Source organism: Pseudomonas sp. RGM 3321, from assembly GCF_022836805.1.
In the GTDB taxonomy this organism is placed as follows: Bacteria; Pseudomonadota; Gammaproteobacteria; order Pseudomonadales; family Pseudomonadaceae; genus Aquipseudomonas.
The window spans coordinates 1-56,940 of record NZ_JALHBH010000090.1 but is presented as its reverse complement, the minus strand read 5'-3'; the positions used below and the strand labels follow the sequence as shown (position 1 = coordinate 56,940).

General features: G+C 58.2%; 53 protein-coding genes, 1 tRNA gene and 1 pseudogene (1 of these 55 only partly in view). 21 read left to right on the top strand and 34 right to left on the bottom strand.

Features of this window, described 5'->3' with window-relative positions; genetic code table 11:
• From RGM3321_RS04375 to RGM3321_RS04365, 3 genes are all read right to left on the bottom strand, one after another.
• Positions 1 to 767: the 5' portion of an SdiA-regulated domain-containing protein gene (locus tag RGM3321_RS04375; protein WP_244391751.1), read on the bottom strand. The gene continues 166 nt to the left of window position 1, outside the view; the window shows 767 of its 933 coding nt (coding positions 1-767); its start codon is at positions 765 to 767; its stop codon lies beyond the left edge, outside the window.
• A gap of 182 nt (positions 768 to 949) precedes the next feature.
• Positions 950 to 1,615: a fumarylacetoacetate hydrolase family protein gene (locus tag RGM3321_RS04370; RefSeq protein WP_244391750.1), complete on the bottom strand. Its 666-nt coding sequence runs from the start codon at positions 1,613 to 1,615 to the stop codon at positions 950 to 952.
• 80 nt (positions 1,616 to 1,695) lie between these two features.
• Positions 1,696 to 3,090, bottom strand: a complete 1,395-nt coding sequence (locus tag RGM3321_RS04365) for an FAD-binding oxidoreductase (protein WP_244391749.1) — start codon at positions 3,088 to 3,090, stop codon at positions 1,696 to 1,698.
• Between the two features lie 161 nt (positions 3,091 to 3,251).
• On the opposite strand from RGM3321_RS04365, the gene serA reads away from it, so the two are divergent.
• Positions 3,252 to 4,481, top strand: coding sequence for a phosphoglycerate dehydrogenase (serA, locus tag RGM3321_RS04360; RefSeq protein ID WP_002555754.1), 1,230 nt, complete (start codon positions 3,252 to 3,254; stop codon positions 4,479 to 4,481).
• Between the two features lie 228 nt (positions 4,482 to 4,709).
• On the opposite strand, the gene RGM3321_RS04355 is transcribed toward serA, so the two are convergent.
• Positions 4,710 to 5,147 (bottom strand): DUF4399 domain-containing protein, encoded by a 438-nt coding sequence (locus RGM3321_RS04355; RefSeq protein WP_244391748.1) that lies wholly within the window; start codon positions 5,145 to 5,147, stop codon positions 4,710 to 4,712.
• Between the two features lie 136 nt (positions 5,148 to 5,283).
• Positions 5,284 to 5,919, bottom strand: a complete 636-nt coding sequence (locus tag RGM3321_RS04350) for a 2OG-Fe(II) oxygenase (RefSeq protein ID WP_244391747.1) — start codon at positions 5,917 to 5,919, stop codon at positions 5,284 to 5,286.
• 141 nt (positions 5,920 to 6,060) lie between these two features.
• On the opposite strand from RGM3321_RS04350, the gene RGM3321_RS04345 reads away from it, so the two are divergent.
• Entirely contained in the window at positions 6,061 to 6,819 is a 759-nt protein-coding gene (locus RGM3321_RS04345; RefSeq protein ID WP_244391746.1) for a DUF2059 domain-containing protein, read from the top strand.
• Between the two features lie 50 nt (positions 6,820 to 6,869).
• The gene (locus RGM3321_RS04340; RefSeq protein WP_054096875.1) at positions 6,870 to 7,061 is read left to right on the top strand and encodes a hypothetical protein; all 192 of its coding nucleotides are present in this window, start codon (positions 6,870 to 6,872) and stop codon (positions 7,059 to 7,061) included.
• On the opposite strand, the gene RGM3321_RS04335 is transcribed toward RGM3321_RS04340, so the two are convergent.
• Complete coding sequence (locus RGM3321_RS04335; RefSeq protein ID WP_244391745.1) at positions 7,058 to 7,999, bottom strand: alpha/beta hydrolase; 942 nt, start codon at positions 7,997 to 7,999, stop codon at positions 7,058 to 7,060. The genes RGM3321_RS04340 and RGM3321_RS04335 overlap by 4 nt on opposite strands.
• Positions 8,000 to 8,269: 270 nt before the next feature.
• On the opposite strand from RGM3321_RS04335, the gene RGM3321_RS04330 reads away from it, so the two are divergent.
• Complete coding sequence (locus RGM3321_RS04330) at positions 8,270 to 10,657, top strand: penicillin acylase family protein (protein ID WP_244391744.1); 2,388 nt, start codon at positions 8,270 to 8,272, stop codon at positions 10,655 to 10,657.
• A gap of 205 nt (positions 10,658 to 10,862) precedes the next feature.
• Here RGM3321_RS04330 and RGM3321_RS04325 read toward each other — a convergent pair whose 3' ends face one another.
• The 7 genes from RGM3321_RS04325 to RGM3321_RS04295 all read right to left on the bottom strand — a co-directional run bounded on the left by RGM3321_RS04325 (position 10,863) and on the right by RGM3321_RS04295 (position 19,155).
• Complete coding sequence (locus RGM3321_RS04325; protein WP_244391743.1) at positions 10,863 to 11,744, bottom strand: ABC transporter permease subunit; 882 nt, start codon at positions 11,742 to 11,744, stop codon at positions 10,863 to 10,865.
• Entirely contained in the window at positions 11,741 to 12,661 is a 921-nt protein-coding gene (locus tag RGM3321_RS04320; protein WP_003372160.1) for an ABC transporter permease subunit, read from the bottom strand. Before RGM3321_RS04320 ends, RGM3321_RS04325 begins: the two co-directional genes overlap by 4 nt.
• Positions 12,658 to 13,800, bottom strand: a complete 1,143-nt coding sequence (gene potA / locus RGM3321_RS04315) for a polyamine ABC transporter ATP-binding protein (protein ID WP_244391742.1) — start codon at positions 13,798 to 13,800, stop codon at positions 12,658 to 12,660. Before potA ends, RGM3321_RS04320 begins: the two co-directional genes overlap by 4 nt.
• A 55-nt stretch (positions 13,801 to 13,855) precedes the next feature.
• On the bottom strand, positions 13,856 to 14,950 hold the full coding sequence (locus tag RGM3321_RS04310; RefSeq protein ID WP_244391741.1) for a polyamine ABC transporter substrate-binding protein: 1,095 nt from the start codon (positions 14,948 to 14,950) through the stop codon (positions 13,856 to 13,858).
• A 171-nt stretch (positions 14,951 to 15,121) separates the two neighbouring features.
• A complete protein-coding gene (locus RGM3321_RS04305) occupies positions 15,122 to 16,219 on the bottom strand; it encodes a polyamine ABC transporter substrate-binding protein (RefSeq protein WP_244391740.1) in 1,098 nt (365 codons plus the stop codon).
• A gap of 143 nt (positions 16,220 to 16,362) precedes the next feature.
• Complete coding sequence (locus RGM3321_RS04300; RefSeq protein ID WP_244391739.1) at positions 16,363 to 17,727, bottom strand: aspartate aminotransferase family protein; 1,365 nt, start codon at positions 17,725 to 17,727, stop codon at positions 16,363 to 16,365.
• A 69-nt stretch (positions 17,728 to 17,796) separates the two neighbouring features.
• Entirely contained in the window at positions 17,797 to 19,155 is a 1,359-nt protein-coding gene (locus RGM3321_RS04295) for a glutamine synthetase family protein (RefSeq protein ID WP_002555767.1), read from the bottom strand.
• Between the two features lie 594 nt (positions 19,156 to 19,749).
• On the opposite strand from RGM3321_RS04295, the gene RGM3321_RS04290 reads away from it, so the two are divergent.
• Entirely contained in the window at positions 19,750 to 21,126 is a 1,377-nt protein-coding gene (locus tag RGM3321_RS04290) for a glutamine synthetase family protein (protein ID WP_003413528.1), read from the top strand.
• 458 nt (positions 21,127 to 21,584) lie between these two features.
• Complete coding sequence (locus RGM3321_RS04285; RefSeq protein WP_244391738.1) at positions 21,585 to 22,217, top strand: TetR/AcrR family transcriptional regulator; 633 nt, start codon at positions 21,585 to 21,587, stop codon at positions 22,215 to 22,217.
• A 3-nt stretch (positions 22,218 to 22,220) separates the two neighbouring features.
• On the opposite strand, the gene RGM3321_RS04280 is transcribed toward RGM3321_RS04285, so the two are convergent.
• The 7 genes from RGM3321_RS04280 to RGM3321_RS04250 all read right to left on the bottom strand — a co-directional run bounded on the left by RGM3321_RS04280 (position 22,221) and on the right by RGM3321_RS04250 (position 28,830).
• Positions 22,221 to 23,339 (bottom strand): RHS repeat-associated core domain-containing protein, encoded by a 1,119-nt coding sequence (locus RGM3321_RS04280; RefSeq protein ID WP_244391737.1) that lies wholly within the window; start codon positions 23,337 to 23,339, stop codon positions 22,221 to 22,223.
• Between the two features lie 132 nt (positions 23,340 to 23,471).
• The gene (locus RGM3321_RS04275; protein ID WP_002555770.1) at positions 23,472 to 23,687 is read right to left on the bottom strand and encodes a TOBE domain-containing protein; all 216 of its coding nucleotides are present in this window, start codon (positions 23,685 to 23,687) and stop codon (positions 23,472 to 23,474) included.
• A 26-nt stretch (positions 23,688 to 23,713) separates the two neighbouring features.
• Positions 23,714 to 24,526 (bottom strand): aliphatic sulfonates ABC transporter ATP-binding protein, encoded by an 813-nt coding sequence (gene ssuB / locus RGM3321_RS04270; RefSeq protein ID WP_244391736.1) that lies wholly within the window; start codon positions 24,524 to 24,526, stop codon positions 23,714 to 23,716.
• Positions 24,523 to 25,320, bottom strand: a complete 798-nt coding sequence (gene ssuC / locus RGM3321_RS04265) for an aliphatic sulfonate ABC transporter permease SsuC (protein ID WP_244391735.1) — start codon at positions 25,318 to 25,320, stop codon at positions 24,523 to 24,525. Before ssuC ends, ssuB begins: the two co-directional genes overlap by 4 nt.
• A gap of 28 nt (positions 25,321 to 25,348) precedes the next feature.
• On the bottom strand, positions 25,349 to 26,314 hold the full coding sequence (locus RGM3321_RS04260) for a sulfonate ABC transporter substrate-binding protein (RefSeq protein WP_244391734.1): 966 nt from the start codon (positions 26,312 to 26,314) through the stop codon (positions 25,349 to 25,351).
• Between the two features lie 349 nt (positions 26,315 to 26,663).
• Positions 26,664 to 27,302, bottom strand: coding sequence for a peroxiredoxin (locus RGM3321_RS04255; protein WP_244391733.1), 639 nt, complete (start codon positions 27,300 to 27,302; stop codon positions 26,664 to 26,666).
• A 169-nt stretch (positions 27,303 to 27,471) separates the two neighbouring features.
• Entirely contained in the window at positions 27,472 to 28,830 is a 1,359-nt protein-coding gene (locus RGM3321_RS04250) for an OprD family porin (protein WP_244391732.1), read from the bottom strand.
• Positions 28,831 to 29,601: 771 nt separating this feature from the next.
• Here RGM3321_RS04250 and tauA point away from each other — a divergent pair.
• From tauA to tauC, 3 genes and pseudogenes are all read left to right on the top strand, one after another.
• On the top strand, positions 29,602 to 30,579 hold the full coding sequence (tauA, locus tag RGM3321_RS04245) for a taurine ABC transporter substrate-binding protein (protein WP_244391731.1): 978 nt from the start codon (positions 29,602 to 29,604) through the stop codon (positions 30,577 to 30,579).
• A 25-nt stretch (positions 30,580 to 30,604) separates the two neighbouring features.
• On the top strand, positions 30,605 to 31,390 hold the full coding sequence (tauB, locus tag RGM3321_RS04240; protein WP_244391730.1) for a taurine ABC transporter ATP-binding subunit: 786 nt from the start codon (positions 30,605 to 30,607) through the stop codon (positions 31,388 to 31,390).
• 107 nt (positions 31,391 to 31,497) lie between these two features.
• Positions 31,498 to 32,262: pseudogene (gene tauC / locus RGM3321_RS04235) on the top strand (taurine ABC transporter permease TauC); the annotation flags it as partial.
• A 346-nt stretch (positions 32,263 to 32,608) separates the two neighbouring features.
• On the opposite strand, the gene RGM3321_RS04230 reads toward tauC, so the two are convergent.
• Complete coding sequence (locus tag RGM3321_RS04230; protein WP_244391728.1) at positions 32,609 to 33,049, bottom strand: hypothetical protein; 441 nt, start codon at positions 33,047 to 33,049, stop codon at positions 32,609 to 32,611.
• Between RGM3321_RS04230 and RGM3321_RS04225 the strand changes: the two genes are divergently transcribed.
• Positions 33,048 to 33,503 (top strand): tRNA (cytidine(34)-2'-O)-methyltransferase, encoded by a 456-nt coding sequence (locus tag RGM3321_RS04225; RefSeq protein WP_244391727.1) that lies wholly within the window; start codon positions 33,048 to 33,050, stop codon positions 33,501 to 33,503. The two genes, RGM3321_RS04230 and RGM3321_RS04225, sit on opposite strands and share 2 nt — an antisense overlap.
• Positions 33,504 to 33,788: 285 nt before the next feature.
• On the opposite strand, the gene secB is transcribed toward RGM3321_RS04225, so the two are convergent.
• From secB to RGM3321_RS04210, 3 genes are read right to left on the bottom strand one after another with little or no spacing between them, the layout of a single operon-like run.
• Positions 33,789 to 34,277 carry a protein-export chaperone SecB gene (gene secB / locus RGM3321_RS04220; RefSeq protein ID WP_002551468.1) on the bottom strand — a complete coding sequence of 163 codons (489 nt, stop codon included), beginning with the start codon at positions 34,275 to 34,277 and terminating at the stop codon, positions 33,789 to 33,791.
• A 40-nt stretch (positions 34,278 to 34,317) separates the two neighbouring features.
• On the bottom strand, positions 34,318 to 34,569 hold the full coding sequence (gene grxC, locus RGM3321_RS04215; RefSeq protein WP_058400067.1) for a glutaredoxin 3: 252 nt from the start codon (positions 34,567 to 34,569) through the stop codon (positions 34,318 to 34,320).
• 2 nt (positions 34,570 to 34,571) lie between these two features.
• On the bottom strand, positions 34,572 to 34,985 hold the full coding sequence (locus RGM3321_RS04210) for a rhodanese-like domain-containing protein (protein ID WP_244391726.1): 414 nt from the start codon (positions 34,983 to 34,985) through the stop codon (positions 34,572 to 34,574).
• Between the two features lie 156 nt (positions 34,986 to 35,141).
• On the opposite strand from RGM3321_RS04210, the gene gpmI reads away from it, so the two are divergent.
• The 4 genes from gpmI to RGM3321_RS04190 all read left to right on the top strand — a co-directional run bounded on the left by gpmI (position 35,142) and on the right by RGM3321_RS04190 (position 40,310).
• The gene (gpmI, locus tag RGM3321_RS04205) at positions 35,142 to 36,674 is read left to right on the top strand and encodes a 2,3-bisphosphoglycerate-independent phosphoglycerate mutase (RefSeq protein ID WP_244391725.1); all 1,533 of its coding nucleotides are present in this window, start codon (positions 35,142 to 35,144) and stop codon (positions 36,672 to 36,674) included.
• Positions 36,675 to 36,827: 153 nt separating this feature from the next.
• Complete coding sequence (locus RGM3321_RS04200; RefSeq protein WP_244391724.1) at positions 36,828 to 38,153, top strand: murein hydrolase activator EnvC; 1,326 nt, start codon at positions 36,828 to 36,830, stop codon at positions 38,151 to 38,153.
• A 33-nt stretch (positions 38,154 to 38,186) separates the two neighbouring features.
• Positions 38,187 to 39,524 carry a S41 family peptidase gene (locus RGM3321_RS04195; protein WP_002551463.1) on the top strand — a complete coding sequence of 446 codons (1,338 nt, stop codon included), beginning with the start codon at positions 38,187 to 38,189 and terminating at the stop codon, positions 39,522 to 39,524.
• 3 nt (positions 39,525 to 39,527) lie between these two features.
• Positions 39,528 to 40,310, top strand: coding sequence for a divergent polysaccharide deacetylase family protein (locus RGM3321_RS04190; protein WP_244391723.1), 783 nt, complete (start codon positions 39,528 to 39,530; stop codon positions 40,308 to 40,310).
• Positions 40,311 to 40,365: 55 nt separating this feature from the next.
• Here RGM3321_RS04190 and RGM3321_RS04185 read toward each other — a convergent pair whose 3' ends face one another.
• On the bottom strand, positions 40,366 to 40,791 hold the full coding sequence (locus tag RGM3321_RS04185) for a type II toxin-antitoxin system HicB family antitoxin (RefSeq protein WP_244391722.1): 426 nt from the start codon (positions 40,789 to 40,791) through the stop codon (positions 40,366 to 40,368).
• A gap of 31 nt (positions 40,792 to 40,822) precedes the next feature.
• Positions 40,823 to 40,978, bottom strand: a complete 156-nt coding sequence (locus RGM3321_RS04180) for a type II toxin-antitoxin system HicA family toxin (protein WP_244391721.1) — start codon at positions 40,976 to 40,978, stop codon at positions 40,823 to 40,825.
• Positions 40,979 to 41,332: 354 nt separating this feature from the next.
• On the opposite strand from RGM3321_RS04180, the gene RGM3321_RS04175 reads away from it, so the two are divergent.
• Positions 41,333 to 42,823, top strand: coding sequence for a serine protease (locus RGM3321_RS04175; protein WP_244391720.1), 1,491 nt, complete (start codon positions 41,333 to 41,335; stop codon positions 42,821 to 42,823).
• Between the two features lie 4 nt (positions 42,824 to 42,827).
• Here RGM3321_RS04175 and RGM3321_RS04170 read toward each other — a convergent pair whose 3' ends face one another.
• The 8 genes from RGM3321_RS04170 to RGM3321_RS04135 form a co-directional block, all read right to left on the bottom strand.
• Positions 42,828 to 43,583 (bottom strand): ABC transporter substrate-binding protein, encoded by a 756-nt coding sequence (locus RGM3321_RS04170; protein WP_244391719.1) that lies wholly within the window; start codon positions 43,581 to 43,583, stop codon positions 42,828 to 42,830.
• Between the two features lie 184 nt (positions 43,584 to 43,767).
• Positions 43,768 to 44,538: an imidazole glycerol phosphate synthase subunit HisF gene (gene hisF, locus RGM3321_RS04165; RefSeq protein ID WP_002551458.1), complete on the bottom strand. Its 771-nt coding sequence runs from the start codon at positions 44,536 to 44,538 to the stop codon at positions 43,768 to 43,770.
• Between the two features lie 19 nt (positions 44,539 to 44,557).
• Positions 44,558 to 45,295 carry a 1-(5-phosphoribosyl)-5-[(5-phosphoribosylamino)methylideneamino]imidazole-4-carboxamide isomerase gene (gene hisA, locus RGM3321_RS04160; protein WP_058400064.1) on the bottom strand — a complete coding sequence of 246 codons (738 nt, stop codon included), beginning with the start codon at positions 45,293 to 45,295 and terminating at the stop codon, positions 44,558 to 44,560.
• 107 nt (positions 45,296 to 45,402) lie between these two features.
• A complete protein-coding gene (locus RGM3321_RS04155) occupies positions 45,403 to 45,663 on the bottom strand; it encodes a DUF2164 domain-containing protein (protein ID WP_002551456.1) in 261 nt (86 codons plus the stop codon).
• A gap of 4 nt (positions 45,664 to 45,667) precedes the next feature.
• Positions 45,668 to 46,306, bottom strand: a complete 639-nt coding sequence (gene hisH / locus RGM3321_RS04150; RefSeq protein WP_005745046.1) for an imidazole glycerol phosphate synthase subunit HisH — start codon at positions 46,304 to 46,306, stop codon at positions 45,668 to 45,670.
• Positions 46,306 to 46,899: an imidazoleglycerol-phosphate dehydratase HisB gene (hisB, locus tag RGM3321_RS04145; protein WP_002551454.1), complete on the bottom strand. Its 594-nt coding sequence runs from the start codon at positions 46,897 to 46,899 to the stop codon at positions 46,306 to 46,308. The genes hisH and hisB overlap by 1 nt, the downstream gene beginning before the upstream one ends.
• Positions 46,900 to 46,991: 92 nt before the next feature.
• On the bottom strand, positions 46,992 to 48,191 hold the full coding sequence (locus RGM3321_RS04140) for an amino acid aminotransferase (RefSeq protein ID WP_244391718.1): 1,200 nt from the start codon (positions 48,189 to 48,191) through the stop codon (positions 46,992 to 46,994).
• A gap of 293 nt (positions 48,192 to 48,484) precedes the next feature.
• Positions 48,485 to 50,146, bottom strand: a complete 1,662-nt coding sequence (locus RGM3321_RS04135; RefSeq protein ID WP_244391717.1) for an OFA family MFS transporter — start codon at positions 50,144 to 50,146, stop codon at positions 48,485 to 48,487.
• 426 nt (positions 50,147 to 50,572) lie between these two features.
• Between RGM3321_RS04135 and RGM3321_RS04130 the strand changes: the two genes are divergently transcribed.
• The 6 genes from RGM3321_RS04130 to RGM3321_RS04105 form a co-directional block, all read left to right on the top strand.
• Positions 50,573 to 52,798, top strand: coding sequence for an AsmA family protein (locus RGM3321_RS04130; protein ID WP_244391716.1), 2,226 nt, complete (start codon positions 50,573 to 50,575; stop codon positions 52,796 to 52,798).
• A 96-nt stretch (positions 52,799 to 52,894) separates the two neighbouring features.
• Positions 52,895 to 53,962 carry an A/G-specific adenine glycosylase gene (gene mutY, locus RGM3321_RS04125; protein ID WP_244391715.1) on the top strand — a complete coding sequence of 356 codons (1,068 nt, stop codon included), beginning with the start codon at positions 52,895 to 52,897 and terminating at the stop codon, positions 53,960 to 53,962.
• Entirely contained in the window at positions 53,959 to 54,231 is a 273-nt protein-coding gene (locus tag RGM3321_RS04120) for an oxidative damage protection protein (RefSeq protein WP_002555777.1), read from the top strand. The genes mutY and RGM3321_RS04120 overlap by 4 nt, the downstream gene beginning before the upstream one ends.
• A 101-nt stretch (positions 54,232 to 54,332) precedes the next feature.
• Positions 54,333 to 54,408 (top strand) — tRNA-Phe (locus RGM3321_RS04115).
• Between the two features lie 104 nt (positions 54,409 to 54,512).
• Positions 54,513 to 56,243, top strand: a complete 1,731-nt coding sequence (locus RGM3321_RS04110) for a site-specific integrase (RefSeq protein WP_244391714.1) — start codon at positions 54,513 to 54,515, stop codon at positions 56,241 to 56,243.
• A 512-nt stretch (positions 56,244 to 56,755) separates the two neighbouring features.
• Positions 56,756 to 56,940, top strand: a 185-nt coding sequence (locus tag RGM3321_RS04105) for a hypothetical protein (RefSeq protein WP_244391713.1), incomplete at its 3' end; no start/stop codon positions are given.

Here is a 56,940-nt window from a genome sequence, read left to right as displayed (position 1 = left end):
AGCAACATGTGCGAATCGGCAGACAGCGCGAGCATGTGGCCCGTGCGCGGGTCGATGCTCAGCGAGGACAGATTGCGCATGTCCAGCGAGCGACTCGATAGCGGCTGCTTGTCGCCTGCCAGCACGTCGCTGCCATTACTTTTCCAGGTGTACAGCGCGGGAGGTCGCTCCTCGCCCAGTATCAGCTGCTGACGCTGCGGATCCCAGGCGATGCCTTCGAAGCCCTTGTTCTGGTTGGCGGACTTGCCGAGTTCGTACTGGGGGAAATCCGCGATGTTCAGGATGGTGGTGTCTGCATTCACTTTAACGATGGTCAACTTGTGCTGGCGCTCATCGGTGATCGCAATCAGGCCATCGTTCATGACGGCAACGCCTTCCGGATTGCTCCAGCCCACCAGCGGGATCTTGCGCAGTACATCGCCCGTGAGCGTCAACTCCACCAGAAATGCATTCTTGCCCATGACCGCAAACAGCGTTTTGGTGGCCGGGCTGTAGGACAGATCAGAAGCCTCGTCCTTTTCCATGCCCGGCAGCGCCTTGGCATCGATATCTACATGATAGCCAGGCAGCCAGATACTTGCGCTGCGCTCTTCGTTGCTCTCGAACCGTTCCTTGAGCCAAAGCAGCCCGCGATCATCCCAATGCATGATGTGAGACAGGCCATAGCCCAGCACGACAGCCAGCAGCAGCCACGAATACCAACGCGGGGTGCGTATGAAGGCGAAGCGTTTTTTTGCGCGAGGGGGCGTTGAGGCAGGAAGGGCCATTCAAGTATTCCTGAGCAGATGAGACTTCATGACGACATGGGTGCCCGCGAGGGTCGGCGGGATTATCCAGAGCAGGTGTGAAAAAAACGCAAAATCGACCGAACTATCAACCACCGGATAAACAAAAGCCACCCGAGAATGACCTCGCGTGGCTTTGGGTACTGCATCAAGCGGCTGCGCAGTTAGCGAACGACGCTGCTGAACGGCGCCTGCCCAACCAGCTCCAGGACGATTTCGTCACCGGCCTCAAATGGCCCCACGCCAGCAGGCGTGCCGGTCATGATCAGGTCACCGGCCTGCAACGAGAAGTTGGCTGCCATGTGCTGGATCATCGGCACGATCGGGTTGAGCATCATGTTGCTGTTGCCGTCCTGAACCACCTTGCCATTGAGGGTCAGGCGGATACCGATGTCCTCAAGATCAGGGAAGGTCTCGGCGGGCACGAACGGCGGGATCACCGCAGCGCCGTCGAAACACTTGGCCAGCTCCCACGGCAGGCCTTTCTCACGCAGACGCGACTGGACATCACGCAACGTCAGGTCCAGACCAGGCGCAAAGCCGCTGATCGCGTCGAGTACTTCTTCGCGCGAAGGGTTCTTGCTCAGGGGCTTGCCGATCAACACCACGATCTCGGCTTCGTAATGCACCGAACCGCGGTCTGCAGGGATGGTGAAGCCACCCTCCAGCGCAACCACCGCGCTGCCGGGCTTCATGAACAGCAGCGGCTCGGTAGGCACCGCGTTGCCCAGTTCCTTGGCGTGCTCGGCGTAGTTACGCCCGATGCAGACCACTTTACCCAGCGGGAAGTGAATGTTGGTGCCATCGACATATTTGTGCTGGTAGCTCATGACGTCTCCTGAGGCTGTAAGAGGTAGCCTGCTTATTGTTGCGACCTTGTTGTTGCGACGGATCAAATGGTTGTGGCAGCTCAAACGGCGAATATTTTCCCCGGATTCATGATGCCATTGGGGTCGAACACCGCTTTCAACGCCTTCATGTATTCGATTTCGACCGGCGAGCGACTGTACGTCAAATAGTCGCGCTTGGTCATCCCGACCCCGTGCTCGGCGGAAATCGAGCCGTTGTACTTTTCTACGGTCTCAAATACCCATTTGTTGACCTTCGCACATTTGACGAAGAACTCGTCCTTGTCGAGGCTTTCGGGCTTGAGGATGTTCAAGTGCAGGTTGCCGTCGCCGATGTGGCCGTACCACAGCACTTCGAAGTCCGGATAGTATTTGGCGACGATGGCATCGATTTCAGCCAGAAATTCCGGCACTTTCGAGACAGTGACCGAGATGTCGTTCTTGTACGGGGTGAAGTGCGAGATGGTTTCGGAGATGTATTCGCGCAGCTTCCACAGGTTGCGCAACTGCTGTTCGCTCTGGCTCATGACCCCGTCCAGCACCCAGCCCTGCTCCACGCAATGCTCGAAGGTCGTCAGCGCCTGATCGGCAAGGTCTTCGGTGGTCGCCTCAAACTCCAGCAGCACATAGAACGGGCATGGCGTGTCGAAGGGCGACGGTACGTCACCGCGCGCCATGACGCGGGCGAAGGATTTGTCGGAGAAGAACTCGAACGCCGTCAGGTCGAGCTTGCCGTGAAAGGCATGCAGCACCGGCATGATCGAGTTGAAGTCAGAGGTGCCCAGCACCATCGCGGTGAGGTTCTTCGGCGCACGATCAAGGCGCATGGTGGCTTCGACAACAAAACCCAGCGTGCCCTCGGCACCGATGAACAGTTGTCGCAGGTCGTAGCCGGTGGCGTTCTTGATCAGGTCCTTGTTCAGCTCCAGCAGATCGCCCTTGCCGGTGACCACTTTCAGGCCCGCGACCCAGTTGCGGGTCATGCCGTAGCGAATGACCTTTATCCCGCCAGCATTGGTGCCGATATTGCCGCCGATCTGGCTGGAGCCCGAAGAGGCAAAGTCGACCGGGTAATAAAGGCCGCTTTCTTCAGCCAGCGCCTGCAACTGGCGAGTGATCACACCAGGCTGACAGACTGCCGTACGGTCGGTCAGATTCAGCTCCAGCACCTGATTCATGTAGTCGAACGAAACGACCACTTCACCGTTGGCTGCCACTGCTGCCGCAGAAAGCCCGGTGCGCCCGCCAGACGGCACCAGCGCCACACGCCGCTGGTTGGCCCAGCGCACGATCGCCTGCACCTGTTCAGTGGTCTTGGGGAACACGATAGCCAGTGGCGCGGGGGTGAATTGTTTGGTCCAGTCCTTGCCGTAAGTCTGCAGAGAATCGGCATCGGTCAGCACCTTGCCGGTGTCAACCAGGGTCTGCAGCTCATCAATCAAAGCACGATCAGTCATGGACTCAACTCTCGAACAATTCATGGGCATCCTGAGAACGGTTCACGTTACGGGATGAGGTTTCGCGGGGCTCATATGCTAGCATACGCCCCCCGTGAGTCGTGCCCAGAGCCGAACCGGGCACCCCCTGCCAATTTTCTTCGGGACACAGGTTTACGCAGATGAGCAAGACTTCCCTCGACAAGAGCAAGATCAAGTTCCTTCTTCTCGAAGGCGTCCATCAGTCCGCTGTCGACGTCCTCAAGGCGGCCGGCTACACCAGCATCGAGTACCACACCAAGTCTCTGCCGGAAGCCGAACTGAAAGAAAAGATCGCCGACGCACACTTCATCGGTATCCGCTCCCGCACTCAGTTGACTGAAGAGCTGTTCGATTGCGCCAAGAAACTGGTTGCCGTCGGCTGCTTCTGCATCGGCACCAACCAGGTTGACCTCAATGCAGCGCGTGAGCGTGGTATTGCAGTGTTCAATGCGCCCTACTCCAACACCCGCTCGGTCGCGGAACTGGTGCTGGCCGAAGCGATCCTGCTGCTGCGCGGTATCCCCGAGAAGAACGCTTCCTGCCACCGTGGCGGCTGGATCAAAAGCGCGGCCAACTCTTTCGAAATCCGTGGCAAGAAGCTCGGCATCATTGGCTATGGCTCGATCGGTACGCAACTGTCGGTGCTGGCCGAAGGCCTGGGCATGCAGGTGTACTTCTACGACACGCTGACCAAGCTGCCACTGGGCAACGCGACTCAGGTGTCCAGCCTGAACGAGCTGCTGGGCATGTCCGATATCGTTACCCTGCACGTGCCGGAAACCTCGGAAACCCAGTGGATGATCGGCGAAAAAGAAATTCGCGCGATGAAAAAGGGCAGCATCCTGATCAACGCGGCTCGCGGCACAGTGGTTGAGCTGGACGCCCTGGCCGACGCGATCAAGGACAAACACCTGATCGGCGCTGCAATCGACGTGTTCCCGGTCGAGCCACGCTCGAACGACGACATCTTCGAAAGTCCGCTGCGTGGCCTGGACAACGTGATCCTGACCCCGCACATCGGCGGTTCCACTGCCGAAGCGCAGGCTAACATCGGTCTGGAAGTCGCGGAAAAGCTGGTCAAGTACAGCGACAACGGTACGTCGGTGTCCTCGGTCAACTTCCCGGAAGTGGCCTTGCCTGCTCACCCTGGCAAGCATCGCCTGCTGCACATCCACGAAAACATCCCGGGCGTGCTCAGCGAGATCAACAAGGTCTTCGCCGAAAACGGCATCAACATCTCCGGTCAGTTCCTGCAGACCAACGAGAAAGTCGGTTACGTGGTCATCGACGTCGACGCCGAATACTCGGACCTTGCCCAGGCCAAGCTGCAACAGATCAAAGGCACCATCCGCAGCCGCGTTCTGTTCTGATCGCCGTGATCAGCGTGCCCATGCTCTGCATGGGCGCGCATTCCGTTACAAGCCCCCTCAAGATAGGACGCAGAGCGTCCAGAACTGCATGCCCACGCGGAGCATGGGCACGATAAGTGTTCTTCCAGGCATGGGCACGATAAGTGTCTTCCGAAGACCTATCGCTCCTCAAGCTACAGCGTGGCAATGCCATTCGTGACGCTCTGCGTCACACAAGCACTGACAGCCCTACTTCACATTGATCGTGATCTTCTTCGACTCGACCGAAGGGTTCAGCGGCATGTGGCCTTTGTCGCCCATCAGCAATTGCAATGTGTGCTGACCAGGCGGCAGGTTGATTTCGGTTTCGGTCTGGCCCATGCCGAAGTGGCGGATGTTGTCACTGACCGGCAGCGGCGCATTCATCGCTGGCTGGTCGTTCACGTCGATCAGCAGGTGATGGTGACCGGTCTCGGGAACATCCACACCCGCAGGTGCGACGCCCATGCCTTTGAGACCGAATTGCACCTTGAACGGTGATGTCACGGTTTCACCGTCCTTGAGCGAGATGATGTACACCTCGGCGCCTTCAGGGGATGCAGCGCGTGGCATATCGGCGGCGCTGACCAGCATGGATGCGCTGAGCAACAGGCCCGCGACCATCGTTCCAGAAAATAAGGATTTCATGATTGCTCCGATTGCAGTTGACGTAAGTCGACCCTCACTCAACAAATCCGTCGGTTCAGGAGTGCTCACGATAGACCGCAGCCGGGCTCAATGGCTCACTGCATTGATGAAACAGTTTTCATGAACGGGCTACAGTTCACTGGAACAACTCATTGCCGCGGCGCCTGAACCAGCCTGTCAGTGACAGTCGATCACGGCTGGCAGGCATGACTTCGTGGGGAATATCACCGGACAGAAAAACCACCAGGCAGCCGCCTGTAGGCTGGACGTCGTAAGCTACATCGTCCTTGAGGTACATGCGCAACTGGCCGCCATGCTCAGGCAGCCAGGCATTGTTGAGGTAGAGCACCGCCGACACCATGCGCTTGTCATCATCACGAAAGCGATCCACATGCCTGAGGTAGCGGGCACCCGGTGGATACAGCGCAAAATGGCTTTCGTAATCCTCCAGCCCCAGAAAAAGGCCGCGATTGAGCGCCTGACGCAAGCTGTCCATCAATTCCAGATAGCTGTCGCAACACTGCACCTGCCCCGCTTCAAGCCACTGAATGCGGTCACCACGAATGCCTTCGCGTATTTCCTGCGCTGCACCCTTGCCAATAGCGGCAGGCTCGAGCTCACCTTCGGCAGCACGTTTTCGGCACTCTTGCTCAAGTTCAAGAGTCAGAGCTTCGGGCAGAAAAATATTCTGCTGCGACCAGCCGTTGGCGGCCAGGTCGTCGACGATTCGCAACAGCAGTGGGTGGTCAGAGGGTATGCGCATGGCGTGCATAGTATCGATAAGCCATGAAATCCGACAGAGGCGTATACATGCGGTATCACACGCGGGAGATTTCACTCGCTGGCGGCACTCATAACTCGACAAATCCACGCTAACACCCGGAGAATAGCGGCCTGCCGACAGGAGTCCCCAATGCGTCGTTTGTTTGTTTTGCTGTTGATGTTCTGCACCTCCCCTGCCTGGGCAGACAGCTACGATCAGTTGTACAAGGCCGCAGGCTGGCCGGAACAGCGCGCGCATTTCAACGATGCTCTCAAGGCTGCCCAACAGCGCTACAGCAACAACCTGCCGCCTGCGGTTTATCAAGCGCTGGTCAATAACAGCAATCAGCGTTTTTCCCCACAGGCCATGGACCAGCGCGCGTCCAGGCGCCTGCGTGAAAGCCTCAAGGACCCCACACCGTCGCTGCAATTCTTTCAGTCACCGCTGGGCCGCAAGATCGTCAACGCCGAGCTGACCGCCACCCGCGCCGACCAGTTGGCCAAGCACGCGCAAGGGCTGCCACATATAGAAGCGGATGCCACGCGTCAGCTGCTGATTGGCCACCTGGCCCAGGCGCTGCCAGCCAGACAGGCCGGTGCGGAAGTCAGCCTGGCCATCGCAGGCGTTGCCGCCGACAGCCTGAGCCAGATGATTCCCGGCCTGTTGGGCGGCGGTCAGGCGCAAGGCATGCTCGAAGGCCAGCGCGAACGCTTGATGGCGCAGATCAGCGCCGACCTGAACAACACGCTGCTGTACGTCTACCGTGACCTGTCCGACCCTGAACTTGAAGAGTTCTCGACCTTCGCCGAGTCACCGGAAGGCAAAGCCTATTATCAGGCCGCACTGGCTGCGATCCGCGCCGGACTGGCGGTTGGGCAAAGTGCGTCGAGCCTGAATCCCGGACAGTAAAAACCGTCAGGCCCTCAAGCGCCTGAGGTCAAAGGAATGGACACCATCGTATGAAAGACTCATTGGCTTTGCTCGCCACCGGTATCGTAATGGCCTTTTTCGCCTGGCTGTTCTGGAGTTCTCTGGGGCAGGACGCCTTTGCCGTGTTTGGGGCGCTGATGCTCGTCGTACTGGCCGTCGAAAACTCTCGCCTGCGCAGACAGGTAAAGGCGCTGCAGGCCGGCAAGGCTGAAAAAGTCTAACGAAATCGCCCTTTGAGGAAATCAAAGTACCGAGCTCGCAGCTCCGGCGATTCGTTGGCCAGATGATGCCGAGCGTGCCCCAGCATCAGGATTTGCGGCTGGCTGAACTTGCCTTTCAGAACCGTGAGGTTGTGAGACCAGTCGACCGTCATGTCTGCGTCACCTTGAATGATCAACGGGCTGCGCAGGCTGCGCGGCGCGCGCTCAATACGCACGATCCATTGCGACAACGCGCCGACCCAGGCAGTGGGCAGGCGACGCGGCTGTAAAGGGTCCGCCAGGAGAAAAGGCAGGAACGCAGGCGCATTGGAGTTTTCGGTGAAACGCCGGGCAATGCCGTTTACGAACGGTTTGAGCAGGTGATAACTCAACCGCGACCATCCCCAGGCCCTTGGCCTGACCAGCGGTGCCAGCAGGATCACCTCACCTTGCGCAGGCGTGTCATGCCCCTGATGAAGCAGGTGATCGGTCACGATGGCCCCACCCATGCTTTGTCCGCACAGGTGCCAGGGATGCGGAAGCCCAAGGCCTTCGGCTTCAAGCAGCAGGCGTTGCAGCACGAGTTGATACTCGGCGAAGTCATTGATACAGGCCCGACTGCCGCTAGACAGGCCATGGCCCGGCAAGTCGCAGGCGATCACGGCGAACCCCTGCTCCAGCGCCCACTCGATGACATGCCGGTATAGCCCCATGTGGTCGTAAAAACCGTGAAACAGAAACAGCGTGGCGACCGGGCTGTCAGGCATCCACACCTGCCCGACAACCTCGTAGCCCGCGACATCGAGGCGCCCCAGCCAGCTGCGTATGACGTTTTCGCCACACAGTCCGGCAAGACCGTAGAAGCGTTGATAGGCCAGTCCGTCCATGGAAAGCGGGTCGATGATATTCAGCGGCAGCAGGCTGGCGCGCAGTTTATCGGGGTCAAACGTGGCGGACATGTGGCTTCCAGATTCCGGCAAGCGGTAAGTAAAATTGTGTAACGATATTCTTCTGTATGCTCCGGCATGGCAAGCTAAGCGGCTGTAATCGCAGACATCTGTCATCGAACGTGCACATTGTTGTCTGCACACTGGGCGATGCTCGCGAATTCACCCGCCCGAATTCGCCCTGAAGCCGTTTCAAACCGGCTCGTGTGTCGGGTTTCATCGAGTCAACTGCGTCACAACGATAGTCTCCATTCCTGCCTACGCCATTTACAGAGAAACCGGATGAAACGCAGCCTCTTCATTCTAGCCATCATCATCGCCCTGCTTGCGGGTGGCGCGGGCTGGTACGTAAATAGCAAACTGCCGGTACGTGATGGCGAGATCGCCATGAGCCGTCTTCAGGCCCCCGTCACCCTGCGCTACGACGAGCGTGGCGTGCCGCACATCCGGGCAGAGAACGAAGCAGATCTGTATCGAGCGCTGGGTTATGCCCATGCTCAGGACCGGTTGTTCCAGATGGAAATGCTGCGGCGTCTGGCGCGTGGCGAACTGGCGGAAATACTCGGGCCGAACCTGGTCGAGACCGACAAACTGTTTCGCACGCTGCGCATTCGCGAGCATGCCGACGCGTATGTCGCACGCCAGGACAAGAACACCCCGACCTGGAAAGCGCTGGAAGCCTACATCGACGGCGTCAATCAGTATCAGGACACCCACGCACGACCGATGGAGTTCGACGCGCTGGGTATTCCCAAGCGGCGCTTCACTACCGAAGACACCGTCAGCATCGGCGGCTATCTGGCGTACAGCTTTGCGGCAGCGTTCAGAACCGAACCATTGCTGACGTATGTGCGCGATCAACTGGGCCCGCAATATTTGAAAGTGTTTGATCTGGACTGGCATCCGGACGGCATGCTCGGTTCTAAACCGGCATTGGCCAGCGCCGACTGGAAAGGCCTGGCGCAATTGGCCCAGTTGAGCCACAAGGCGCTGGAAGGCGCAGGTCTGCCGCAGTTCGAGGGCAGCAACGCTTGGGTGATTTCCGGCAGCCGCACGCAAAGCGGCAAACCGATACTGGCGGGCGACCCGCACATCCGCTTCTCGGTGCCTTCGGTGTGGTACGAAGCACAGCTTTCTGCGCCGGGCTTTGAGCTTTATGGGCACTTCCCGGGGCTCAATCCGTTCGCGTTTCTGGGCCACAACATGGATTTCGGCTGGAGCCTGACCATGTTCCAGAACGATGACGTGGACCTGATCGCCGAGAAGACCAATCCTGATAACCCCAATCAGGTCTGGTATCACGGGCAATGGGTGGACATGACCCGCACCGAGCAGCAGATAGCAGTCAAAGGCCAATCGCCAGTCCCGTTGACCCTGCTGGAGTCGCCGCACGGCCCTATCGTCAACACCGTGATGGGCAAGAATGCCGGGCAGACGCCGATTGCCATGTGGTGGTCATTTCTGGTGTCTGCCAACCCGGTACTGGATGGTTTCTACGAAGCCAACCGCGCAGACACGCTGGAGAAGATGCGCAGCGCCGCCGAGAAGATCCAGTCACCGGGCCTCAACATTGTCTGGGCCAATGCCAAAGGTGACATCGGCTGGTGGGCTGCGGCGCAACTGCCGATTCGTCCGCAAGGCGTCAACCCGAGCTTCATCCTCGACGGCAGCACCGCGCAGGCGGACAAATCGGGCTTTTACCCGTTCAGCGCCAACCCGCACGAAGAAAACCCGGCGCGTGGTTACATCGTGTCCGCCAACTTCCAGCCGCTGTCGCCGACCGGCATGCAGATTCCCGGCTATTACAACCCGGCCGAGCGTGGCCAGGAGCTTAACCGGCAACTGAGTGACGCCACCATCAAGTGGGACCTGGCCACCAGCAAGGCGCTGCAACTGGGCACGCAGACCGACTATGCACCGAGCATTCTCAGGCCATTGATTCCGGTACTGCGCAGCGTTGTCAGCGACCCGGACGAACTGGCACTCGTGGAGCGACTGGCCAGTTGGAAAGGCGATTACCCTGTCGATTCGGTAGGCGCCACGCTGTTCAATCAGTTCCTGTTCGACCTGACCGAAGAGACCTTCCACGACGAACTGGGCGACGCGATGTTTGAAACCCTGCTGTCGACCCGCGTACTGGACGCCGCACTGCCGCGTCTGGCCGCCGACGCCGATTCGCCGTGGTGGAACAATCGCAATTCACCCCATGAAGAAAGCCGCGCCAATACCGTCAAGGTAGCCTGGCGAGCCAGCGTGTCGCACTTGCGGTCGCTGTACGGCACCAACCCGGATGAATGGGTGTGGGGCAAGGCGCACACCCTTACTCAGGGCCACCCGATGGGGTCGCAAAAGCCGCTGGACATGATCTTCAACGTTGGCCCGTATGCAGCGCCGGGCACTCATGAAGTGCCGAACAACCTGTCATCCAGCATCCGCCCTGCCCCATGGCCCGTCGGCTACGGCCCCTCGACCCGCCGCCTGATCGACTTCGCCGACCCGGCGCACAGCCTGGGGATAAATCCGGTGGGACAAAGCGGCGTGCCGTTCGACAAGCATTATTCGGATCAGGCCAAGGCGTTTGTGAGTGGCGAGTACCTGCCACAGCGCTTCAGCGAGAAGGACGTGGCAGAGCATACGGAAGGGGTTTTGCGGCTGGTGCCGGGGGCGTAGCGACACTCTCTGTGCCGAACCAGGAAATGAGGCTTGCTCGCGAACTGTCGGGAACCGACAGTGAAACCTTCACGTACGGTACATCAGGCACAACCGGGGTCGCTGGTTTTGCTGCCGGTCCCCGGCAGTTCGCGAACAAGTTCGCTCCTACGCCCTGCGGGCAGCATCAGGAGCGGACTTGCGTATCGCTCACGCAATCAGGTCTTCACGCCGCCGGAGCACGCCTTGGGTCTGGTTGTTTCCAGGCGTCTGCCGCGCTTTCCTCGATGGCTTGCTGGATAGCACGCTTGCGGCTGTTTTCCGCGCGACGGGTGAAGAACCAGACCAGGAAGGTTGCCAGTGAGACCGCCAGCAGGATCAGGCTGGCAACCGCATTGATCTCAGGTTTAACGCCCAGTCGCACGGCGGAGAACACTTCCATCGGCAAGGTTGTCGAGCCCGGCCCGGAGACGAAGCTGGCGAGCACAAGGTCGTCCAGCGACAGCGCAAACGACATCATGCCACCGGCTGCCAGTGACGGTGCGATCATCGGGATGGTGATCAGCAAGAACACCTTCCACGGACGCGCCCCCAGGTCCATCGCCGCCTCTTCGATCGACAGGTCCAGCTCACGCAGCCGCGCCGAGACCACAACTGCCACGTAGGCCGCGCAGAACGTCGTGTGCGCGATCCAGATGGTCATGATCCCGCGCTCCTGCGGCCAGCCAATCATCTGCGCCATAGCCACGAACAGCAGCAACAGCGAGAGGCCGGTGATCACTTCGGGCATTACCAGCGGAGCCGTGACCAGCCCGCCAAAGAACGTCCGACCCTTGAAGCGGCTGATGCGGGTCAGCACAAACGCAGCCATGGTCCCCAGCGCCACCGCAGCAACGGCGGTGTAGCAGGCGATCTCCAGCGAGCGCATCACCGAGCCCATCAGTTGCGAGTTATCCAGCAGGCCGACGTACCATTTCACCGACCAGCCGCCCCAGACCGTCACCAGTTGCGAGGCGTTGAACGAGTAGATGACCAGAATCACCATCGGCGCATAGATGAACAGTAAACCCAGAACCAGCATCAGGTTCGAGAATCGAAAGCGGTTCATGCCTTGCCCTCCAGTTCTTTGGCCTGACTGCGGTTGAACAGGATAATGGGCACGATCAGCACCAGCAGCATGATGACCGCCAGCGCCGAAGCCACCGGCCAGTCACGGTTGTTGAAGAATTCCTGCCACAGCACGCGGCCGATCATCAGGGTTTCCGGGCCGCCGAGCAGCTCGGGAATCACGAACTCACCGACCACCGGAATGAATACCAGCATGCAGCCGGCGATCACGCCGTTCTTGGACAGCGGCACGGTGATTTTCCAGAAGCTGTTGAAGGTGCTCGAACCCAGGTCGGACGCGGCTTCCAGCAGGCTGGTGTCGTGCTTCACGAGGTTGGCGTACAGCGGCAAAATCATGAACGGCAGGTAGGAATAGACCACGCCGATGTACACCGCCAGGTTGGTGTTGAGGATCTGCAACGGCGCGTCGATCAGGCCCAGCCACATCAGGAAGGCATTGAGCAGCCCGTTGTTGCTGAGAATGCCCATCCAGGCGTAGACGCGGATCAGGATCGCGGTCCAGGTCGGCATCATGATCAGCAGCAACAGTACGGTTTGCAGATCTTTACGAGCGCTGGCAATGGCATAAGCCATCGGGTAGCCGATCAGCAGGCACAGCAAGGTGCTGATGAAGGCCATTTTCAGCGAGCCCAGATAGGCCGAAACATACAGGTCATCGCCACTGAGCAAGGTGTAGTTGGCGAAGTTGAGGACCATCTGCAGCTTTTCATCGGCGTAGCTGAAGATCTCGGTGTATGGCGGGATCGCGACGTCGGCTTCGGCGAAGCTGATCTTGAGTACGATCAGAAACGGCAAGGCAAAGAACAGGAACAGCCAGAGGAACGGCACGCCGATGACCATCTGCCGCCCGTTGGGCTTTATGCGCTCGAAGGCGCGCTTGATCTTGCGGATTTTCATGAGCGCAGTACCACGCCGCTGTCGTCTTCCCACCACACGTAGACTTCATCGCCCCAGGTAGGCCGCGCGCCCTGACGCTCGGCGTTGGCGACGAACGACTGCACCAGTTTGCCGCCCGGCAGCTCGACGTAGAACACCGAATGACCGCCCAGGTAGGCGATGTCGTGGACCTTGCCGCGCGACCAGTTGTATTCGAAGCTGGGTTGCTCAGTGGTAACCAGCAGTTTTTCCGGACGCAAGGCGTAGGTGATGTGCTTGTCTTCCACCGACGTACTGACGCCGTGGCCGACATAGATATTGCGCTCCAGCTCGGGGCTGCGGATCAGCGCATGGCCTTCCATGTCCTCGATCACTTCGCCTTCGAACAGGTTGACGCTGCCGATGAACTCGCAGACCAGACGGCTGGTCGGGGTTTCATAGATATCGATCGGGCTGCCGATCTGCGCGATCCAGCCAAGGTGCATGATTGCGATGCGCTCGGCCATGGTCATGGCCTCTTCCTGATCGTGAGTCACCATCACGCAGGTCACGCCGACGCGCTCGATGATCTCCACCAGTTCCAGCTGCATCTGCGAACGCAGTTTCTTGTCCAGCGCGCCCATCGGCTCGTCGAGCAGCAACAGCTTGGGCTTTTTGGCCAGCGAGCGTGCCAGGGCCACACGTTGACGCTGGCCGCCGGAGAGCTGGTGCGGCTTGCGCTTGGCGTACTGGGTCATCTGCACCAGCTTGAGCATTTCCGCCACACGAGCTTCGATTTCCGGCTTGGCCAGCTTGTCCTGTTTCAGGCCAAAGGCGATGTTGTCCGCGACGGTCATGTGCGGGAACAGCGCATAGGACTGGAACATCATGTTGATCGGCCGTTCGTACGGAGGCATGTCGGTAATGTCGACGCCGTCGAGGTAGATACGCCCCTCGGTCGGGCGCTCGAAACCGGCCAGCATGCGCAGCAGTGTGGACTTTCCGGAACCGGAGCCGCCAAGCAGGGCGAAGATCTCGCCCTTTTTGATCTGCAGGGACACATCGTCCACCGCAATCGTCTCGTCGAACTTCTTCGTAACCCGATCAATCTTGACCAGCACCTCTTTGGGTTGCTGACCGCCTTCGAGGGCTTTCTTGTAGGCGCCGGAGGCAACTGCCATTGGTGAAACTCCCAACAGGTAGGCAACCCGGCCAATACGGCCGGGTGCTGGATTTTTATTTGCCCGACTTGACCTTGGTCCAGCTGCGGGTCATCAGACGTTGCACCTTGGGGGGCAACTCGCTGTTCACGAACAGGCGGTCCAGCACTTCCTGAGGCGGGTAAACCGCTTCATCGGTACGGATGCTCTGGTCCATGAACTCGCCGGAGGCGGGATTGGGGTTGGCGTAGCCGACTTCATCGCTGACCTGGGCGATCACCTTGGGGTCAAGCATGTAATTGATGAAGGCGCTGGCTTCCTTGATGTTTTTCGAATCAGCCGGAATAGCCAGCATGTCGAACCACAGGTTGCCGCCCTCTTTCGGGATGCTGTAAGCGAGCTTCACGCCTTTGCCTGCCTCTTCTGCGCGAGCCTTGGCCTGGAACACATCGCCCGAAAATCCTGCGGCAACACAGATGTCGCCATTGGCCAGATCAGTGATGTATTTGGACGAGTGGAAATAGGTCACGTAAGGACGAATCGCCATGAGTTTGGCTTCGGCCTTCTTGTAATCGGCTTCCTTGGTGCTGTTGGGGTCCAGCCCGAGGTAGTTGAGCACCGCTGGCAACATTTCATCGGCAGAATCAAGAAACGCTACGCCACAGCTGGAGAGCTTCTTGATGTTCTCCGGCTCGAACAGCACGGCCCAGGAGTCGATCTTGTCGACGCCCAACACGGCCTTGACCTTTTCGACGTTGTAACCGATGCCGTTGGTACCCCACAGGTACGGCACGGCGTACTGGTTACCCGGATCGTTCTTCTCCAGACGCTTGAGCAGCGCCGGGTCGAGATTCTTGTAGTTGGGCAGCAGCGACTTGTCGAGCTTCTGGAACGCACCCGCCTTGATCTGCTTGCCGAGGAAGTGATTGGACGGCACCACCACGTCATAGCCGGTGCGTCCGGCCAACAGCTTGGCTTCAAGGGTTTCGTTGGAGTCGAACACGTCGTACATCGGCTTGATGCCGGTCGCGGCTTCGAAGTTCGCCAGGGTGGTCTTGCCGATGTAATCGGACCAGTTATAAATATGCACGGTGGATTCAGCCTGAGCACTGATCGACAGTGTCAGCCCGGCAGCCGCCAGCAAGGCTTTGGAAAAAATAGAAATAGACAAAGAATGAGTCCTTTTAACAGAGGGGCCTGAGCGCCGGAGGGCGTCCGGAAAACCAAACCGGCGCGCAACTTACCGTCTATGCGTCCAACCAGCAAAGGTTTAGGCAATATTCCTGTCTGCTGGAGGCTGCGCGGCCAAGGCTACGCAGCATCCACAGGTTTGATTACAGGCTTATTTACCTGACTTTATCTTGGTCCAGCTGCGGGTCATGATCCGCTGTGTGGCAGCAGGCAGGTCCGCGATTGCATACAGTTTGGCCTGTACGTCGGCAGGCGGATAAACGCCAGGGTCACTGGTGATTTCCTTGTCGACCAGCGCCGTTGCTGCCGCGTTACCGTTCGGGAAGCGCACTGCGTTGGTGATTTCAGCCATGATTTCGGGCTTCATCAGGAAGGTCATGAACTTGTAGGCACCTTCGACGTTTTCGGCATCCTTGGGAATGGCGACCATGTCGTAGAAGCTACCGGCACCTTCTTTGGGAATGTTGTAAGCGACTTTTACCTTGCCACCGGCTTCGGCAGCACGGGATTTGGCCTGGTAGATATCACCCGAGTAACCGACCGCTACGCAGATGTTGCCGTTGGCCAGGTCCGAGATGTACTTGGACGAGTGGAAATAGCCAATCGACGGACGAATCTTCATGAACAGCGCTTCAGCTTCGGCGAGCTGCTTCTTGTCCTGCGAGTCGGTCGGGTAGCCCAGGTAATGCAGGGCAATCGGCAGCATTTCGGTCGGCGAGTCGAGGAAGCTGATGCCGCACGACTTCAGCTTGGCAGCGTTCTCGGGCTTGAACAGCAGGTCCCAGGAATTGACTGGCGCGTCAGCACCCAGAGCGGCCTTGACCTTGTCCGGGTTGATGCCGATACCGATCGACCCCCACATGTACGGGAATGCGTGCTTGTTGTCCGGGTCGCTGACCGACACGGCCTTGAGCAGTGATTCGTTGAGGTTCTTCCAATTCGGCAGCCTGGACTTGTCCAGCTCCTGATAAACGCCAGCCTTGATCTGCTTGGCGAGGAAGTTGTTGGATGGCACGACCACGTCATAGCCGGATTTGCCAGCGAGCAATTTGGCCTCAAGCGTCTCGTTGCTGTCGAAAACGTCGTAGACCACCTTGATGCCCGATTCTTTCTCGAACTTGGCAACGGTGTCCGGAGCGATGTAATCGGACCAGTTATAGACGTGCAGCACTTTATCATCGGCCTGCGCAGCGGCGGCCACAACGCCCATCAGGGACAGCGCGAGAAGGGTCTTGCCAAATTTTTTCATGCGTAGCTCCAATGTATTTTTATCACTGACCGTCAGTTAGCGGCTTGTAGCCATTAGTCTGGCAACTTCCAGGGCAGGCTTTCAAGCCGAAGCCCCCTCAAACAATGCACATTGCGCTTGAATCGACGCTTTTTTTGGCATTTTCAGCCCTGCAACACCGCCAGCGTCAGATCCAGGCATTTGCGCGCCTTCTCTACCAGCTCATCGATTTCCGCAAAACTGATCACCAGTGGCGGCGCAATGATCATCGTGTCGCCCACGGCCCGCATGATCAGGCCATTAGCGAAGCAGAAGGTTCGACAGATCATCCCAGCGCCCTTGTCGGTATAGCGCTCGCGGGTGGTCTTGTCCTTCACCAGTTCAATGGCCCCGAGCAGCCCGACACCCCGGACTTCGCCCACCAGCGGATGATCGCTCAACTCACGCAAACGCTTTTGCAAATACGGTGCCGTTTCCGACCTGACCCGTTCGACGATCTTTTCTTCGCGCAGGATACGTATGTTCTCCAGCGCAACGGCTGCCGCCACCGGGTGCCCGGAGTAGGTAAAGCCATGATTGAAATCGCCGCCCTCATTGAGCACCGCAACGATTTCATCGCGCACGATCAGGCCACCCATCGGCACGTACCCGGAGGTGAGCCCTTTGGCGATGGTCATCATGTCGGGTTTGAGGCCGTAGAAATCGCTACCGAACCACTCACTGGTGCGGCCGAAGCCACAAATCACCTCATCGGCAGCGAACAGGATGTCGTAGCGGGAAAGAATTTCCTTGATCTTCGGCCAGTAGGACTCGGGCGGCACGATCACACCGCCTGCGCCCTGAATCGGCTCGGCAATGAACGCACCGACGTTCTCGACGCCCAGCTCGAGAATTTTCTTTTCCAGTTGCTCGGCTGCCCAGACACCGAACTCGTCAGGCGTCATGTCGCCGCCCTCGCCGAACCAGTAGGGCTGAGGAATGTGGACAATACCCGGAATCGGCAGGTCGCCCTGCTCGTGCATGTAGGTCATGCCACCCAGACTGGCACCGGCGACAGTGGAGCCGTGGTAGCCATTGACGCGACTGATGATGGTTTTCTTGTTCGGCTGGCCTTTCAGCGTCCAGTAATGACGAACCATGCGCAGCATCGTGTCATTACCTTCGGAGCCTGAACCGGTGAAGAACACGTGGTTCATGCCCTGCGGAGCGATTTCGGAAATGGCTTTGGCCAGCTCCAGCACTGGCGGGTGGGCGGTCTGGAAAAACAGATTGTAGTAAGGCAGCTCACGCATTTGTTTGCTGGCTGCGTCGGCCAGTTCTTCGCGGCCATAACCGATGGCCACACACCACAGGCCAGACATCCCATCGAGGATCTTGTTGCCCTCGCTGTCCCACAGATAAACGCCCTCGGCACGGGTGATGATGCGCGGGCCTTTCTCTTTCAATTGTTTGTAGTCGCTGAACGGTGCCAGGTGATGCTCGCTGCTCAGGGCCTGCCATTCGAGGGTTTGCGGGTTGTTGGCACTCATGCAGCACTTCCTTTCATTCAGGTCAGTTAGCAGAGCGCCGCGCATCAATCGCGGCGGCGCTCTGCGCGATCAGACGGCGAAAAGCAGGAATTCCCGCTCCCACGAACTGATCACGCGCTTGAAGTTTTCATGCTCGGCGCGCTTGACCGCGACGTAACCGATGATGAATTTCTTGCCCAGGTATTTTTCGATGGTCTTGCTGTTTTCCATGCGTTCCAGCGCGTCTTCGATGGTCAACGGCAGGCGTAGATTGCGTCGCTCGTAACCCCGTCCGACCACCGGTGCGCTCGGGTTGATGCCTTCGACCATGCCGATGAAGCCGCACAGCAGACTGGCGGCGATGGCCAGATAAGGGTTGGCATCGGCACCCGGCAGACGGTTTTCCACGCGACGGTTCTGCGGCACGGCATCCGGCACACGCAGGCCGACGGTGCGATTCTCTTCGCCCCACTCGACGTTCACCGGCGCCGAGGTGTCAGGCAGAAAGCGGCGGAACGAGTTGACGTTGGGGGCGAACAGCGGCAACAGCTCGGGAATGAACTTCTGCAGACCACCGACGTGGTTCAGAAACAGCTCGCTCATGGTCCCGTCTTCGTTGGAGAAGATATTCTTGCCGGTCTCGATGTCGATGATGCTCTGGTGCAAGTGCATGGCACTGCCCGGCTCGCCGGTCATCGGCTTGGCCATGAAGGTCGCCGCGACGTCGTGCTTGAGGGCGGCTTCGCGCATGGTGCGTTTGAACACCAGAATCTGGTCGGCCAGCGACAGGGCATCACCGTGACGGAAGTTGATTTCCATCTGCGCCGTGCCGTCTTCGTGGATCAGCGTGTCCAGGTCCAGGTTCTGCAGTTCGCACCAGTCATAGACGTCTTCGAACAGCGGATCGAATTCGTTGGCAGCTTCGATCGAGAACGACTGACGGCCGGTTTCCGGACGCCCGGAGCGGCCGATCGGTGGCTGTAGCGGGTAGTCCGGATCGTCGCTACGCTTGGTCAGGTAGAACTCCATCTCCGGCGCCACGATTGGCTGCCAGCCCTGATCGGCGTAGAGCTTGAGGACCTTCTTCAACACGTTGCGCGGCGACAGCTCGATGGGGTTGCCCTGCTTGTCGTAGGTGTCGTGAATCACCTGCGCAGTGGGCTCGACCGCCCAGGGCACCAGATACACCGCGTTCTGGTCGGGACGGCAGATCATGTCGATGTCTGCCGGGTCCAGCAGCTCGTAGTAAATATCGTCTTCTACGTAGTCGCCGGTCACCGTCTGCAACAGCACGCTTTCAGGCAGACGCATGCCTTTTTCAGCGATGAACTTGTTGGTCGGCGAGATCTTGCCGCGGGTGATGCCGGTAAGGTCGGACATCATGCATTCGACTTCGGTAATCTTGTGTTCTTTCAACCAATCGGTGAGCTGGTCGAGGTTGGTACTCATAAATACCTCAGGGTTTTATTGTCCTGATCGTGATCAGGCGTTCCAGACGCATCGGCGTCATGTTGTACAACTCGTTTCGGCAGACGCCGATTAGGGGTAAGGTGACAGCTGCGGGGCCGGATTTCCAGACGGCCGCAGTCACACTGACGAAGCCGTTATAGTGGTAATGTCGAGCATTGAGAGTAGAGCAGACTGGCTTAGATAGCCGTTCAGGGATGTCGCAAGGTGTGGCAACCCGCCACGAGCACCGATATCACAGGCATGATGAGCGCTGTACGGGCTTGATAATCGCGTGTCGACCAGGGAAAGGTGAAGCATTGGACCCCCGCTATTGTTGCTCTACTGGGTTGCGATCGAGCTTAGCCTCGTTCATTTTTTTATACAACAACCCGTTAAAAATAGAAGACAGGCCGCTCTAGCTCGTATTTAACAACGGTCAGAAACGGAATAAAACGCCCTAAATAGCGGCAAAAAAAGCCATATGGCGCAGTTTTAGGGCAAAAAAAGGCTCTATTGACTTCATCATGGCTTTCGGATTGACTGAGATCCGCAATCATTGATGATTGATATTTTTAACAACAAAGGTGTTGCATCATGTCGGTACCCCCGCGTGCCGTTCAGCTTAACGAAGCGAACGCGTTCCTTAAGGAACATCCTGAGGTTCTGTACGTTGACCTTCTGATTGCAGATATGAATGGTGTGGTGCGTGGCAAACGCATCGAACGCACCAGCCTCCATAAGGTTTACGAGAAGGGCATCAACCTGCCTGCCTCTTTATTTGCTCTGGATATCAATGGCTCCACGGTGGAAAGCACCGGCCTGGGCCTGGATATCGGTGATGCTGACCGAATCTGTTATCCCATCCCCGACACCCTGTGCAACGAGCCATGGCAAAAGCGCCCTACCGCGCAATTGCTGATGACCATGCACGAACTCGAAGGCGACCCGTTTTTCGCCGACCCGCGTGAAGTATTGCGTCAGGTCGTCGCCAAATTCGACGAAATGGGCCTGACCATCTGCGCCGCGTTCGAGCTGGAGTTCTACCTGATCGATCAGGAGAACGTGAACGGTCGCCCACAACCGCCCCGCTCGCCTATTTCCGGCAAACGCCCGCATTCGACACAGGTCTACCTGATCGACGACCTCGACGAATACGTCGACTGCCTTCAGGACATACTCGAAGGTGCGAAGGAGCAAGGCATTCCTGCCGACGCCATCGTCAAGGAAAGCGCCCCAGCCCAGTTCGAAGTCAACCTGCATCACGTCGCCGACGCGATCAAGGCGTGCGATTACGCCGTATTGCTCAAGCGCCTGATCAAGAACATTGCCTACGATCACGAGATGGATACGACCTTCATGGCCAAACCCTATCCGGGTCAGGCGGGTAATGGTCTGCATGTCCACATCTCGATTCTGGATCGCGATGGCAAGAATATCTTCACCAGCGAGGATCCCGAGCAGAACGCCGCATTACGTCACGCAATCGGCGGTGTGCTCGAGACCCTGCCGGCACAAATGGCCTTCCTGTGCCCGAACGTCAACTCGTATCGTCGGTTCGGTGCTCAGTTCTACGTGCCCAACTCGCCCACTTGGGGCCTCGACAACCGCACGGTAGCCGTTCGTGTACCGACCGGCACCGCAGATGCCGTGCGTATCGAACACCGCGTTGCCGGTGCCGATGCCAACCCTTATCTGGTCATGGCTTCCGTACTGGCAGGCGTGCACCACGGCCTGGTCAACAAGGTCGAGCCTGGCGCCCCGGTAGAAGGCAACTCGTACGAGCAACACGAACAAAGCCTGCCGAACAACCTGCGCGACGCATTGCGCGAGCTGGACGACAACCCGGTCATGGCCAAGTACATCGATCCGAAATACATCGACATTTTTGTCGCCTGTAAAGAGAGCGAGCTGGAAGAGTTCGAACACTCCATCTCCGACCTCGAGTACAACTGGTACCTGCATACGGTCTGATTGAGGCCGAGTAACACAAAACGCCGCAGGCCTTGAGCCTTGCGGCGTTTTGGTTTGGCGTGCATGCCCTCCCCCGGACACCTGTCGTTCCTCACGCTCCAGCGTGGGAGCGATAATCATATGGCCGCACGCTTATCGTTTCGCACGCTCCAGCGTGAGAATGCAGTTCGTGACGCTCCGCGTCACACAGTGGAGCGTTGACGCCTACTTCAGGCTGTACGAGTTGCGGCACTCTTAAAGCCCGAGTTTCATTTACGCACGCTGTCTCGCCAGACTGAAGATTTGTGACGCAGAGCGTCACGAACTGCATGCCAACGCGGAGCATTGGCACGATAAACAGTTAGATTTGTGTATACCGACGAGCGCGGGGCGTGGGAGCGATAATCGGTTGGCGACGGCAGCGATTCATCCCGTCAGAATCCCTTACAATGCCCGCAGCCCAGCCAAGAGCACCGCCCATGACACGCACCGCCACTCCTCGCAAACCTCAAGCACGCAGCCAGGCCAGAATCGATTCGATTCTCGACGCCGCGCGCACGCTGCTTGCCGAACAAGGGGTGGCCAGCCTGTCGATCTACAGCGTTGCCGAGCGCGCCGGCATTCCGCCGTCGTCGGTGTATCACTTCTTCGCCAGCGTTCCGGCCCTGCTTGAAGCACTGACCGCCGATATCCACGCCGCCTTCCGCTCATCGCTGCAAGCACCCATCGATCACGACCAGCTCACCACCTGGCGCGATCTGTCACGCATCGTCGAACTGCGCATGCTCGCCATCTACAACGCCGACGCCGCCGCCCGCCAATTGATCCTCGCCCAGCACGGCCTGACCGAAATCAACCAGGCCGATCGACAGCACGACATTGAACTGGGGCACTTGATGCTTGAAGTGTTTGACCGCCACTTCCAGTTGCCCGCACTGCCGGACGATGTAGACGTGTTTGCGCTGGCGATGGAACTGGGGGATCGCGTGTATGCGCGGTCGGTGCAGTTGCATGACGAGATCACACCGCGCATGGCCGAGGAAGGGATGCGGGTGTTTGATGCTTATCTGGGGTTGTATTTGCCGGTGTTTTTGGTGAAGAGAGCCGACTGAGAGTTACGACCGAATGGATATTTGTTCTTCTCTCGGGTTTTTTAGATACTCAGCATAGTTTCCTCTTTCCCGCCTCAATTCCAATAATTTATTCTTCCAGGTAAATCTATTGTAATCAGCAGAGCCTTTGATACTAGACATATAGTTAATCTGCGCCTTAAGATACTCAATTCTCGTAGTGAAAGTTTCAGTTTCTAGCCTGCCATCAATATAAACAGGATTATCAAGCTTAGGCTTTTTAATACTAGCGCGTGTAAGTGCGTCACGATATTTTTGGCGTGCACTCCCCACGGCAGGATCTCTGCTGGCAAAGCCTACCCGACTACCTCCGTTCTTACGAGGCCTCGATGAACCTGCTTTATTACCATGCGACGGGGCCAACAAATTTAATTTTTTAGTTGAGTTAGCTGAAATGACATTGCCAGCACCCCTCGATGAGACTCCCGCGCTTGACGAAGCAATTGGCGAAGGGCTAGATGAAGTAGCGGGAAGCCCATCAACCATGCCCTGTAACTGTGATAACGGGGGGTTTTTACTGTATGAGAGCTTAAGCTTTCCTAATCCTAATAACTTTTTTAACAGCCCGGCACCTACATGCCCCGTTTCATCCACAAACCCCACCGGATCACCCCCGCAATACCCATACGCATTCAACCCACCCTCATCAAACGGACTCAAACTGTCCGGACTGTTGAACCGCATCAGCACCGGGTTATAAGCCCGATACCCATTCCCCAGCAGATAATGCCCGGTCACCGGATCACGTCGTTCGCCATTGAAACCCAGCAAACTGGTCAAGCCGCTTTCCGCCGGGTGATGACCGTAGGCGCTGTACACCACAGGCTCAATTCCAGACTTATCCATAAGCCGCAGGATAGAGCGCTGCTGATCCGTCGCAAGCAGCGTCGTGTTTACCACACCATCAACATGCCGCTGCTGAGCCAATAACAGGTCTTCATGCTGAAAGACCGTACGCCGCAGCGCGCCCTCTATCTCGGTCGCCAAGCGGTTCGTTTGATAGAAGCGCTGGACGTCAGCCAGCCCCGCCAGCGAGCTGGAAGCCAGACGGTCCAACGGGTCGTAGCGATAACGGCATAAAACTGCTTGGGCTGAAGAGGTCATGGCTATGCTTCAAATAGAACCAGCCATCAGCATCCAGCAATACCGATACTTCGCCTACCTCACATAATTGCTAGGTAAAAAGCAAAAAACCCCGGAGGGCCAGGACCGTCCGGAGCGTTTTTTACCCATTGTTTACAGCTTGGCGATGGAGACTTCAGTCGACTTCACGAAGGCGATGACTTCGCTGCCGACGACCAGCTCCAGCTCCTTGACCGAGCGGGTAGTGATGACCGAGGTCACGACGCCCGATGCGGTCTGTACGTCGATTTCCGACAGTACGTCGCCGTGGACGATTTCCTTGATGGTGCCTTTGAACTGGTTGCGAACGTTGATGGCTTTGATAGTCATGGCATGTCTTCCTTTGGGGATCAGGGTTAATTTGCCCAGCGCAATTGCGTGGGCAGTGGCGAAAACGGTTCCGGATCGGGTGGCGAGCCGGGGATGGCCAATACGCGGTTGAGCACTTCGGCTTCCAGCGCAGCAAGGCGGTGCGAGCCGCGAGCACGTGGCCGCGGCAGGTCGACCAACAGGTCGAGGCCGATCTGGCCTTCTTCGATCAGAATCACGCGGTCAGCGATGGCAACCGCCTCGCTGACATCGTGAGTAACCAGCAGCACGGTGAAGCCGTATTGGCCCCACAGTTTTTCGATCAGTTGCTGCATTTCGATACGGGTCAAAGCGTCCAGCGCACCCAGCGGCTCGTCGAGTAACAGCAGGCGCGGCTTGTGAATCAGCGCACGAGCCAGAGCAACACGCTGCTTTTGGCCACCGGACAATGCCGCTGGCCACTCGTTGGCACGCTCGGCCAGGCCGACGGCCTCAAGTGCCTCAAGCGCCTGCGCACGCCAGTCGCCGCTCAGGCCAAGGCCGACGTTGTCGATGATCTTCTTCCAAGGCAGCAAACGCGCCTCCTGGAACATCAAACGCGTGTCTTCGCGAGCGTCGTCCAGCGGCGCAGAGCCTGCGAGCAATTGACCCTCGGTTGGCTTGTCGAGACCGGCAAGCAGGCGCAGCAAGGTACTTTTACCGCAGCCACTACGGCCGACGATGGCGACGAACTGACCGGCCGGAATATGCAGGTCGATGTCCTTGAGCACTTCACGGGAACCGAACGCTTTTTTCAGCTTGCGTACCGCCAGCGGGATGCCACGCAGCAAATGTGGAGGTTGCTGTTTCAGACTGGTCATGCGGCACCGCCTTTGCTCACTTGATAGGCCGGGTGCCAGCGCAGGCATACACGTTCAAGGCCTCGCGCCGCCAGATCGGCCAGTTTGCCGAGGACGGCGTACAACACAATGGCCAGTACCACGATGTCGGTTTGCAGGAATTCCCGTGCATTCATCGCCAGGTAACCGATGCCGGAGCTGGCAGAAATGGTTTCCGCCACGATCAGCGTCAGCCACATGAAGCCCAGCGCAAAGCGCACGCCGACCAGAATCGAAGGCATGGCACCTGGCAGGATCACATGCCGGAACAGGCTGAAACCGGACAAACCGTAGCTGCGGGACATTTCTACCAGCGCCGGGTCGATGTTGCGGATGCCGTGGTAGGTGTTCAGGTAAATCGGAAACAGCGTGCCCAGCGCGACCAGAAATATCTTCGCTGTCTCGTCGATGCCGAACCACAGGATGACCAGCGGAATCAGCGCCAGGTGCGGCACGTTACGGATCATCTGCACCGAGCTGTCCAGAAGGCGCTCGCCCCATTTGCTCAGGCCGGTGATAAAGCCCAGAGCCAGACCGATGCCGCCGCCGATGGCGAAACCGATCCCGGCACGCCAGCCGCTGATAGCCAGGTGGGTCCAGATTTCGCCACTCGCGACCAGATTGACACCCGCCTCGATGACTGCGCTGGGTGCGGGCAGAATGCGTGTGGATAACCATCCGGCGCTGACCGACAGCTGCCAGACGGCCAACAACAGGACTGGAAGTGCCCAGGGCGCCAGTCGGTGAATGATGCGTTGCGAAGCACTGAGGCTCATGGAGTTGTCTCCTCGAAGGGCCTGACGATCACTGTGCTTGAGCAACAGCAGCAGGAGGTGTCCAGACCACGTCAGCAATGCTGAGCGGCTTCGGAATCAGTTTGAGCTGGTAGAAGGTGTCAGCAATTTTCTGCTGAGCCGCTACAACCGGCGGAGTAATGAACAGCGCACCGTAGCCCTGACGTTTTACCGAGGTCAGGGTGATGTCGGCGGGCAGCCCCAGCAACGGCGCAACCTGTTTGGTCACTTCATCGGGGTGGGCCTTGGACCATTCGCCCACTGCACGGACTTCTTCGATCAGGGCTTGAATCACCTTCGGATTCTTTTGCGCGTAAGGCTTGGTCGCCAGATAGAACTGGTGGTTGTCGACAATGCCGGTGCCGTCTTTCAAGGTTCGCGCCTGCAATTGTTTTTCCGCGGCAGCCTGGTACGGGTCCCAGATGACCCAGGCGTCTACGCTACCGCGCTCGAAAGCGGCACGCGCATCGGCCGGAGGCAGGAAGACAGTCTGGATATCGGTGTACTTCAGGCCTGCATCTTCCAGTGCCTTGACCAGCAGGTAATGGACGTTCGAGCCTTTATTGAGGACGACTTTCTTGCCTTTCAGGTCTTTGACCGAGTTGATCGGGGAGTCTTTGGGCACCAGGATGGCTTCACTGGTCGGCGCTGGCGGCTCGTAAGCCACGTACAACAGGTCTGCGCCTGCGGCCTGAGCGAAGACCGGTGGTGTTTCACCGGTCACGCCGAAATCAATCGAGCCCACGTTCAGACCTTCAAGCAACTGCGGACCGCCCGGAAATTCTGTCCACTGAACCTTTACGCCCTGCTCGGCCAGGCGCTTCTCCAGCGAACCCTTGGCCTTGAGCAGCACCAGCGTGCCGTATTTCTGATAACCGATGCGCAGATCTTCCGCCTGGGCCTGGGTGACCGCGCCAAGCGCGACCGCAGCAGCAAACAGAGCGACAAGGCCTCGACGCAAAATGACAGTGCGCATATGCGCTCCTTTAGCGGGTGTTGGGTAGTGCCTGCTCAGCCAGTCACAGACGAACAAGACGGGAATAGGAACGACATTAACAGCACTTTTTTATATCTATAAATCTTATTTATTCATTTAGTTATTCCATAAATGAATATAAGGGAAGTGCCGTTGCCTGCACGTTGCGGACCTGTGACGCAGAGCGTCACGACATGCATTCCCAGGCTGGAGCGTGAGGAACGATAATCTCACTATCGTGCCCATGCTCTGCGCCCGCGCTTGATCCAGCGACGCAGCAAGCAGCAGGTAACAATAAAAAAGGGCCGATAAATCGGCCCGAATAACCCCACGCTTGGTGTATCGAAAATCAGCGGTTTGGCTGTGGTGTCAGCCGCAGATAAGGCGTGACAGCCTTATAGCCCTTGGGAAAGCGTTGCTTGATCTCGGCTTCATCCTTGATCGACGGCACGATCACTACGTCATCACCGTCCACCCAGTTGGCGGGCGTGGCTACCTTGTAGTTGTCGGTCAATTGCAGAGAGTCGATAACGCGCAGAATCTCGTGGAAGTTACGCCCGGTGCTGGCCGGATAGGTGATCGTCAGACGCACCTTCTTGTTCGGATCGATCACGAACAGCGAGCGCACAGTCAGTGTGTCGTTGGCATTGGGATGAATCAGGTCGTACAGGTCGGAGACCTTGCGGTCGGCATCGGCCAGAATCGGGAAGTTGACCAGGGTGTTTTGCGTGGTGTTGATGTCGTCGATCCACTTGATGTGCGAACCGACCGGGTCCACCGACAGCGCAATGGCTTTCACGCTGCGCTTGGCGAACTCGTCTTTCAATTTGGCGGTGAAACCCAGTTCTGTGGTGCACACAGGCGTGAAGTCTGCCGGATGAGAAAACAACACACCCCAGCTGTCGCCGAGCCATTCATGAAAACGTATACGCCCCTCACTGGATTCCTGTTCGAAATCAGGGGCGATGTCGCCAAGTCGCAGTGTCATGGTGTTGCTCCTTGTCTTTATCGGGTAGGCCTTGGTATGACGTTACTGTGCGCCCTGCTGAGAAAAGTTAAAAAGAATAAATAATATGATTGATAGACCTGACAGGAATATCAAAAACCGGGCAAAAGAAACCCCGCACGGGGCGGGGTTTCCTTGAACTTCAATACACTTACATGAAGTTGTAGGTGTAGTTGAAGATCAGACGGGTTTGATCAGTGTTGGTCGAGTTGTTCAGATCACCATCGGCACGGTAGGTGCCGTGACGCAAGGTGGTGCCGAAGCCTTTCAACGGGCCGCTCTGAATCACGTAGTCAACACGCATGTCGGTTTCCCACTCCGAGTACTCTTCCTTACCGGTAGTACGGTCGCGGATGTCGTCAGCGTGCAGGTAGGCAATCGCTGCTTTCAGACCTGGAATACCAGCCTTGGCGAAGTCATACGAGTACTGACCGAACGTGGTGTTCTCGCCAGCGCGGTTGAAACCGTTGATCATCGAGTCAGTGAACAGGTAGAAGCTCGAACCGCCGTTGCCTTCGAGACTCGAAGTGCTGGTGCCGTTCTTGGTGACGTTGCCCTGGTTCAGGAAAACCATACCGCCGTCATCGCCAACCTGCTGATGACCAACCATCAGTGCATGGCCACCCAAGGAGTAGGTGAACATGGCGGACCAGGTGGAGTTATCCACTTCGCCAGCGTTCTTGGCATAACCGTTGTTGTTGTTGAAACGGTAGCCGGTCGCTGCGTCGCTGTTTTTGCCGTCAGAGCTGCTGTTGAAATAACGCAGGTCAGTCTTGAAGGACTGGTTGTCGCTGATCGGGTAAACATGAACCAGACCCAGGAAGTGTTGCTTGTAGAAGTCTTCCAGGTTGGCGTAGTAGTACTGCAGGGTCAGGTCTTTGGTGACTTTCCAGTCAGCACCGGCGAAACGGAACTGGTCGGCAGTCTCGGAAGCGCCGGCAATGGACAAGTCAGTCCAGTTGCTCGATGCGCGGCCGATGGATTTGTTCAACTGGCCCGCAGTGAAGGTTACGGTGTCCAGATCCTTGGAGGTCAGGATGCCGCCCTGGAAAGCCTGAGGCAGAAGACGACCGTCGTTGCTGACCAGGATTGGCAGGTTAGGAGCCAGTGCATTACCGACTTTCAGCTCGGTTTTCGAGAAGCGTACCTTGCCGTTGGCGCCTAGACGGCTCCACTCGCTGACAGCAGAACCGTCAGTGTCGGTAGGCAGAATGCCGCCGTTGGCAGCAGCTGCGTGGTTACCACGGCCACCATCAAGGTGAACACCGACCAATCCCTGGACGTCCAGACCGAAACCAACAGTGCCTTGAGTGAAGCCCGACAGGTAGTCGAATTTCAGGCCGGTGGCCGTCTCACGGTTGTTGTGGGTAGTGCCTTCGCGGAAATCGTTGTCGAAATACAGAGTACGAGAACTAACGGACGCTTTGCTGTCTTCAAGGAAACCAGCTGCACCGGCCTGCTGGGCCAATACACCGACGGTTACGGCCAAGGCCAGGGTGGACTTCTTCATTAACTACGCTCCTCGTGAATCTAATTTTTTATGTCTCCGGTGCCGGGCGTTGGCCCTGACCCAGAGATATTGCGATAGGTGACAGTCCCGACCTGGAGGTCAATGGATTCTGTACACCCCGACTTTTGACTAGACCGCGCATGTCGGTGGCCGCACGTTAGTGAAAGTTCTTCATGCCCAAAAGGAACTGTTTAGCAGATCCTAAGAACAATCAGGCATATGTCACAACTCGTGTCAGCCAGGACGTCACGGAGTGTATCGACCTAATCGGGTAATTCCCAAAATTTATTTCGGTACCGTTCGTCAGATCTTTTGGTTTTGTATCAGTGACCGGCCAAATCGCGACCAACCGGTCATAGTCCCCAACGACAGAACGCAATTTGCCTGTCAGTAAAAGCCTTGTAAAACGGGCACTTCAGAGAAATTAGTGAAGAAATATGACAGTTGTCACCACTTTGATGGCCAGCGCCCTACGGTCATGAAATATTTTCTGAAAACTGCTCCAAATACGCTTTTTCAGCGTTTTTTACCGTCTCAAACTTGCGCTCAACTGTAGCCCAGGCGAACAAAAAAGCAATTTTGGTGTCCGGGCCGTGACGCCCGAGCCGATTGGCAGATGCGTAACAGGTCCCTGATGTGCAGATCGGTTCTGCAGATGGCTCTAAAAACCCTTCATAAGCTAATTCCCAAAAGTTATTTATTTTCAGATTCTTAGATCACTTAGTCTCCTTATCCAGCCAGTCCTCGGCTCGTCCGATTCGGAGCTCCATCATGAAACTGCATTTTTCACTGCGCTTGCTGACTGCGCTGTCGTTGACTGGCGCAACATTCATTGCACAGGCAGCAGACTTTACCGTCGCCTACCAGACCACCGTCGACCCGGCCAAGGTTGCCCAGGCCGATAACGCCTACGAAAAAGCCACCGCCTCAAAAATCTCCTGGCGCAAGTTCGATAATGGTGCGGACGTCATCACCGCAATCGCATCCGGCGACGTACAGATCGGCTATCTCGGCTCAAGTCCGTTCACAGCCGCCGCTACACGCAAACTCCCGGTGGAGGCCTTTCTGATAGCCACGCAGATCGGCGCGGCTGAGGCGCTGGTTGCCCGTAATGGCTCGGGGATCAACTCACCGCAGGACCTGATCGGCAAGAAAGTGGCCGTGCCCTTTGTCTCCACCGGCCATTACAGCCTGCTTGCAGCGCTCAAACACTGGAATATCGATCCGGCCAGGGTCACGATCCTCAACCTCGCGCCGCCCGCCATTGCTGCGGCCTGGAAGCGCGGCGACATTGATGCCACTTACGTCTGGGACCCTGCACTGGGCGTCGCCAAGGAAACCGGCAAGGTGCTGATCACCTCAGGCGAACTGGCGAAAGTCGGAGCACCGACCTTCGATGCCTGGATCGTGCGCAAGGACTTCGCCAGCAAACACCCGGAAGTTGTCAGCGCCTTCACCAAGGTAACGCTCGATGCCTACGCCCAGTATCGCCAGGACCCCGCTGCATGGATCGCCAACCCGGCCAACGTCGACAAGCTGACCCGACTGTCTGGCGCCAAGGCGTCTGACGTCCCTGGCCTGTTGCAAGGCAATGTCTACCCGCTGGCTGCCGAGCAGACGGCGCTGCTGGGTACACCGACCATTGAGGCGGTGACCAAAACCGCAGCCTTCCTTAAAGAGCAGGGCAAGGTCGACGCGGTACTGCCTGACTACTCACCGTACGTCAGCGCCCGGTTCATCCCACGCTAAGCGCTCTCAGCACAAGGAGACACGTATGGCGCTGTTGCAGCTGGAGCGTATTGGCGCTCAGTATCCCGGTGCCGCGGCACCCGTGCTGGCGGACATCAACCTGAGCCTGGGTCCACAGCAACTGCTGGTTGCGCTCGGCCCTTCCGGCAGCGGTAAAACCTCGTTGTTGAACCTCATCGCTGGCTTCATCAAACCCGGCAGCGGCCGCATTACTCTCGACGGCATTCCCGTAGAGGGGCCGAGCGCAGAGCGTGGCGTAGTTTTTCAGGATGATGCCTTGCTGCCCTGGCAGGACGTGTTGGGCAATGTTGCGTTTGGCCTGGAACTGGCGGGTGTCGGCCGTTCGGAACGTGAAGCCAGAGCGCGGGAGATGTTGGCACTGGTGGATCTGGTCGATTTTGACCAGCGGCGAATATGGCAGCTGTCCGGCGGACAACGGCAACGCGTCGGTTTGGCCAGAGCGCTGGCAGCCGACCCGCGCATCCTGTTGATGGACGAGCCATTCGGTGCACTGGATGCCTTCACCCGTGAGCAGATGCAAGAGCTATTGCTGCAAGTCTGGCAACGTACCGCCAAGCCGGTGTTTCTGATAACCCACGATATAGAAGAAGCGGTTTTCCTCGCCACCGACCTTGTTCTGCTCGCCCCAAACCCCGGTCGTATCGCCGAGCATCTGCACCTGGACTTCGGCCGTCGCTACGCCGCTGGCGAATCGGCCCGCGCGATAAAGTCCGACCCGCGCTTTATCGAAACCCGCGAGCATGTGCTGGCCAGGGTGTTTTCCCAGCGCACCCGGGAGCAGCGTGCATGAGTAGCCTTGAGCCTGTTGGCAGCCACGAGCTTATAGATAGCCGCGAACTGACCGGCGTCGCCAAACCATTCGCTGAACGACCGGCCACACACAGGCCAGAGGTTTATTTGAGTACCCGAGCGATCAGCATCCTGACCCTCGCCGTACTGCTGATTCTTTGGTGGGCCGTAACTGCCGGAGGCTGGATCGAACCGCTGTTCCTGCCACCGCCAGCGGATGTACTGGGCAAAGGCTGGCTGCTGGCAACCAAGGGCTACATGGACTCCACACTCTGGCAGCATCTGGACGCCAGTCTGCAACGCATCGGTCTGGCGCTGGGCGCGGCAATTGTGACGGCCATCCCGGTAGGAATCGCAATCGGCCATAACCGCATTGCTCAGGGGATATTCGACCCGTTGATCGAGTTTTATCGGCCGATACCACCGCTGGCCTACCTGCCGCTGATCGTTATCTGGTTCGGTATCGGCGAATTCTCCAAGGTACTACTGATTTATCTGGCGATCTTCGCGCCGATTGCGATTGCCACGGCTACCGGCGTTCGCACCGTGGAGCCGACCAAAGTGCGCGCGGCACAGTCGCTGGGCGCGACGCGCTGGCAGTTGATTCGACATGTGGTCCTGCCCAGCGCACTCCCGGACATTCTTACCGGGATTCGCATCGGCCTGGGCGTGGGCTGGTCGACACTGGTGGCCGCAGAGCTCATTGCTGCCACCAGCGGGCTGGGATTCATGGTGCAGTCGGCGGCGCAGTTTCTAGTGACAGACGTTGTGGTGCTGGGGATTCTGGTGATCGCCGTGATCGCTTTTGCCATGGAGCTGGGCCTTCGCGCGCTGCAACGCAGGCTGGTGCCCTGGCAGGGTCAGCAGCATTAATGCATCAGTATGGGTGTGTGCGTCGTTGCGGTGCGCAAATTGAGTGCATGCGCTGATACCGCATCGCGGGGCCTGGCGCGACATTCGGGGTGCCCAGATGCCTGCGCCGAGCATTCACACCGGCTGACTCATCAACCAGTCCAAGGCTTTTATTATGAAAAATACTTAATAAATTCAGTACTTTGATGACGTTAAAGGGCTTTGAACTCAAGAAGTGCTTAACCGGATATGACTAAGTCAGCCTGTTCTTTCGGATTAATTCTCAAAACTGGCACGCACTCTGCAATAGGTATTACATCACCAGTTTTGGGGACCTTGGTACAGGCAGGCCGGGGATTCCCCTCTTTTATTCCTCCCGGAGACTGACCTCCAGTCTCCAGCGCCCGTCCACCTTCTCCGTGCGCCAGTCGCCATGAAGTGGACGGGCTGCCAGGAACGTCAGCACCAATCCCTTCTCACCTCGCTCCACCTTCCAGCGTGCAACCCTGTTGTCGAACCTCAGCTGGCCCGTCCACGGCCGCCCTGAAGCATCGACGTTGAGCACCACAGCGCCATCCACCGTCGCCCCTTGGTACTTCGGCTCCTCATTGAACCAGAGCGCCAGCCCGGCAGGCAGTTCCTCGATCTGCTCAAGTTCAACGGGGTCAGGTTGCTGCAGACGACCGATAATGGTGCCCACGGTAAAGCCGACAATCGCCATCGAACCCAGAACTCGCGGCCATAGCTTCGGTCTCGGGTCCTCTTCAGGGGTAGAATGCATCCCGTCCTTTCGTTCGGAGCCGTGCATGTTTCACGTCATCCTTTTTCAACCAGAAATTCCGCCGAATACCGGCAATGTCATCAGGCTATGCGCCAACAGCGGCTGCATCCTGCATTTGATCGAACCCTTGGGTTTCGAACTGGACAACAAGCGCTTGCGCCGTGCCGGGCTCGACTATCACGAGTATGCCACGCTGCAGACGCATGCTGACCTGGCAAGCTGTCTGGAGAAGATCGGCAACCCTAGGTTGTTCGCCTTCACCACCAAAGGCTCGCGCCCCTTTCACGACGCCAGCTTCGAACCAGGCGACGCATTTCTGTTCGGCCCGGAGAGCCGCGGCCTGCCCGCCGACATCCTCGACTCGCTGAGCAGCGAGCACCGTCTGCGACTGCCCATGCGTGAAGGCTGCCGTAGTCTGAACCTGTCCAACACAGTGGCCGTGGCCGTCTATGAGGCGTGGCGTCAGCACGGATTTGCTTAGGCCTAAGTGTGGCATTTGCTTAATCTGACTGATGCTCCGCATCATATAGCGGTTCTGCGATTCAGTGAGATTCAGGCTCGACTCAGGTCACCTTTTCGCCTCTCGGCGACTCACTTTGAGGGACCAAAGTGAGCAAACTCCTTCGCTCCTGTTTCCGGCCCGACTTCGTCGGGTTCCTTCGCGATAAAAAGCATCCATGTGGTCCAGCCGCCATTCTTGACCGCCATTCTTGAACAGACACAAAAAAGCGCCCCGAAAGGCGCTTTTTGCTTGCAGCGGTAACGCTTACTGAACAGTCGGCGTTTCGCCAGCTTCCTGCATGCGTTGCAGTTCTTGCGCGTACAGGGCGTCGAAGTTCACCGGGGCCAGCATCAGCGCAGGGAACGAGCCACGTACAACCAGGTTGTCGATGGCTTCGCGAGCGTAAGGGAACAGGATGTTCGGGCAGAACGCGCCCAGAGTGTGGCTCATTGCGCCGTCGTCCAGCCCCTTGATCAGGAAGATACCGGCCTGTTGCACTTCAACGATGAAAGCAACTTCGTCGCCATTGTTGACGGTCACGGACAGGGTCAGCACGACTTCGTAGAAATCGCCTTCCAGCTGCTTCTGACGGGTGTTGAGGTCCAGGCTGACGGTCGGTGTCCACTCCTGGCGGAAGATTGCCGGGCTTTTTGGCGCTTCGAACGACAGGTCGCGAACGTAGATACGCTGCAGGGAAAATTGTGGGCCGTTTTCTTCGTTGGCAACAGCGCCGTTGTTCGGTTGATCGGTCATCTCGGATCCTTGTCAGATAGGGCTGAAAGTTTAAGGGAAATCAGGCCAGCAGCGCATCAAGCTTGCCGGCACGCTCCAGAGCAAACAGGTCATCGCAGCCGCCCACGTGGGTCGAGCCGATCCAGATCTGCGGTACGGAAGTGCGACCGGCCTTCTTGGTCATTTCGGCACGCAGTTGCGGCTTGCCGTCAACACGGATTTCCTCGAAGGCCACGCTCTTGCTCTGCAACAGCTGTTTGGCACGTACGCAATACGGGCAATAGTCGCTGGAATAGACGATGACTTGGGCCATGTTCACTTCACCAAGGGAAGGTTGTCGCCGCGCCAGCTGGAAATGCCGCCGGACAGCTTGGCAGCCTTGAAGCCGGATTTGAGCAGCTCGCGGGCGGTAGTGCCAGCATGCTGCCCCATTGCATCGACGATGATCAACGTCTTGTCCTTGTATTTCTGCAGTTCAGTGGTACGGGTCAGCACCTTGTCCTGCGGGAAGTTCAGGGAGCCCACGATGTGGCCAGCAGTGAAATCCTTTTTCGAGCGCACGTCGATGACCACGCCCTGGTCGCTGTTGACCAGCGCGGTCAGCTCGCGAGTGCTCAGGCTGGCACCGCCCTTGCTCAGTTCGTAAGCGATCAGCAGTCCCAGCAGAATGACGAAGGCACCGGTGATCAAATAGTGGTTAGTGGCGAATTCAAGCAGGTGAGCAACCATCAGTAGGTTCCAGGGCGTTAAAATGTCGGCCAGTATACACAGCAGCCAAGGTGGGCCAAAGTCCGTACGGCAGTGACGCCGTTTGAACTTGTCCCTAAAATGCCGCTCCCTTGTACTTTGTTACTCTCTTTATTCAACCAGCATCGAGTGGGTTCTATGACTGCCACGCCAAAACCTCTGGTTCTAATCATCCTGGATGGCTTCGGACACAGCGAAAGCCATGAAGGCAATGCCATCCTGGCCGCGAAGATGCCGGTCATGGATCGTCTTTACAAAACCATGCCCAATGGCCTGATTTCCGGGTCGGGCATGGATGTCGGTCTGCCGGACGGGCAGATGGGCAACTCCGAGGTCGGGCACATGAACCTGGGTGCCGGGCGTGTGGTGTATCAGGACTTCACTCGGGTGACCAAAGCGATTCGCGATGGCGAGTTCTTCGAAAACCCAACCATCTGCGCCGCTGTGGATAAAGCCGTCAGCGCCGGCAAGGCCGTGCACATCATGGGCCTGCTCTCCGATGGCGGCGTACACAGCCACCAGGATCATCTGGTTGCGATGGCTGAACTGGCGGTCAAACGTGGTGCAGAAAAAATCTACCTGCACGCCTTCCTTGATGGCCGCGACACGCCACCGCGCAGCGCGAAGAAATCCCTTGAGCTGATGGACGCGACCTTCGCCCGCCTGGGCAAAGGTCGCACCGCCACAATCGTCGGCCGCTACTTCGCCATGGACCGCGACAACCGTTGGGACCGGGTTTCCTCTGCCTATAACCTGATCGTCGACAGCACCGCCGAATTTCACGCAGACAGCGGTGTTGCCGGGCTTGAAGCAGCCTACGGGCGTGACGAGAACGACGAATTCGTCAAAGCCACACGCATCGGTGAGCCAGCCCGTGTAGAGGACGGCGATGCTGTGGTGTTCATGAACTTCCGCGCCGACCGCGCCCGTGAGCTGACCCGCGTGTTCGTCGAAGACGATTTCAAGGATTTCGAGCGCGCCCGCCAGCCCAAAGTCAACTACGTGATGCTGACCCAGTACGCGGCAAGCATCCCTGCGCCCTCGGCATTTGCGGCCGGCAGCCTGAAAAACGTGCTGGGTGAATACCTGGCAGACAACGGAAAGACTCAGCTGCGTATCGCCGAAACCGAAAAATACGCGCACGTCACGTTCTTCTTCTCCGGCGGTCGTGAAGAACCGTTCCCGGGTGAAGAGCGCATTCTGATCCCGTCGCCGAAAGTCGCCACCTACGACCTGCAGCCTGAGATGAGCGCACCGGAAGTGACCGACAAAATTGTCGATGCCATCAAACATCAGCGTTATGACGTGATTATCGTCAACTACGCCAACGGCGACATGGTCGGCCATAGCGGCATCATGGAAGCCGCGGTCAAGGCTGTGGAATGCCTGGACGTGTGTGTCGGGCGCATCACCGAGGCGCTGGAAAAAGTCGGTGGTGAAGCGCTTATCACCGCTGACCACGGCAACGTCGAGCAAATGACTGACGACTACACCGGCCAGGCGCACACCGCGCACACCTCCGAGCCGGTGCCGTTCGTTTATGTTGGCAAACGTCAGCTGAAAGTTCGCCAGGGCGGCGTTCTGGCCGATGTCGCGCCGACCATGCTGCATCTGCTGGGCATGGAGAAACCGCAGGAAATGACCGGTCACTCGATCCTCGTGAGCGAGTAACCCGGTCAAAACCGGCCTTTAGCCATCAGGCAAGGCCGGTTTTTTATGTTTCAGGCCTCAAAGCAGTGGCTGCGAGGCGTTTTTTTTGCAGCGCATGGCGGGCATACTAGGCCTGACATTTTTTCTCACAATTCCTCGGTATCGCCCACCCACATGCTTCGCGCCTTGATTGCCCTTGCTCTGATCTGCCTGCTCAATCCGGCGTTTGCCGAAGACGAGCGTGTGCAAACCCAAAAACAGATAGATGCTGCGCGTCAGGATGTGACGGAGCTGCAGAAAGTCCTGGGTAAGCTTCAGGAAGAACGTGCAGGCGTCCAGAAGGACCTGCGCACCACCGAAACCGAAATGGGCAAGTTGGAAAAGCAGGTCGAGGTCCTGCAAAAGGAACTAAAAAAGACGGAAACCGAGCTGCAAAAGCTCGACAATGAAAAAAAGAAACTGAACAGCGCCCGTGTTGAACAGCAACGCCTGATCGCTATCCAGGCCCGCGCCGCCTACCAGAGTGGCCGTCAGGAATACCTCAAGCTGTTGCTCAATCAGCAGCACCCCGAGAAGTTCGCCCGAACCCTCACGTATTACGACTACCTGAGTCAGGCGCGCCTGGAGCAGCTACGCAACTTCAATGTAACCCTGCGCCAGCTGGCCAATGTCGTAAAAGACATCGACCTGCAACAGGCACAGTTGCTGGTGCAGAAGAGCAACCTGGACAGCCAGAGCGAAGAACTGGCCAAGGTGCGCCAGGAGCGTCAGCAGGCACTGGCCAAGCTGAATCAGGACTACAAGGCCCGCGATCAGAAACTGCAGGCCCGTCAGCAGGATCAGGCCGACCTGGCCAAGGTTCTCAAGACCATCGAGGAGACCCTGGCCCGGCAGGCACGTGAAGCCGAAGAAGCTCGCCAAAAGGCGCTGGTTGCAGCCCGCGAGGCGGAAGAAAAGCGTCAGCGCGAAGCGCAAGCCGTCGCCCGCAATAACAGCAACAACAGCAGTAGCAAAAGCGATGATGAACCGGCACCGCGTCGCCCGGTCAAAGCCCCCGGCGCAGTCGTTTCCAGTGCCGGAGTTTCCTACGGCGGACCTTTTGCAGAGGCACGGGGAAAACTTCCATGGCCTATCGATGGTCGACTGCTTGCGCGTTTCGGTGAAGCCCGCGGTGATGACGAGCGAACCAAATGGGACGGCGTCATGATCAGCGCTGCCGCCGGAAGCCAGGTACATGCCGTGCATGGCGGACGAGTGGTGTTCGCCGACTGGTTGCGTGGTGCCGGGCTTCTGGTCATTCTCGACCATGGCAACGGTTATCTCACCCTGTACGGGCATAACCAGAGCCTGCTCAAGTCGGCAGGTGACATTGTAAAAGCCGGTGAAGCGATTTCCACGGTCGGCAATAGTGGCGGTCAGGACACGGCAGCGTTGTACTTTGCTATTCGTCAGCAGGGTCGCCCCAGCGATCCGGCCCAATGGTGCCGCACTCAAGGATAAGCCGGCGTCAATATCTGTAGGAGTTCGTTAGACATGCTGCATTTGTCCCGCCTCACCTCGCTGGCCCTGGCAATTGCCATCGTTATCGGCGCGCCTCTGGCGCAAGCTGCCGAAAAGACCGCGCCAGCCACGCCTGCAGCAGTCTCGCCCGCCAAGCCCAATGCCAACGCCAAGCCACCGCTGCCGCTCGACGAGTTGCGCACCTTTGCCGAGGTCATGGATAGGGTCAAGGCGGCCTATGTCGAGCCGGTGGACGACAAGACCCTGCTGGAAAACGCCATCAAGGGCATGCTCAGCAACCTTGATCCACACTCCGCTTACCTGGGCCCGGAAGATTTCCAGGAGCTGCAGGAAAGCACCAGCGGCGAGTTCGGTGGCCTGGGCATCGAAGTGGGCGTCGAGGACGGTTTCGTCAAGGTGGTTTCGCCCATCGACGACACACCTGCTTCCAAGGCTGGCATTGAGGCAGGCGACCTGATCGTGAAGATCAATGGTACGCCGACCCAGGGCCAGAACATGCAGGAAGCGGTCGACAAGATGCGCGGCAAGATCGGCGAGAAGATCACACTGACACTGGTGCGCGATGGCGGTACGCCGTTTGACGTGACGCTGGCGCGGGCGACCATTCAGGTCAAGAGCGTCAAGGCGCAGATGCTGGAAAATGGCTACGGCTACATCCGCATCACCCAGTTCCAGGTCAAGACCGGTGACGAAGTCGGCAAGGCACTGGCCAAATTCCGCAAGGACAACGGCAAGAAGATGAGCGGCCTGATTCTCGACCTGCGCAACAACCCGGGCGGCGTGCTGCAATCGGCGGTGCAGGTGGCGGATCACTTCCTCACCAAAGGCCTGATCGTCTACACCAAAGGTCGCATCGCCAACTCCGAACTGCGTTTCTCGGCAGACCCGGCAGACGCCAGCGAAGGCGTGCCGCTGGTGGTGCTGATCAACGGCGGCAGCGCCTCTGCGTCGGAAATCGTCGCCGGTGCCCTGCAAGACCAGAAACGCGGGATTCTGATGGGCACCGATACCTTCGGCAAAGGCTCGGTACAAACCGTTCTGCCGCTGAACAACGATCGCGCTCTGAAGATCACCACAGCGTTGTATTACACGCCGAACGGCCGCTCGATCCAGGCGCAGGGCATCAACCCGGACATCGTGGTACGTCGGGCCAAGGTCACCAGCGAAGCGGACGGCGAGAACTACAAGGAAGCCGACCTGATGGGTCACTTGGGCAATGGCAACGGCGGTGCCGACAAGCCGACCGTCAAGGGTGGCGCAGCAGCCAAGGCGCGTCCACAGGATGACGACTTCCAGCTCAGTCAGGCGCTCAGCCTGCTGAAAGGGCTGAGTATCACTCGCGGCAATTGACGGATGCGCGCTCTCGCTCTGTTACTGCTGACACTCTCGATCACTGGCGCTGCTCATGCAGCGCCAGCCGAGAACACCGGCAAGCCGCCGAAGGCCTATCTCAGCCTGATCATCGACGACCTGGGTCAGAACCCGGCGCGGGACAGCCGTACACTGGCGCTCCCCGGCCCGGTAACGCTGGCGATCATGCCTGACACTCCGCACGCCACCGAATTTGCCCGCGAGGCTCACCGCGCAGGCAAGACGGTCATGCTGCACATGCCGATGGACCCGGCGACCGGGCCTTACGCCTGGCACCCCGAGCTGCCACTGCCTGAGCTGGAAAGCCGTCTCAATGCTGCCCTGCTGAAGGTGCCGTATGCAGCTGGCATCAACAACCATATGGGCAGCCGGATGACCGCCGAGCCGGTCGCCATGACCTGGCTGATGGCCGAGCTACAGCGTCGTCACCTGTTTTTCGTCGACAGCCGCACCAGCGCAAAAACCGTGGCCGCCGCCGAGGCGCAGCGTATCGGCCTCGCAAGCGTCTCGCGCGACGTGTTTCTGGATGACGAACGAACCGCAGAAGCCATCACCCGCCAATTGCAGACTGCCATCAAAATCGCCCGCAAGCATGGCTCGGCAGTGGTCATCGGTCACCCCTACCCTGTCACTCTGGACGTACTGGAACGCGAGTTGCCCAAACTCAAGGACCAGGGCGTCGAATGGATCGACCTGCGCAGCATGATCAGCGAACGCGGCAATCAGGCGAGCGCGGCGCATGGAAGGGATGGGGTGTATCGCTGAGCCTTCGAACGACGAAACGCCCGTCAGCGGGTCTTTCAAATGAGGGTGTTAAACATCAAGCGGCCCGCTCAATGCTCAACGTAATACGCCGACCAAGCTCAGCCAGCGCTCGCTCCACCTGCTCGATTTTCGAGGCATGCAGAAAGTCCACAAGCCGATCCACCACTTGCCGCGTGCAACCCAGGCGACGCGCCAGCTCAGCACGGCTAACGCCCTCTTCCAACAAGCTGTTCCATAGCATGATTTTGGCAACAGTCAGCGCAGGCAAACGCATCAACAGTTCATGGCCGGGTACGACTGAGGCCTGGGGAATCTTGCGACGTTGATCGACGTAGAGCGATAGAGCCGATTCCATGCCGTCAAGAGCTTCGCTCAATGCTTCAGGCAGGGTGTCGCCAGAGGCACTCATTTCGGGAATGTCTGGACACGACAGCCAAACGCCTGTCGGCTCCCGATGCTGATCCAATGGATATTGATACATAAGGCCTCACCTGCAGTGGAGCAGCTCGACGTCAATCCTTAAGGCCGAGCTGCTTGATGATCGACTTGCGTAACCCTTCGTGCATTTCTTTGCTGCCATGGTCTGCAAAGATGGTTGCCTTACCATTCAGGTAAACCTTGAAATGACTACCCTTGGCCGCCCTGAACTCAGCGCCTTGAGCCTGCAACTATCGCCGAAACTCGTTGCACTTCATTGCTTGAATCCTACCGTTTCGGCAACGGCAATATGCAGCACTTATGCAGCACTTATGCAGCACTGGCAACACTTATGATGCATATAAATAGCTCTTAATTGCATATAATTGGCTTTCGCCAATCTGTGCTCGCCTCTCCAGACATGACGCTGACGGATTTTATCGTCGATCCCGCCAAAACCGAGTCAGCACGTTCCGCACGCAAAGTAGGCAACGTCTGTTTTCCATGTCCCGCGCCGTTTCAGCCTTGATAACCCTGTCAGTTCCGGCTTAAAGGATGAGGTCTCCACAACGGAGAGCAGGACACGGTTATCAAGGACGATAATGATGAAACTACACACAACTACAGGGGCATTCTGCATCGCTGCACTCATGCCCTTTTCGGCTAATGCCTCGGATTTTGGCGAAGGACTGCTTTCCCTTGCCCCGTCCAGAGTCCTGCTGAACGCCGACGGCTCACGCGACCACTGGAACGGTATCGGCCGTATTAACAGCAGGTCGGGCTCAAACTGTACGGCGACGCTGATCGATACTCGAAGCGCCGATAGCCCGCCTGATGCGCCTGCCTATGCACTCACCAGCGGCCACTGCATCAGTCGGCAGAACGGTCTGATCATTACTGACGGAGAGATCGAAGGCAGCGTCCAGTTCAATTTTTTCACTGACAGCGTGGCACGCAGCTATCCATTGAAACGCGTCAGCTGGAGCAGCATGCAGGGCGTGGATCTGGCGATTGTCGAGTTGCAGCCAACGCTCGAAACGCTGATCGACGATGGCATCCAGCCGCTTGCGCTTGCCAGCGAGATACCGGAGCAGGACCGCGAAATCCTCTGGGTGGGCGCCCCGCTCGCCAAGGAAACCGGGCACCTGCGTATGGCGGCCTGTGTTCATCAGACGTCGGAGGTGATCATGGAACAGCCTTGGGTCTGGCGCCACACGGTTCGCAATCAATGCAGGGATGTCAATACCGGAGCCTCAGGCAGCCCGCTTCTGACACGCGACAGCGGGGAGATATACGCGGTCTTGAACCTCACCAATCAAGCTTCATCGGATAACGCAACCGAAGACTTCAGTGACGAAATACCCGGCTTTCCACCCATGGTCGCCGACAGCAACTATGGCAACCCGGTCACGCTGCTGAAGAAGTGCTTTGTTAGCGGTACGTTAAGTACGGCCCCGGCAATCTGTGACCTTTTTCCAGTGTTTTCTATCGATTTTGACACGCTCGGCAGGCAGCCTGCACGACGTGCAAGGGTGCAACTGGATGCCGAAGGCCGGAATGTCTATCCATCCTGGGACCTGCGGTTTCTGATCAACACGCCGCTGTACCGTTACAAGAAAGTCGACTCTGCCATGCAGTGCGAAGACCCGGTGGGGTACAGCCACACCATCAGCTCACAGAATGCGGCCATCAATGACCCTGTGGATAAACAGATCGGCATCAACTGGCTGTGCATGATCGGCGTGTCTTCGGCGCGACATCTTCCTACTGTCGGCTTGATGCGCAATGCACTGACGCTTGCCATAGAGCTGCAACCGGCTGGACCGACGCCCGAGCCACAGGTGATTATTGTGAAAAACCGGTTAGGCGCATTATCGGTCAGTTGGTCGTACGAGCATCGCCTGATCGACCATTACACGGTCAAGATGGGCCCGCCACACACTACCGACTGCTCGGACCCTCAAGGTTTCAAGGCCCAGTTCCGCGATCTGACATTGCGTGCAAAATCGCTGCCGTTGAAGATCTGCACTTACGCCCATGACATCAATGGGCAGCCTTCCGCCGTACGCGAAGACATCATTCCCGCAGCAGGTTGAGCGATTACTGATAGCGCGCCTTGACAGCATCGACCCACCCCTCGGCGCGCATCTGGTCGAGCGCTTTCTGCAGGCGAGCCACAACGTCGTCAGGCGTGCTTTTGTTGACCGCCAGGTAAAGTTCGGCGCTGTTGAAACGCAGCGCTGTCTTGAAGCCGGTGACGCCTTCCAGTTTCGCCAGATAGCGGCCAACCGGATCGCCCACGGCCCACAGATCGATCTGACCAGTGGCGAGCTTTTTCACGTTATCCCGGTCACGCAGCATCAAAATCGGGTTCAGGCCCATCGCGCTCAGACGCTCGCCGATGGCGTCGCCTTTATAGGCACCAATCCTGTAGCTCTTTGCCTGCTCAAGCGACGTTAACGTGATAGGGCTGTCGCCGCGAGTGAGCATTATCCAGTCATAGGAGCCTACCGGACCTACCCATTTGAACAGTTTTTCGCGCTCAGGCAGGCGAGTGGTGGAGAACACGCCATAACCGGGCTTGTCGAGGGCAAGCTTGTAAACCCGGTCCCACGGAAAACGCAGGGTCATGCTGTAACCAATGTTTGCGCGCTTGAACATCTCACGCACCACTTCAGCGGCAATACCGTCGATGTTGTTTTCCTGCGCGAAATTCTTGCCATCGACCGCCATGTTGAACGGCGGAAAATTCTCGGTGAGCAACACCATGGAATAAGGCGCTGAGTCGCTGGCTCGCGCAGTTTCACTCAGCAACAAGCCGACACCGATCAGTGCGAGAAATAGACGTTTGAACATGTTCCGGCACTCGATCATGAACGACGCATGCAGAGTGCCGTGAACCCGGCGCACTGTCTAGCGCGCTGTCCAGCGATGTCGTTTACAGGTAATACTCGAATGCCACAGGGCTGAAACAGAGCGAGCGCCGACTGCTTCAAACCCATGGTCTGAAACAAGCGACGCCCGCTTTGATGCGCAGTAATCAGCGCACCACAATCCCGCGACTGGCCATGTAAGCCTTTGCTTCGGGAACGGTGTATTCGCCAAAGTGGAAAATACTCGCCGCCAGCACGGCACTGGCGTGACCTTCAATGACGCCGGCAGCCAGATGCTCAAGGTTGCCGACACCACCGGAAGCAATTACCGGAATGCCCAGCGCATCACTGATGGCGCGAGTAACGCCCAGGTCGAAGCCGTTTTTCATGCCGTCCTGGTCCATGCTGGTCAGCAGGATCTCGCCAGCCCCCAGGTCTTCCATCTTTTTCGCCCAGAGCACCGCGTCCAGCCCGGTGGGTTTGCGTCCGCCGTGGGTGAAGATTTCCCAGCGCGGGGTTTCGCCCGGGCCGGAGACCTTCTTGGCATCGATAGCGACCACAATGCACTGCGACCCGAAACGAGCGGCGGCTTCACCGACAAACTCAGGGTTGAACACCGCTGCAGTGTTGATCGACACTTTGTCCGCGCCCGCATTGAGCAGGTTACGGATGTCCTGCACGGTACGCACGCCGCCACCGACAGTCAGCGGAATGAACACCTGACTGGCCATGCGCTCGACGGTGTGCAGCGTGGTGTCACGGCCATCGACGCTGGCAGTGATGTCGAGAAAAGTGATTTCGTCGGCACCCTGCTCATCGTAGCGGCGAGCAATTTCCACCGGATCGCCTGCATCCCGGATGTTCTCGAACTTGACACCCTTGACCACTCGACCGTTGTCGACGTCCAGGCAAGGGATGATGCGTTTGGCTAGGGCCACAGGGTCAGTCTCCAGCTATTCAGCGTTGTTCGCGGTCGCAGAGCGCCTGGGCTTCGGCCACATCCAGCGTGCCTTCGTAGATCGCACGACCGGTGATTGCGCCGATGATGCCCGGAGCTCTGGCGTTCAGCAGCGCCTGAATGTCGCCCAGGTTATGAATGCCACCCGAAGCAATCACCGGGATCCGCGTGGCGGCCGCCAGCGCGGCGGTGAACGGGATGTTGCAGCCCTGCATCATGCCGTCTTTGGCGATGTCGGTGTAGACAATGGCCGACACGCCATCGGCTTCAAAGCGCTTGGCCAGATCAATGACCTGAACCGAGCTGACTTCAGCCCAGCCATCGGTGGCGACGAAACCGTCCTTGGCATCCAGACCGACGATCACCTTGCCGGGGAACGCACGGCAGGCTTCAGCCACGAACTCGGGCTCTTTGACGGCCTTGGTGCCGATGATGACGTAGCTCACACCTGCCTTGACGTAGTGCTCGATGGTTTCCAGCGAGCGGATGCCGCCACCGATCTGGATCGGCAGGTTCGGGTAGCGTCTGGCGATGGCCGTGACCACATCACCGTTGACCGGCTGCCCTTCGAACGCACCGTTCAGATCGACCAGATGCAGACGGCGGCAACCACCGTCGACCCACTTGGCGGCCATGGCCACCGGGTCATCGGAGAACACTGTGGAATCTTCCATCCGGCCCTGACGCAGACGCACACAGGCACCGTCTTTGAGGTCGATAGCGGGGATAATCAGCATGCTTATTCCTTGGTCAAAAAGAGCGGCAAGCTGCAAGCGATTAGCTGCAAGTATGCGTACTCACTGATTCTTGCGGCTTGAAGCCTGAAGCTCAAAGCTGCTTCTATTCAATTCTTTTCGAGCGCCCAGAGATCGCTTTCGATGCTCTCGAACCGCTCCTTGAGCTGCTGCTGAACATCGAAAATGGCGCGATTGTAGTAATGCGGGGCTATCTCGCGGGTGAACAATTCCAGTACCTCAGCCACTTCAAATGTACCCAGCTCCAGCTCGAAGCGCTCTGCGAACAGGCGCTTGAGCTTGTCGATCGCCTGCTGCTCATGCTCGGGCGAAAGGGTCAGGATCGGCGGCTTGCTCTTGGTTTTGCTCATACGATTACCAGCGACCATCCCAGGCAGCGAAGTTCTGCAGCAATTGCAGACCGTGGGTGTGGCTCTTTTCCGGGTGAAATTGCACGGCGAAGCGCGAACCATCGGCCAGCGCGGCGGCAAAGTCGAGGCCATAGTGACCGCGCCCGACCACCTGACGCTGATTGGCGGCATCAATGTAGAAACTGTGCACGAAGTAGAAACGTGCCAGGTCCGGAATGTCATGCCACAGCGGGTGATCTACCGCCTGAGCGACCTGATTCCAACCCATGTGCGGCACTTTCAAGTGCTCGCCCTCTTCGTGCAGGTCCTTGCCGAAAAACTTCACCTGGCCGGGAAACAGACCGATGCAATCCACGCCGCCGCTCTCTTCACTTCTGTCGAGCAACGCCTGCATGCCGACGCAGATGCCCAGAAACGGACGGTCCTGGCTGACTTCCCTGACCAGCGAATCAAAGCCCAGACGGCGGATCTCGGCCATGCAGTCGCGAATCGCGCCCACACCCGGAAACACCACACGGTCGGCTTCGCGAATCACCTTGGCGTCACTGGTAATCAGCACACGGCCTGCGCCTACGTGCTCAAGCGCCTTGGCGACAGAGTGCAGGTTGCCCATGCCGTAATCGATGACCGCAACCGTCTGCATCAGAGCACACCCTTGGTGGATGGCATTTGCCCGGCCATGCGCTCATCCAGCTCGACCGCCATGCGCAGCGCGCGACCGAAAGCCTTGAACACGGTTTCGATCTGGTGGTGAGTGTTGGTGCCACGCAGGTTGTCGATGTGCAGCGTCACGTTCGCGTGGTTGACGAAGCCCTGAAAGAACTCCTGAAACAGGTCCACATCAAAGCCGCCCACCGTGGCACGGGTGTACGGCACATGCATCTGCAGGCCCGGACGCCCGGAGAAGTCGATGACCACGCGCGACAGCGCTTCGTCGAGCGGCACATAGGCGTGGCCGTAACGACGAATGCCTTTCTTGTCGCCGATGGCCTGGCTGAACGCCTGCCCCACGGTGATACCGACGTCTTCCACCGTATGGTGATCATCGATCGCCAGGTCACCCTTGCATTCGATGTCCAGGTCGATCAGCCCGTGCCGGGCGATCTGGTCGAGCATGTGCTCAAGAAAAGGCACACCGATATCGAATCGGGCCTTTCCGGTGCCATCCAGGTTGATCGAGGCTTTGATCTGGGTTTCCAGAGTATTACGCTCGACGTACGCCTTACGTTCGGCCATCACCAGCTCCGCAAAATCATTGGGCGAAAAAAGGCGAGCATTATAGGCCCAGATGCGCCCGCCATGAAGCAAACAGACGACCAGCAGGGCATTTAGTGGGTGAAGAGGCTCGCGATTGCGTTACATACCTTGTCGATATTCCCTTCATTCAGGCCCGCCATGCACACCCGGCCACTGCGCAGCATGTAAATGCCGTGAACGTCTTTCAGTTCATCGACCTGCTGTGGCGTCAGACCGGTGTAGCTGAACATCCCGCTTTGCCTGAGGATAAAGCTGAAATCACGCCCCGAAACCTTCTGCGCCAGCACCTCAACCAGCCGCGTGCGCATGTCAATGATGCGCACGCGCATGGCCTCGACTTCGCTCAGCCACTGCTCGCGCAGGTGCGGCGTGTTGAGCACTTTTGACACCAGAAAGGCACCGTGTGCAGGCGGGCTGGAGTAGTTGCGACGTACAGTGGCCTTGAGCTGGCCGAATACGTTGGCAGCGGAGGCCGCGTCTTCACAGACCACCGACAGGCCACCCACCCGCTCGCCATACAGCGAAAAGATTTTCGAGAACGAGTTACTGACCAGCGTTGTGACACCTGCGTTGGCCATTGCGCGGATGGCATAGGCATCCTCATCAATGCCTTTGCCAAAGCCCTGATAGGCAATATCCAGAAACGCGATGAGTTGACGATCCTTGATCACTTCGATCAGGCGGTCCCATTGCGCAACTGTCAGATCGGCACCGGTCGGGTTATGGCAGCACGGGTGCAGCAGGAGAATGCTCTGCGCAGGTAGACCCTGCACCGTATCGAGCATGGCCTCGAACCTGACCCCGCCAGTCTGCGCGTCGAAATACGGGTAGCTGTTGACCTTGAAGCCCGCACCACCGAACAGCGCGTTGTGGTTTTCCCAGGTCGGATCGCTGACCCAGACCTGCGAGTCAGGGAAGGCATACTTGAGGAAGTCGGCGCCTATTTTCAGCGCGCCGGAGCCGCCCACGGTCTGGATGGTCGCTACGCGTCCTGCCTGCACAAGCGGGTGATCCGCCCCGAACAACAGGGTCTGCACTGCCTGCCGATACGCCGCCAGGCCTTCCATCGGCAGATAGACAGAAGCCGCCTGCTCGCCTTGGGCCAGTTGCTGTTGTGCCGTTGCTACGCATGCCAGCTGAGGGATACGGCCCTGCGCGTCGTAATACAAGCCGATGCTCAGATTGACCTTGTCCGCACGGGAATCCTTGCCAAAGGTTTCCATCAGGGAAAGGATCGGATCACCAGCGTATGACTCCACGTGGGCTAGCATGCAAACAACTCCTACAGGCAATAAAAACAGGGGTTGCTAATGTAGCAGCGTCTGCGGGGAAACGGGCAGTGCATCAAACACATTGAGCCGCAGATAGGTGACGCAGAGCGTCACGAACGGCATTCCCACGCTGGAGCGTGCGGAACGATAGCCTCAACTATCGTGCGACGCTCTGCGTCGGCATGCAGTTCTGGACGCTCTGCGTCCGATTCAGAGTGCGCGGAACAAGAAGTCTGCGCACAAAAAAAGCGCCTGCACCGAGGTGCAAGCGCTTATCTGTTACCTACAGGCTTTTAGTGGAACAGCACTGCGGTCTTTTGCAGGGTAATCCACACGCCCCACGCCAACGGGATACCGACCGCCAGCCAGGCGGCGATGACCACCGGCTTGCTGCCTGCGGATGCTTTCCACTCCAGCGAAGTAGTGGCGTTGGCACCCTTGTCGTGACCGATGGCTTGTTCAGCAGCCAGTTCGGCGTCGGTCATGAAGTACTTGTCGGCAACCGGACGAATCAGCAGGTTGCAGATAAAGCCCAGCACCAGCAGACCCGAGAGGATGTACAGGGTGATGTCGTAGGCATCGGCACGCGCAACACCGTGGCTGAGTTGGTACTCACGCAGGTAGTTGACCAATACCGGGCCCAGCACACCTGCCGCCGCCCACGCAGTCAGCAGACGACCGTGGATCGCACCGACCATCTGCGTACCGAACAGGTCGGCCAGATAAGCCGGAACCGTCGCGAAACCACCGCCGTACATCGATAGCACGACACAGAACGCTGCAACGAACAGCGCAATGCTGCCCATGTGACCCAGTGTCGGAACCGACGCATAGAGCAGGAAGCCCAGCGCGAAGAACACGAAGTAGGTTGCCTTGCGACCAATGAAGTCCGAGCACGACGCCCAGAAGAAACGACCGCCAATGTTGAACAGGCTCAACAGACCGGTGAAACCGGCTGCAATCGCAGCGATGGCTTTCAGTTGATCGGCACTGAGCTGACTGAACGTCAGATCGTTGCCCAGCAGTTTGCCGGCGAACACTTCCTGCAGCAGCGGCGAAGCCATGCCCAGGATACCGATACCGGCCGATACGTTCAGGCACAGCACCAGCCAGACCAGACGGAACTGCGGTGTTTTCCAGGCCACGCTGACGTGCACATGACGGTTGGTGATCATCGCGTTCTTGGCCTTGGCAGCCGGAGCGGTCCAGCCTTCAGGTTTCCAGCCGGTTGGCGGAACGCGATAGCCCAGCGCGCCACCGATCATGAAGATGAAGTAGATCACCGCCATCACCACGAAGCTCTGCCAGACGCCAACGCTTTCAGCCGAAGCAAAGTGACCCATCAGCGCAGTGGCCAGCGGCGCACCCACCATTGCGCCGCCACCAAAGCCCATGATCGCCATGCCGGTCGCCATGCCGCGCTTGTCCGGGAACCACTTGATCAGAGTCGATACGGGGGAGATATAGCCCAGCCCCAGACCAATACCGCCGATCACTCCAGAGCCCAGCCACATCAGCCAGATCTGGTGGGTATAAATACCCAACGCGGAAATCAGCAGACCGCCACACCAGCACACGGCAGAAACAACACCGGCCTTGCGTGGACCTGCGTGCTCCAGCCAGCCACCCCAGATGGCAGCCGAGCAACCCAGGAAGATGAAGAACAGGGTGTAGATCCAGCCCAGCATGGAGATCTGCCAGTCACAGGTCGACGCGAACATCTGCGCGAAGAACCCCATGTCTGGAGTGCAGGCGACGGGTGCAGTAATGCCCACGGCCTTGGACAACGGCAACCAGAATACCGAGAAGCCGTAAGCCATACCGATACAAAGGTGGATTGCCAATGCTGCTGGTGGAACAAGCCAACGGTTGAAACCGGGCTTGGCGATAATGCGCTCTTTGGACAAGAACGCAGGCTGAACGGCGTCGCCGCCCAAGGCTGTGCTTGTGCTCATTATAATTACCCCAATGTGTGAAGCTCGCAGATGGTCCGCTGGTCCGCCACAGACTCCATGCCGAGCGGCCATGTCTGTTTTATCGGCAGGTTATTCAGATACGTGACAAAAAGACGCACCTGAGCCAGCAAAAACGGAGACTATCACTGTCTGATGGCAAATAAGCATCTCGTTACATGCTTTTTATTATCTATCTCATGGGTTAATCCGCGCGCTCTATGACGCCATAGATGCAATCAATTAAATGCTAAGAAAAAACTGTCAGAACCTTAGTTGAGGCAAAAAACTGTTCGGCGGTCTGGTCGAGAGGTGCGCGGGCACCTCAAACCGGAGACCGGACAGCAATAACGGCATCCGCGGCCCGGTGCGCGCGTCAGAGCGGTATACTCACGGGCTATTTTTGAACATCGACACAAGGACTCGCCCATGAAAGCGTTCGGCAAAATCCTGGGGCTGTTTATTCTCGGGCTGTTGCTGATCATCGTGGCTCTCGGCTTCGCCCTGACCCACCTGTTTGATCCCAACGACTACAAAGACGAGATTCGCCAGCTGGCACGCGACAAGGCCAACGTCGAGCTGACGCTCAACGGTGATATCGGCTGGAGCCTGTTCCCCTGGCTCGGCCTGGAATTGCACGACGCCCATGTCGCCACCCTGACCACCCCCGATCAGCCGTTTGCCGATGTGCAGATGCTCGGCCTGTCCGTGCGTGTCCTGCCGCTGCTTCGTCGCCAGGTGCAGATGAGTGACATCCGCGTCGAAGGCCTTAACCTGGCCCTGCACCGTGATGAAAACGGTCATGGCAACTGGGAAGACATCGGCAAGCCCGCTGTCGCAACCACTACAGCGCCCGGCGAACCAGCTCCTGCGCCGGCCCCGGACGCGCCCAAGGCCGACCGCCCTTCCCAGCCCATCCGGCTGGATATCGACAGCCTGACCGTCAACAACGCCCGCGTAGATTACAGCGATGCCCGAAAAGGCCGAACTTTCACGGCCGAGAGCATTCAACTGAGCACCGGGCCGATTCGTGAAGCGTCCGACATCCCGATCAAACTGACGGCCTTCCTGAGCACCAACCAGCCAGTCGTGCGCGCCAAGACCGAACTGGTCGGCGAACTGCGCATGGACCGCGTACTCAAGCGCTATCAATTCGAAGACATGCGCTTGTCCGGCGAAGTCGCAGGCGAGCCGCTGCAGGGCAAGACCGTGACCTTCTCGGCGCAGGGCCAACTGCTGGTAGACCTTGCCGCCAATATCGCCGAATGGAACAGCCTCAAAGTGTCAGCCAACCAGTTGCGCGCACTGGGCGAACTGCGTGCCCGTGATCTGGATAAAACGCCACAGATCAGCGGCGGCCTGTCCATCGCCCAGCTCGACTTGCGCACCTTCTTCGAAAACATCGGCCAGCCATTGCCAGCCATGTCCGAGGGCGCGCTGAGCAAGGTTGAAATGGTCACGCGCCTAGCCGGCACGCCCACCAGCCTTGCGCTGGAAAACCTCAATCTGAAAGTCGACGACAGCACTTTCACCGGTCGCATCGCGGTAGACGATTTCGCCAAGCAGGCGCTGCGCGTTCAGCTCAAGGGCGATACCTTCGACACCGACCGCTACCGCCCGGCTGAAAGTGAAGAAAGCAAAGGCGCCAAGGCGGCACGCAAATCCGAAGTGCAGTCGGGCGAAGCCGCAGCCGTTGCGGGCGACTCACCGCTGCCCGAGCAACCGACCAAGGCTGCCTGGAGCACCACAAAGCTGCTGCCACTGGAGCGCCTGCGTACGCTGGATATAGAAGCGGACCTGAGCTTTGGCAAGCTGACCCTGAACAAACTGCCCATCGACAACGCAGCGCTCAAGACGCAGGCCAGTGGTGGCGTCATCAAGGTTGATACGTTGAGTGGCGATCTCTACAACGGCAACTTCGAGGTCAAGGGCAATCTGGACGCGCGTCCGGACACACCTGTAGCAACTGTGCAAACGCGCATTGCCAAAGTGCCGGTCGAACGCATCCTGGAAAGCCAGGGCCAGACGCCGCCAGTACGTGGCCTGCTGACGCTCGACAGCAACCTGACCGGTACGGGCAACAGCGAAAAAGCCCTGATCGACAGCCTGAACGGCACCGCCAGCTTCGCGCTCAATAACGGCGTGCTGGTCAATGCCAACCTGGAGCAGCAACTGTGCAAGGGTATCTCGACCCTGAACCGCAAACCGCTCACCGGCGAACCGCGCGCCAAGGACACCCCGTTCCAGCAGCTCAACGGCAACCTGACAGTACGCAACGGCGTGGCCAGCAACCCGGACCTCAAAGTGCGTATTCCAGGCCTGACCGTCAACGGTAACGGCGATATCGATTTGCGCGTTCTGGGTATGAATTACCGCGTCGGTATCATCATCGAAGGCGACAAGAGCGACATGCCGGACCCGGCCTGCGAGATCAACCCGCGCTACGTCGGCATCGAATGGCCGGTGCAGTGCCGTGGCCCGGTGGAACTGGGTGCCAAAGCCTGCCGCCTGGACAAGGAAGGCGTCGGCCAGATCGCTGCCAAGCTGGCGGGCGACCGGATCAGCGAGAAGCTTGAGGACAAGCTGAATGAAAAACTCGGTGACAAGGTCAGCCCCGAACTCAAGGACGCCCTCAAGGGATTGTTCAAGCGCTAGAGCAATGTAAACAGCTCAGGAGCGCCCTCGCGGCGCTCCACTGGCGCAACCTTTCCTATCCCGACTCATATCCCGACGACGAGAGCCCTTCAGGCCATGCAACCCGAACAATTCTCCAGCGCCGTGCTGGACTGGTACGACCGTCATGGCCGACATGACCTGCCCTGGCAACAAGACATCACGCCGTATCGGGTCTGGGTATCGGAAATCATGCTGCAGCAGACCCAGGTCAGCACCGTTCTGAGTTACTTCGACCGCTTCATGGAGGCTCTGCCGACCGTGCAGGCGCTGGCTGAGGCACCGGAAGACGAAGTGCTGCACCTATGGACCGGGCTGGGCTACTACACCCGCGCCCGCAACTTGCAGAAGACCGCAAAAATCGTGGTTGCCGATCACGATGGCGAGTTTCCCCGCGACGTCGAAAAACTCATCCTGCTGCCCGGCATCGGTCTATCCACCGCAGGCGCAATCGCCAGCCTGAGCATGGGCCTTCGCGCGCCGATCCTCGACGGCAACGTCAAACGCGTGCTGGCGCGCTTTACCGCGCAAGAGGGCTACCCCGGCGAGCCCAAGGTGGCCAAACAGCTATGGGCCACAGCTGAACGCTTCACACCGCACAGCCGGGTCAACAACTATACCCAGGCCATGATGGACCTCGGCGCCACGCTCTGCACCCGCAGCAAACCCAGCTGCCTGCTCTGCCCGCTGGAGCGCAGTTGCGAGGCGCACATGCTGGGCCTGGAAACCCGCTACCCCATCCCCAAACCACGCAAGACCGTGCCGCAGAAACGCACGCTCATGCCGATGCTCGCCAACCAAGACGGCGCGATTCTGCTTTATCGTCGCCCTTCCAGCGGCTTGTGGGGCGGCTTGTGGAGCCTTCCGGAACTGGATGACTTCGATGACCTGCAGCACCTGGCCACGCAACACGCACTGCAATTGGGCGAGCATCATGAATTGCCAGGGCTGATCCACACCTTCAGCCACTTCCAGTTGAGCATCGAACCCTGGCTGGTCAAGGTCCAGGAGTCCGCCGATCACGTGGCCGAGGCCGACTGGCTCTGGTATAACCTCGCCACCCCGCCACGCCTGGGCCTAGCTGCCCCGGTGAAAAAGCTGCTCAAACGCGCAGCCGACGTATTGAACGCAGGAGAGTCGTCATGACCCGCACCGTAATGTGCCGCAAGTACAAAGAAGAACTGCCCGGCCTGGAACGCGCCCCATACCCTGGCGCAAAGGGCGAAGACATCTTCAACCACGTTTCGCAAAAAGCCTGGGCCGACTGGCAGAAACACCAGACCCTGCTGATCAACGAGCGCCGCCTGAATATGATGAACGCCGAAGACCGGAAATTCCTCCAGACCGAGATGGACAAGTTTCTCTCGGGCGAAGAATACGCCCAGGCCGAAGGCTACGTTCCCCCCGAAAAATAAAGCGTTTCACGCAGTGAAGGTCGTAAGCGTCGGTAATAATTCAAATTTTTTAAAAAACACGCTTGACGACCTCCTGAAAAACACGTCTAATTCGCCCCGTTGCCCAGATAGCTCAGTCGGTAGAGCAGGGGATTGAAAATCCCCGTGTCGGCGGTTCGATTCCGTCTCTGGGCACCAAATACCGAAAACCCCTGATTCCGCAAGGTCTCGGGGGTTTTTACTTTTGGAGTTGCTGTAACCCGTCACGCGTGAGTACACACGGCGGGTACACGATGGGCTTTATGGCACAACCTTGGAAAGATCCCCGCACCGGGACCTACTACATCCGCCGCCGTATCCCGAAGGACATTAAGCCGCTCCTTCCTGAGGCAGGCGAGACCTACAAGCGGACCTTGGGCACTAAAGATACCCGCGAGGCAAAGACCCGTTTTGCAGCTGCATGGGGTCAATCGGAAGAGTTCTTCCTGAACATTCGCCTCCAGCTTTCCGGCACTCACACCCCTACCCTTCAAGACGCTATTCAGCTCGCCGCGAGATGGGCGAAGGCTGAGCTTGATCATATGGAATCCACCGGAAGATTTCAGGGATATCTCATCGGCTCGGAAGATTTAGGCCACGAGACCCTGCGCGATCACTTCAACATCAGAAGCCCGAAAGCCTTGATGGGCCCGGATGGTCTGGAGCCACGCGCTCGACAGCGCCTTGATCAAACGGTAGCCGGTGAGCTGGCGAAGGTCTTGCTGCCGATGCCTTTACCCGGTACGCCATTCCACAAGTATCTGTATGAAGCATTCTTGGCACAGCATCTGGAGCTGTCCGAGATTGCCTACAAGCGCCACTATGGCGATTACTCTTCGGTCTTTGAGCTGCCCCATGAGGCGCCCTTGAGCATCGACAGGATCAAGCCAGAGAGCCCCGCAGAGACGCTATCGATAGTCTTCGAGCATTGGTCTCGTAATCACCGTCACATGGGCGACGGAAAGCGCGACGTTGAAAAGACCGCTGGGGAATACCAGACCACAATCGTTCGATTCGTGGAGCTGTTGGGTGACCTCCCTGTTAAGCAGATCAAGCGCAAGACCATTGAAGAGTTTTACGGACTGCTTCGCCAGATGCCTTCCAAGGGTGAAGGCCTCAAAGCGCTCAACGCTCACGAGCAGATTGCCCGAGCAAAACAGCTTGATTTGCCTTTGCTGAGTAGTGCCACGATCAAGAACAAGCTCATGGGGCTTTCTTCGGTCCTGGCCTACGCAGTGAAGATGGAATACATAACCGAGAACCCGGTGGTCGCATCAGGCATCACCAAGTTATTGCGAAAAGCGAGCGCCAAGCAATCACGCACCGCCACTCGCAAAGGCTACACCCAAGCAGAGCTCATTAAGGTTTTCTCCAGCCCGCTGTTCAAAGGCGAGTGGGTCGCTCCTCGGGCATCGTTTGGTGCAGCTTGGAAATGGCTGCCTCTCCTGCTCTGCTACACAGGCGCTCGACGGGAAGAGATTGCCCAGATGAAAGCCAATGAGGTCCGCAAGTCCGAGGACGGCATCTGGCACTTGGACCTACTTGGAATCTCTGAGGATGGGGCGGATGACGACAGGACCTTGAAGACCAAGGGTAGTCACCGCTTGGTTGCTATCCACCAGGACATCATCGGCCTTGGCTTCTTGGATTACGTCGCTGACCTACCCGCCTCCGGGCAGCTCTTCCCGGCCCTCAAGCCCAACCCTACAGGCTGGTACGGACACAACTTCGGGAAACGATGGGGCGTGTACCTTCGTGACGTTGCAGAGCTTGAGACGCCTGTAAGTCCGTCCCATGGATTCCGCCACAGCTTCAAGACAATGTGTAGAGAGGCAGGCATCCCAGAAGAAATCCACGACGCAATAACCGGTCATGATGATGGCTCTGTGAGTCGGGGCTATGGCGAGCGCCATTTGCTAAAGACCCAGCAGGAGCAGATGGCCCGTTTGCCGCGCATTGCGGTCCTCGCAGGGCTTCTGCCGGAGCGCTCTTAACCATTATAGTTAGAGCGCTTGGACGGCAGAAAAGTAGCCGTGCGATTACAGTAGCTTTCGGCGCATCGTTTGTTAATATCGGTCTGCCTCGCCTGCTTGCTGGTGCAGCCGCCTCACAGCACTGAACCAAGTATTACAGACGCCAGCCATCTCTCTTCGGAGCTTGCTGTGCGGGTCGCGACCAAGATCGCCGTTAAGGCTTCGAGGTCTCCCGGTGGTAAAGAACGTCACTCGACTGCTGCGTCAATAACCGTAACTCTGTCTGCACGTTGGGGTCACCAGACGGTTAGCAGCTTTATTTTCAGGGTGGAGTTCGGTGTTCGTCCGCATGGCGCGCGCTTGACCGCGAGACCCAAAAAGGTACGATTTGTACCTCAGCGGCATCTTCGAGGGAAATCATGCGACCATGCAAAAACGTGCCAACTTGGCGCATGAGGCGGGATTGACCGCGAGATTGAAAAAGCTGCGATATATCGTGTCTTGGCGGAATTTCTGGGGGAAATCATGCTTTCATGCAAAAACGTGCCAACTTGGCGCACGCCGCATCGCGATTATTCGTGACTGCGCTCAGCCTCGCCTGCTTGCTGGTGCAGCCGCCTCACAGCACTGAACCAAGTATTACAGACGCCAGCCATCTCTCTTCGGAGCTTGCTGTGCGGGTCGCGACCAAGATCGCCGTTAAGGCTTCGAGGTCTCC

Bases quoted from the DNA above. Each gene is read 5' to 3' on its own strand.
- RGM3321_RS04370 (WP_244391750.1), bottom strand. From the start codon at position 1,615: ATGAGCTACCAGCACAAATATGTCGATGGCACCAACATTCACTTCCCG.
- RGM3321_RS04365 (WP_244391749.1), bottom strand. From the start codon at position 3,090: ATGACTGATCGTGCTTTGATTGATGAGCTGCAGACCCTGGTTGACACC.
- serA (WP_002555754.1), top strand. From the start codon at position 3,252: ATGAGCAAGACTTCCCTCGACAAGAGCAAGATCAAGTTCCTTCTTCTC.
- RGM3321_RS04355 (WP_244391748.1), bottom strand. From the start codon at position 5,147: ATGAAATCCTTATTTTCTGGAACGATGGTCGCGGGCCTGTTGCTCAGC.
- RGM3321_RS04350 (WP_244391747.1), bottom strand. From the start codon at position 5,919: ATGCACGCCATGCGCATACCCTCTGACCACCCACTGCTGTTGCGAATC.
- RGM3321_RS04345 (WP_244391746.1), top strand. From the start codon at position 6,061: ATGCGTCGTTTGTTTGTTTTGCTGTTGATGTTCTGCACCTCCCCTGCC.
- RGM3321_RS04340 (WP_054096875.1), top strand. From the start codon at position 6,870: ATGAAAGACTCATTGGCTTTGCTCGCCACCGGTATCGTAATGGCCTTT.
- RGM3321_RS04335 (WP_244391745.1), bottom strand. From the start codon at position 7,999: ATGTCCGCCACGTTTGACCCCGATAAACTGCGCGCCAGCCTGCTGCCG.
- RGM3321_RS04330 (WP_244391744.1), top strand. From the start codon at position 8,270: ATGAAACGCAGCCTCTTCATTCTAGCCATCATCATCGCCCTGCTTGCG.
- RGM3321_RS04325 (WP_244391743.1), bottom strand. From the start codon at position 11,744: ATGAACCGCTTTCGATTCTCGAACCTGATGCTGGTTCTGGGTTTACTG.
- RGM3321_RS04320 (WP_003372160.1), bottom strand. From the start codon at position 12,661: ATGAAAATCCGCAAGATCAAGCGCGCCTTCGAGCGCATAAAGCCCAAC.
- potA (WP_244391742.1), bottom strand. From the start codon at position 13,800: ATGGCAGTTGCCTCCGGCGCCTACAAGAAAGCCCTCGAAGGCGGTCAG.
- RGM3321_RS04305 (WP_244391740.1), bottom strand. From the start codon at position 16,219: ATGAAAAAATTTGGCAAGACCCTTCTCGCGCTGTCCCTGATGGGCGTT.
- RGM3321_RS04300 (WP_244391739.1), bottom strand. From the start codon at position 17,727: ATGAGTGCCAACAACCCGCAAACCCTCGAATGGCAGGCCCTGAGCAGC.
- RGM3321_RS04295 (WP_002555767.1), bottom strand. From the start codon at position 19,155: ATGAGTACCAACCTCGACCAGCTCACCGATTGGTTGAAAGAACACAAG.
- RGM3321_RS04290 (WP_003413528.1), top strand. From the start codon at position 19,750: ATGTCGGTACCCCCGCGTGCCGTTCAGCTTAACGAAGCGAACGCGTTC.
- RGM3321_RS04285 (WP_244391738.1), top strand. From the start codon at position 21,585: ATGACACGCACCGCCACTCCTCGCAAACCTCAAGCACGCAGCCAGGCC.
- RGM3321_RS04280 (WP_244391737.1), bottom strand. From the start codon at position 23,339: ATGACCTCTTCAGCCCAAGCAGTTTTATGCCGTTATCGCTACGACCCG.
- RGM3321_RS04275 (WP_002555770.1), bottom strand. From the start codon at position 23,687: ATGACTATCAAAGCCATCAACGTTCGCAACCAGTTCAAAGGCACCATC.
- ssuB (WP_244391736.1), bottom strand. From the start codon at position 24,526: ATGACCAGTCTGAAACAGCAACCTCCACATTTGCTGCGTGGCATCCCG.
- ssuC (WP_244391735.1), bottom strand. From the start codon at position 25,320: ATGAGCCTCAGTGCTTCGCAACGCATCATTCACCGACTGGCGCCCTGG.
- RGM3321_RS04260 (WP_244391734.1), bottom strand. From the start codon at position 26,314: ATGCGCACTGTCATTTTGCGTCGAGGCCTTGTCGCTCTGTTTGCTGCT.
- RGM3321_RS04255 (WP_244391733.1), bottom strand. From the start codon at position 27,302: ATGACACTGCGACTTGGCGACATCGCCCCTGATTTCGAACAGGAATCC.
- RGM3321_RS04250 (WP_244391732.1), bottom strand. From the start codon at position 28,830: ATGAAGAAGTCCACCCTGGCCTTGGCCGTAACCGTCGGTGTATTGGCC.
- tauA (WP_244391731.1), top strand. From the start codon at position 29,602: ATGAAACTGCATTTTTCACTGCGCTTGCTGACTGCGCTGTCGTTGACT.
- tauB (WP_244391730.1), top strand. From the start codon at position 30,605: ATGGCGCTGTTGCAGCTGGAGCGTATTGGCGCTCAGTATCCCGGTGCC.
- RGM3321_RS04225 (WP_244391727.1), top strand. From the start codon at position 33,048: ATGTTTCACGTCATCCTTTTTCAACCAGAAATTCCGCCGAATACCGGC.
- RGM3321_RS04230 (WP_244391728.1), bottom strand. From the start codon at position 33,049: ATGCACGGCTCCGAACGAAAGGACGGGATGCATTCTACCCCTGAAGAG.
- secB (WP_002551468.1), bottom strand. From the start codon at position 34,277: ATGACCGATCAACCGAACAACGGCGCTGTTGCCAACGAAGAAAACGGC.
- grxC (WP_058400067.1), bottom strand. From the start codon at position 34,569: ATGGCCCAAGTCATCGTCTATTCCAGCGACTATTGCCCGTATTGCGTA.
- RGM3321_RS04210 (WP_244391726.1), bottom strand. From the start codon at position 34,985: ATGGTTGCTCACCTGCTTGAATTCGCCACTAACCACTATTTGATCACC.
- gpmI (WP_244391725.1), top strand. From the start codon at position 35,142: ATGACTGCCACGCCAAAACCTCTGGTTCTAATCATCCTGGATGGCTTC.
- RGM3321_RS04200 (WP_244391724.1), top strand. From the start codon at position 36,828: ATGCTTCGCGCCTTGATTGCCCTTGCTCTGATCTGCCTGCTCAATCCG.
- RGM3321_RS04195 (WP_002551463.1), top strand. From the start codon at position 38,187: ATGCTGCATTTGTCCCGCCTCACCTCGCTGGCCCTGGCAATTGCCATC.
- RGM3321_RS04190 (WP_244391723.1), top strand. From the start codon at position 39,528: ATGCGCGCTCTCGCTCTGTTACTGCTGACACTCTCGATCACTGGCGCT.
- RGM3321_RS04185 (WP_244391722.1), bottom strand. From the start codon at position 40,791: ATGTATCAATATCCATTGGATCAGCATCGGGAGCCGACAGGCGTTTGG.
- RGM3321_RS04175 (WP_244391720.1), top strand. From the start codon at position 41,333: ATGAAACTACACACAACTACAGGGGCATTCTGCATCGCTGCACTCATG.
- RGM3321_RS04170 (WP_244391719.1), bottom strand. From the start codon at position 43,583: ATGTTCAAACGTCTATTTCTCGCACTGATCGGTGTCGGCTTGTTGCTG.
- hisA (WP_058400064.1), bottom strand. From the start codon at position 45,295: ATGCTGATTATCCCCGCTATCGACCTCAAAGACGGTGCCTGTGTGCGT.
- RGM3321_RS04155 (WP_002551456.1), bottom strand. From the start codon at position 45,663: ATGAGCAAAACCAAGAGCAAGCCGCCGATCCTGACCCTTTCGCCCGAG.
- hisH (WP_005745046.1), bottom strand. From the start codon at position 46,306: ATGCAGACGGTTGCGGTCATCGATTACGGCATGGGCAACCTGCACTCT.
- hisB (WP_002551454.1), bottom strand. From the start codon at position 46,899: ATGGCCGAACGTAAGGCGTACGTCGAGCGTAATACTCTGGAAACCCAG.
- RGM3321_RS04140 (WP_244391718.1), bottom strand. From the start codon at position 48,191: ATGCTAGCCCACGTGGAGTCATACGCTGGTGATCCGATCCTTTCCCTG.
- RGM3321_RS04135 (WP_244391717.1), bottom strand. From the start codon at position 50,146: ATGAGCACAAGCACAGCCTTGGGCGGCGACGCCGTTCAGCCTGCGTTC.
- RGM3321_RS04130 (WP_244391716.1), top strand. From the start codon at position 50,573: ATGAAAGCGTTCGGCAAAATCCTGGGGCTGTTTATTCTCGGGCTGTTG.
- mutY (WP_244391715.1), top strand. From the start codon at position 52,895: ATGCAACCCGAACAATTCTCCAGCGCCGTGCTGGACTGGTACGACCGT.
- RGM3321_RS04120 (WP_002555777.1), top strand. From the start codon at position 53,959: ATGACCCGCACCGTAATGTGCCGCAAGTACAAAGAAGAACTGCCCGGC.
- RGM3321_RS04110 (WP_244391714.1), top strand. From the start codon at position 54,513: ATGGCACAACCTTGGAAAGATCCCCGCACCGGGACCTACTACATCCGC.